52 protein-coding genes, 1 tRNA gene and 1 pseudogene (1 of these 54 running past the window's edge) are annotated in these 57,671 nt (G+C 40.5%); 29 read left to right on the plus strand and 25 right to left on the minus strand.

Features of this window, described 5'->3' with window-relative positions:
- The first annotated feature begins 254 nt into the window (after window positions 1–254).
- The 9 genes from DWX43_RS22040 to DWX43_RS22080 all read left to right on the plus strand — a co-directional run bounded on the left by DWX43_RS22040 (window position 255) and on the right by DWX43_RS22080 (window position 8,865).
- The gene (locus tag DWX43_RS22040; RefSeq protein ID WP_243099442.1) at window positions 255–1,406 is read left to right on the plus strand and encodes a Gfo/Idh/MocA family oxidoreductase; all 1,152 of its coding nucleotides are present in this window, start codon (window positions 255–257) and stop codon (window positions 1,404–1,406) included.
- Between the two features lie 36 nt (window positions 1,407–1,442).
- Window positions 1,443–1,907, plus strand: a complete 465-nt coding sequence (locus DWX43_RS22045; RefSeq protein WP_109733290.1) for a VOC family protein — start codon at window positions 1,443–1,445, stop codon at window positions 1,905–1,907.
- A 42-nt stretch (window positions 1,908–1,949) separates the two neighbouring features.
- On the plus strand, window positions 1,950–2,768 hold the full coding sequence (locus DWX43_RS22050) for a TIM barrel protein (RefSeq protein ID WP_118621883.1): 819 nt from the start codon (window positions 1,950–1,952) through the stop codon (window positions 2,766–2,768).
- 55 nt (window positions 2,769–2,823) lie between these two features.
- The gene (locus DWX43_RS22055; RefSeq protein WP_118621884.1) at window positions 2,824–4,182 is read left to right on the plus strand and encodes an ABC transporter substrate-binding protein; all 1,359 of its coding nucleotides are present in this window, start codon (window positions 2,824–2,826) and stop codon (window positions 4,180–4,182) included.
- 68 nt (window positions 4,183–4,250) lie between these two features.
- On the plus strand, window positions 4,251–5,132 hold the full coding sequence (locus tag DWX43_RS22060; RefSeq protein ID WP_118621885.1) for a sugar ABC transporter permease: 882 nt from the start codon (window positions 4,251–4,253) through the stop codon (window positions 5,130–5,132).
- Between the two features lies 1 nt (window position 5,133).
- Complete coding sequence (locus tag DWX43_RS22065; protein WP_118621886.1) at window positions 5,134–5,922, plus strand: carbohydrate ABC transporter permease; 789 nt, start codon at window positions 5,134–5,136, stop codon at window positions 5,920–5,922.
- 46 nt (window positions 5,923–5,968) lie between these two features.
- On the plus strand, window positions 5,969–7,579 hold the full coding sequence (locus DWX43_RS22070) for a glycoside hydrolase family 43 protein (protein WP_118621887.1): 1,611 nt from the start codon (window positions 5,969–5,971) through the stop codon (window positions 7,577–7,579).
- 25 nt (window positions 7,580–7,604) lie between these two features.
- Complete coding sequence (locus DWX43_RS22075; protein ID WP_118621888.1) at window positions 7,605–8,348, plus strand: SDR family oxidoreductase; 744 nt, start codon at window positions 7,605–7,607, stop codon at window positions 8,346–8,348.
- 55 nt (window positions 8,349–8,403) lie between these two features.
- Entirely contained in the window at window positions 8,404–8,865 is a 462-nt protein-coding gene (locus DWX43_RS22080) for a VOC family protein (protein ID WP_182440793.1), read from the plus strand.
- Between the two features lie 85 nt (window positions 8,866–8,950).
- Here DWX43_RS22080 and DWX43_RS22085 read toward each other — a convergent pair whose 3' ends face one another.
- The 15 genes and pseudogenes from DWX43_RS22085 to DWX43_RS22145 form a co-directional block, all read right to left on the minus strand.
- Complete coding sequence (locus tag DWX43_RS22085) at window positions 8,951–9,760, minus strand: ABC transporter permease (RefSeq protein WP_118621890.1); 810 nt, start codon at window positions 9,758–9,760, stop codon at window positions 8,951–8,953.
- Window positions 9,735–10,574: an ABC transporter ATP-binding protein gene (locus DWX43_RS22090; RefSeq protein WP_118621891.1), complete on the minus strand. Its 840-nt coding sequence runs from the start codon at window positions 10,572–10,574 to the stop codon at window positions 9,735–9,737. The genes DWX43_RS22085 and DWX43_RS22090 overlap by 26 nt, the downstream gene beginning before the upstream one ends.
- A gap of 20 nt (window positions 10,575–10,594) precedes the next feature.
- On the minus strand, window positions 10,595–11,404 hold the full coding sequence (locus DWX43_RS22095) for an ABC transporter permease (protein WP_118621892.1): 810 nt from the start codon (window positions 11,402–11,404) through the stop codon (window positions 10,595–10,597).
- A 22-nt stretch (window positions 11,405–11,426) separates the two neighbouring features.
- Window positions 11,427–12,386, minus strand: a complete 960-nt coding sequence (locus DWX43_RS22100) for a metalloregulator ArsR/SmtB family transcription factor (protein ID WP_118621893.1) — start codon at window positions 12,384–12,386, stop codon at window positions 11,427–11,429.
- 238 nt (window positions 12,387–12,624) lie between these two features.
- Window positions 12,625–13,650, minus strand: coding sequence for an aldo/keto reductase (locus DWX43_RS22105; RefSeq protein WP_118621894.1), 1,026 nt, complete (start codon window positions 13,648–13,650; stop codon window positions 12,625–12,627).
- Between the two features lie 164 nt (window positions 13,651–13,814).
- A complete protein-coding gene (locus tag DWX43_RS22110; RefSeq protein WP_118621895.1) occupies window positions 13,815–14,255 on the minus strand; it encodes a GNAT family N-acetyltransferase in 441 nt (146 codons plus the stop codon).
- Between the two features lie 330 nt (window positions 14,256–14,585).
- Window positions 14,586–15,068: a hypothetical protein gene (locus tag DWX43_RS27685; protein WP_330582303.1), complete on the minus strand. Its 483-nt coding sequence runs from the start codon at window positions 15,066–15,068 to the stop codon at window positions 14,586–14,588.
- On the minus strand, window positions 15,069–15,194 hold the full coding sequence (locus DWX43_RS27690; RefSeq protein WP_347559316.1) for an ORF6N domain-containing protein: 126 nt from the start codon (window positions 15,192–15,194) through the stop codon (window positions 15,069–15,071).
- A gap of 23 nt (window positions 15,195–15,217) precedes the next feature.
- A pseudogene (locus DWX43_RS27695) lies at window positions 15,218–15,385 on the minus strand (ORF6N domain-containing protein); the annotation flags it as partial.
- A gap of 533 nt (window positions 15,386–15,918) precedes the next feature.
- Window positions 15,919–15,992 (minus strand) — tRNA-Arg (locus tag DWX43_RS22120).
- A 161-nt stretch (window positions 15,993–16,153) separates the two neighbouring features.
- Entirely contained in the window at window positions 16,154–17,029 is an 876-nt protein-coding gene (locus DWX43_RS22125) for a DUF3881 family protein (protein WP_109733278.1), read from the minus strand.
- Window positions 17,030–17,043: 14 nt separating this feature from the next.
- Complete coding sequence (gene serS, locus DWX43_RS22130) at window positions 17,044–18,333, minus strand: serine--tRNA ligase (protein WP_109733277.1); 1,290 nt, start codon at window positions 18,331–18,333, stop codon at window positions 17,044–17,046.
- Window positions 18,334–18,416: 83 nt separating this feature from the next.
- Complete coding sequence (locus DWX43_RS22135; RefSeq protein WP_109733276.1) at window positions 18,417–18,956, minus strand: DUF4446 family protein; 540 nt, start codon at window positions 18,954–18,956, stop codon at window positions 18,417–18,419.
- Window positions 18,957–19,049: 93 nt separating this feature from the next.
- Complete coding sequence (locus DWX43_RS22140; protein ID WP_109733275.1) at window positions 19,050–19,979, minus strand: ParB/RepB/Spo0J family partition protein; 930 nt, start codon at window positions 19,977–19,979, stop codon at window positions 19,050–19,052.
- Between the two features lies 1 nt (window position 19,980).
- Window positions 19,981–20,748: an AAA family ATPase gene (locus DWX43_RS22145; RefSeq protein WP_109733274.1), complete on the minus strand. Its 768-nt coding sequence runs from the start codon at window positions 20,746–20,748 to the stop codon at window positions 19,981–19,983.
- 365 nt (window positions 20,749–21,113) lie between these two features.
- Between DWX43_RS22145 and DWX43_RS22150 the strand changes: the two genes are divergently transcribed.
- On the plus strand, window positions 21,114–22,085 hold the full coding sequence (locus DWX43_RS22150; protein ID WP_118621896.1) for an alpha/beta fold hydrolase: 972 nt from the start codon (window positions 21,114–21,116) through the stop codon (window positions 22,083–22,085).
- Window positions 22,086–22,164: 79 nt separating this feature from the next.
- Here DWX43_RS22150 and rsmG read toward each other — a convergent pair whose 3' ends face one another.
- The 8 genes from rsmG to rpmH form a co-directional block, all read right to left on the minus strand.
- The gene (gene rsmG, locus DWX43_RS22155) at window positions 22,165–22,878 is read right to left on the minus strand and encodes a 16S rRNA (guanine(527)-N(7))-methyltransferase RsmG (RefSeq protein ID WP_118621926.1); all 714 of its coding nucleotides are present in this window, start codon (window positions 22,876–22,878) and stop codon (window positions 22,165–22,167) included.
- A gap of 42 nt (window positions 22,879–22,920) precedes the next feature.
- Window positions 22,921–24,813, minus strand: a complete 1,893-nt coding sequence (gene mnmG, locus DWX43_RS22160) for a tRNA uridine-5-carboxymethylaminomethyl(34) synthesis enzyme MnmG (protein WP_118621897.1) — start codon at window positions 24,811–24,813, stop codon at window positions 22,921–22,923.
- Window positions 24,779–26,188: a tRNA uridine-5-carboxymethylaminomethyl(34) synthesis GTPase MnmE gene (gene mnmE, locus DWX43_RS22165; protein ID WP_118621898.1), complete on the minus strand. Its 1,410-nt coding sequence runs from the start codon at window positions 26,186–26,188 to the stop codon at window positions 24,779–24,781. Before mnmE ends, mnmG begins: the two co-directional genes overlap by 35 nt.
- A 159-nt stretch (window positions 26,189–26,347) precedes the next feature.
- A complete protein-coding gene (jag, locus tag DWX43_RS22170) occupies window positions 26,348–27,214 on the minus strand; it encodes an RNA-binding cell elongation regulator Jag/EloR (RefSeq protein ID WP_118621899.1) in 867 nt (288 codons plus the stop codon).
- 28 nt (window positions 27,215–27,242) lie between these two features.
- Window positions 27,243–28,532: a YidC/Oxa1 family membrane protein insertase gene (locus DWX43_RS22175; RefSeq protein WP_118621900.1), complete on the minus strand. Its 1,290-nt coding sequence runs from the start codon at window positions 28,530–28,532 to the stop codon at window positions 27,243–27,245.
- A gap of 12 nt (window positions 28,533–28,544) precedes the next feature.
- Window positions 28,545–28,757 carry a membrane protein insertion efficiency factor YidD gene (gene yidD, locus DWX43_RS22180; RefSeq protein ID WP_109733268.1) on the minus strand — a complete coding sequence of 71 codons (213 nt, stop codon included), beginning with the start codon at window positions 28,755–28,757 and terminating at the stop codon, window positions 28,545–28,547.
- A 79-nt stretch (window positions 28,758–28,836) separates the two neighbouring features.
- Window positions 28,837–29,175 (minus strand): ribonuclease P protein component, encoded by a 339-nt coding sequence (gene rnpA, locus DWX43_RS22185; protein WP_118621901.1) that lies wholly within the window; start codon window positions 29,173–29,175, stop codon window positions 28,837–28,839.
- 56 nt (window positions 29,176–29,231) lie between these two features.
- A complete protein-coding gene (gene rpmH, locus DWX43_RS22190) occupies window positions 29,232–29,366 on the minus strand; it encodes a 50S ribosomal protein L34 (protein WP_109733266.1) in 135 nt (44 codons plus the stop codon).
- Between the two features lie 749 nt (window positions 29,367–30,115).
- Here rpmH and dnaA point away from each other — a divergent pair.
- The 6 genes from dnaA (at window position 30,116) to gyrA (ending at window position 38,887) form a co-directional block, all read left to right on the plus strand.
- Complete coding sequence (gene dnaA, locus DWX43_RS22195) at window positions 30,116–31,486, plus strand: chromosomal replication initiator protein DnaA (RefSeq protein WP_109733265.1); 1,371 nt, start codon at window positions 30,116–30,118, stop codon at window positions 31,484–31,486.
- A gap of 417 nt (window positions 31,487–31,903) precedes the next feature.
- Complete coding sequence (gene dnaN / locus DWX43_RS22200) at window positions 31,904–33,013, plus strand: DNA polymerase III subunit beta (RefSeq protein WP_109733264.1); 1,110 nt, start codon at window positions 31,904–31,906, stop codon at window positions 33,011–33,013.
- Between the two features lie 31 nt (window positions 33,014–33,044).
- Window positions 33,045–33,260 (plus strand): RNA-binding S4 domain-containing protein, encoded by a 216-nt coding sequence (locus DWX43_RS22205; protein ID WP_109733263.1) that lies wholly within the window; start codon window positions 33,045–33,047, stop codon window positions 33,258–33,260.
- 42 nt (window positions 33,261–33,302) lie between these two features.
- Window positions 33,303–34,388 (plus strand): DNA replication/repair protein RecF, encoded by a 1,086-nt coding sequence (gene recF / locus DWX43_RS22210; RefSeq protein ID WP_118621902.1) that lies wholly within the window; start codon window positions 33,303–33,305, stop codon window positions 34,386–34,388.
- 11 nt (window positions 34,389–34,399) lie between these two features.
- The gene (gyrB, locus tag DWX43_RS22215) at window positions 34,400–36,337 is read left to right on the plus strand and encodes a DNA topoisomerase (ATP-hydrolyzing) subunit B (RefSeq protein ID WP_109733261.1); all 1,938 of its coding nucleotides are present in this window, start codon (window positions 34,400–34,402) and stop codon (window positions 36,335–36,337) included.
- A 57-nt stretch (window positions 36,338–36,394) separates the two neighbouring features.
- On the plus strand, window positions 36,395–38,887 hold the full coding sequence (gyrA, locus tag DWX43_RS22220) for a DNA gyrase subunit A (protein WP_109733260.1): 2,493 nt from the start codon (window positions 36,395–36,397) through the stop codon (window positions 38,885–38,887).
- A gap of 162 nt (window positions 38,888–39,049) precedes the next feature.
- On the opposite strand, the gene DWX43_RS22225 is transcribed toward gyrA, so the two are convergent.
- Both DWX43_RS22225 and DWX43_RS22230 read right to left on the minus strand, forming a co-directional pair.
- Entirely contained in the window at window positions 39,050–40,030 is a 981-nt protein-coding gene (locus DWX43_RS22225; protein WP_118621903.1) for a hypothetical protein, read from the minus strand.
- Between the two features lie 9 nt (window positions 40,031–40,039).
- Window positions 40,040–40,738 carry a GGDEF domain-containing protein gene (locus DWX43_RS22230; RefSeq protein WP_109733258.1) on the minus strand — a complete coding sequence of 233 codons (699 nt, stop codon included), beginning with the start codon at window positions 40,736–40,738 and terminating at the stop codon, window positions 40,040–40,042.
- A 172-nt stretch (window positions 40,739–40,910) separates the two neighbouring features.
- On the opposite strand from DWX43_RS22230, the gene lepB reads away from it, so the two are divergent.
- The 13 genes from lepB to DWX43_RS22295 all read left to right on the plus strand — a co-directional run.
- Entirely contained in the window at window positions 40,911–41,468 is a 558-nt protein-coding gene (gene lepB, locus DWX43_RS22235; RefSeq protein ID WP_109733257.1) for a signal peptidase I, read from the plus strand.
- A gap of 256 nt (window positions 41,469–41,724) precedes the next feature.
- Window positions 41,725–42,951: a BTAD domain-containing putative transcriptional regulator gene (locus DWX43_RS22240; RefSeq protein ID WP_242996223.1), complete on the plus strand. Its 1,227-nt coding sequence runs from the start codon at window positions 41,725–41,727 to the stop codon at window positions 42,949–42,951.
- Between the two features lie 239 nt (window positions 42,952–43,190).
- On the plus strand, window positions 43,191–44,963 hold the full coding sequence (locus DWX43_RS22245) for a peptidoglycan DD-metalloendopeptidase family protein (protein ID WP_243099444.1): 1,773 nt from the start codon (window positions 43,191–43,193) through the stop codon (window positions 44,961–44,963).
- Between the two features lie 239 nt (window positions 44,964–45,202).
- Window positions 45,203–45,640: a hypothetical protein gene (locus DWX43_RS27470; protein ID WP_242996221.1), complete on the plus strand. Its 438-nt coding sequence runs from the start codon at window positions 45,203–45,205 to the stop codon at window positions 45,638–45,640.
- Between the two features lie 66 nt (window positions 45,641–45,706).
- Window positions 45,707–50,881, plus strand: a complete 5,175-nt coding sequence (locus tag DWX43_RS22255; protein WP_118621904.1) for a VWA domain-containing protein — start codon at window positions 45,707–45,709, stop codon at window positions 50,879–50,881.
- Window positions 50,882–50,988: 107 nt separating this feature from the next.
- Window positions 50,989–52,539, plus strand: a complete 1,551-nt coding sequence (locus DWX43_RS22260) for a SpaA isopeptide-forming pilin-related protein (RefSeq protein ID WP_118621905.1) — start codon at window positions 50,989–50,991, stop codon at window positions 52,537–52,539.
- A 68-nt stretch (window positions 52,540–52,607) separates the two neighbouring features.
- Window positions 52,608–53,456, plus strand: a complete 849-nt coding sequence (locus tag DWX43_RS22265) for a class C sortase (RefSeq protein ID WP_118621906.1) — start codon at window positions 52,608–52,610, stop codon at window positions 53,454–53,456.
- Window positions 53,446–54,339: a class C sortase gene (locus DWX43_RS22270; RefSeq protein ID WP_118621907.1), complete on the plus strand. Its 894-nt coding sequence runs from the start codon at window positions 53,446–53,448 to the stop codon at window positions 54,337–54,339. Before DWX43_RS22265 ends, DWX43_RS22270 begins: the two co-directional genes overlap by 11 nt.
- Window positions 54,336–55,313 (plus strand): DUF5979 domain-containing protein, encoded by a 978-nt coding sequence (locus DWX43_RS22275; protein ID WP_118621908.1) that lies wholly within the window; start codon window positions 54,336–54,338, stop codon window positions 55,311–55,313. The genes DWX43_RS22270 and DWX43_RS22275 overlap by 4 nt, the downstream gene beginning before the upstream one ends.
- Window positions 55,314–55,340: 27 nt before the next feature.
- A complete protein-coding gene (locus tag DWX43_RS22280; protein WP_118621909.1) occupies window positions 55,341–55,865 on the plus strand; it encodes a hypothetical protein in 525 nt (174 codons plus the stop codon).
- Window positions 55,865–56,578, plus strand: coding sequence for a hypothetical protein (locus DWX43_RS22285; RefSeq protein ID WP_109733250.1), 714 nt, complete (start codon window positions 55,865–55,867; stop codon window positions 56,576–56,578). The genes DWX43_RS22280 and DWX43_RS22285 overlap by 1 nt, the downstream gene beginning before the upstream one ends.
- A gap of 16 nt (window positions 56,579–56,594) precedes the next feature.
- The gene (locus DWX43_RS22290) at window positions 56,595–57,347 is read left to right on the plus strand and encodes a hypothetical protein (RefSeq protein ID WP_118621910.1); all 753 of its coding nucleotides are present in this window, start codon (window positions 56,595–56,597) and stop codon (window positions 57,345–57,347) included.
- 2 nt (window positions 57,348–57,349) lie between these two features.
- Window positions 57,350–57,671, plus strand: the 5' portion of a protein-coding gene (locus DWX43_RS22295; RefSeq protein WP_118621911.1) for a MucBP domain-containing protein. The gene runs 626 nt beyond the window's last position; 322 of the gene's 948 nt are visible here — the first part of the coding sequence; the start codon lies at window positions 57,350–57,352; the stop codon falls past the right edge of the window.

Below are 57,671 nucleotides of genomic sequence, written 5' to 3' on the forward strand. Positions count from 1 at the left end.
ATTTAGTCCTGCACTGGAATTTACTTTTTCAATTCAGCTTTAAAGAACAATATGCATACAAAATTAACAAAAATACGTAAAAACACATGATTTTTATGGACACAATATCAAGTCTGCTATAGGAACATAACAAAATATGCACATATGGTACACAAGTTTTTAAAAGAAATTTGTGAAAAAGTTAGATACTATATAAATAGAAAAACACATTGCAAAATGGTTTGTAGAAAATTCAGCAGAAAAGGAGAATGACTTTGAGAATATTTAAAATAGGCATCCTTGGTTCCGGAGTGATTAGCAGAACATACCTTGCCGATATAAAAGCATTTTATAAAAAGCTGGATGTCATTGCCTGTGCAGATATTAATATAGAACTTGCGCAGAAACTGGCATCGGAGTTCGATATAAAAAAGGCATACACCCCGGAAGAATTGTTAAACGATGATGAGGTTGAGATTATCATAAATCTTACGCCGCCGCAGTTCCACGTTGAACTGGGCAGACAGATCATAATGGCCGGAAAGCACCTTTTCAGTGAAAAACCATTTGCCCCCAGTCTGAAGGAGGCAAAGGAAGTTCTGGATCTGGCAGAGGCAAAGGGCGTCAAGGTCGGATGCGCACCGGATACTTTTCTTTCATCCGGGCTTCAGAGTCTGAGATATTATCTGGATGCCGGCCTGATCGGGAAGCCATTCTTTTTAACAGCAAACATGACAACCTTCGGTGTGGAAACATGGCATCCGAACCCAGTACCTTTTTATAAAAAGAACAGCGGCCCCCTGTTTGATATGGCGCCGTATTATCTCTCTGCAATCGTCTCACTGCTCGGTCCTATAGAAAGCATTGCCGCTTTTGATGCGACAGCCGGCAGGACAAGGCACCTCTATGTAGGGCCGCATGCGGGAACAGAGATAGAAACAGAGGTTCCAACTCATTATTCTTCTATATTAAGATTAAAGAGCGGCGTCGTTGTGAACCTCAACGTAAGCTTTGATATTTACGGTTCAAACCTTCCCATGTTTGAAATTTACGGAGACGGCGGCACACTCACCTATCCGGACCCGAACTACGGCGGCGGCACTCCGAAAGTGTACCGTAAAGAACAGTACACAGATACAGTTTACCAGAAAACTGAAGAAGCTCTCGCCAGAAAAGAGAAGTTCTATGAGCTTCCGGAATTATATCCCAGAGTAAAAGATTATTCAAGGGGCATAGGGGTGCTCGACCTTGCGGATGCGATAGAGACAAACTCAGAAAACAGGGCAAATGGAACCTTAATTATGCATATTACCGAAGCAATAGAGGGAATCATGATTTCTTCTGAAATGGGTGAGTTTTACAAAATGAAAACTACCTGCGAAAGGCCAGAGCCTTTAAAACCAGGTGGATTTATAGATGAAATTTAATTTTTAATTGGGTAAAACCCAGGAAGGAGACAGAACATGTCAGGAGTAATAGGAACAAAATTAGTAGCACAGGTAGGATTTATTGTAAAGGATGTTGAGGAGACAAAGAAGAAATGGGCCGAATTTTTAGGTGTAGATGTCCCGGAGACACAGCCAATCGGAGATTATGAAGTTACAGGAACACAGTTTCAGGGTGAGCCTGCCCCGAATGCCTATTGCTGGATGGCCTTCTTTGATGTTGGCCCGGGACTGCAGCTTGAATTAATCCAGCCGAACGAGGAGCCTTCCACATGGAGAAACTACCTCGATGAAAAGGGTGAAGGAATCCACCACGTTGCATTTCAGGTAGAGGATTCAAAAACTGCCGTCGTTAATATGGAAGCAGCCGGCATGACACTGGTTCAAAGAGGTGTTTATGGTGATGGCAGCGGAGAATATAATTATTTCGATGCTCCGGACCTGAAATGTGTAGTTGAACTTCTCGAAAGTTATAATAAATAATACGAGATACACGAACCGGAATAGAAAGGCGTGATATAAAATATGAGACTTGGGACATCTTCACCATTAGAGCACAGCAGCCCGAAAGACTGGGCTGTGAAACATAAAACTTTAGGTCTTGGATCTGTCAACTTTCCACTCTCTTACAAAGACGACGATGCACTTATCGACGCATATGTGAAAGAAGCAGAAAAAAACGATCTTATGATCGCAGAAGTTGGAGTCTGGCGCAATACACTGGATTTAGATAAAGACGCACGCAAAGAGGCTATAGAGTATACAATTGGCCAGTTAGAACTTGCGGACAGGATCGGTGCCCGCTGCTGTGTGAATATTATAGGAGCAAGAGGTCCCCGCTGGGACGGCGCCTATAAAGAAAATTTTTCAAAGGAAACATGGACACTTGGTGTAAAGACAATTCAGGAGATTATTGATGCGGTAAATCCCCAAAACACATATTTTACGATTGAGTCAATGCCATGGATGTTTCCAACCGGACCCGATGAATATCTTCAGCTGCTTGAATCTGTGGACAGGGACCGGTTTGCCGTTCACATGGATATTTTTAACTGGATTACGACGCCGAGAAGATATTTTTTGAATGAAGAATTTATAAACGAATGTTTCGAGAAGCTGGGCGAGCATATCAGAAGCTGCCACCTGAAAGATGTCAGGATGGAGGAGAATTATACCCTGTTTTTCAGAGAAACGAATGTCGGTAACGGCGGGATAAATATCAGATATTTGATCGAAAAAGCATTATCCTTTGATGATAACATGCCATTCATCATTGAGCATCTTAATACAGATGAAGAATATTTAAACAGTGTTTTGAAAGTAAAGACTCTAATGGCGCTTTAAGCGTTTGTAAAATAGAGTAGGCACTTAACAAGCAGGTAAAAAAGGAGGAAAAGAAATGGAAAAAAGAAGAATTGCAGCAGCAGGCTTAGCAGCCTTAATGGTGATGACGTCAACTGTGCTGGCCGGGTGCGGCAGCAGCAAACCGAAAGAAGATACATCAACGGAAACATCAGGCGAAGTTGTCTGGTGGGGATGGACTCCGGGGTCACCGGCAAATGAAGAATATATTGCCGAGTTTAACAAAGAATATCCGGACATCAAGGTAACATGGAAACAGACCACAATCGATGATTATGATGCAACTATTAAACCTGCCTTAGCTAATGGCGAGGGTGTTGATGCTTTTCAGGTTTCAGCGGGATCAGCAAACGGCGGGATTCAGGTATTCGGCGGACAGGCTATTGATTTAACCGATGCTGTTAAGGAAGCCTTAGGTGATGATTATGAGGATAAACTCAACGAGGCGTCTATTACAACCATGACGGTCGACGGGCAGTTGAAAGGACTGGGAGTCGGAAGTGTATATGCAGGAAATCTCTGGATCAACCAGGACCTTTTTGATAAATACAATGTAAAAATCCCTACTAACTATGACGAGTGGAAGGAAGCATGCCAGACCTTTAGAGATAATGGTATTGAAGGTTTCGTCCAAGGTGCAGGGCAGGGTGCATTTAACATGGATACCTTCCATGCAATCGCTGACAATGTAGAACCGGGGCTTTTTACCAAAGCAGCAAGGGGCGAAGCAGAGTGGACAGATGAATCCATCGTAAAAGCTCTGGAGTTGTGGAAATGCTTATTCGACGACGGAATTATGCAAAAAGGTGCTCTTGGTATCCAGCAGTACCCAGAGGCAAACAATCTGTTTATGTCCCAGAAAGCAGCCATGGTTATGATGGGCTCCTGGTATACATCCAATACGCTGCCTGAAACGATGAAGGTTGCAATCGAGTCCGCAGCATCATCAGAAGAACCATTTACAATGATACCGATCGAATTCCCTGATATCGCAGGAACAGGAAATACAGGCTCCATGTTCGGCGATTTGGACTACTCAACAGCGGTATCTGCGACATCAGAAAACATCAAGGCAGCAACTACATTTGCCGTTTGGCTCGGAACTTCTGAAAGCGGACAGCAGATGATTGCTGACACACTGAACGTTGTTCCTTCACTGAAATCTATCACTCCAGATTGGGATAATGTAAAACTGGTAAATCCTGAGAAGCAGAATAACGAAATTAAAGATTATATTGAAAATGCTATGAACAGCGGAGATAACCCGCGCTTTGGAGCAATCAATGCAGATATGAATCAGGCAATGATGGATGTTCTGGCCGGCGTGGCAGGTGGGACAATGACTCCGGAAGACGGGGCTGCCCAGCTTGCAGCAACTCAGGCTGACAGTGAATAAGGGACCATATTTTGACAAAGGGGGCCGTTTTATGGCCCCCTGCCAGTTAGAACTGAGGAGATTTAAATATGAAAAAGAATAAAGCAAAAAAATCCAGTAAGATGAATGGACTCCCGTGGATTCTTCCGGCATTTATTTTTGTTGTAGGTATTATATATTATTCCATATTTTATACATTTGACCTGTCTACATTAAATTGGAATGGTCTTGACCCGATTCAGACAAAAGTAGGGATAAGCAATTATACGAAGGTGTTTTCTGACTGGGTTTTCTGGAAAGCTATTACAAACACAATTGTTTATTTCATCGTTACATTTTTAGTCCAGAATTTTTTAGGCTTTATATTTGCCGCAATTCTGCATACAAAAGTAAAGCTCGCCACACTGCATAAGTGTTTGATTTTTATACCGACAATTCTGGCTCCTGCAACAATGGCACCGGTATTCAGACTTCTGTTTTCACCTCAGGGGCTTCTGCAGGATATATTTAACTTGTTCCATCTCGGTATCACTGTTGACTGGCTGTCGAAATCAAATTCAGCGCTGATTATCCTTATGATGATCGCTGTATGGCAGTTCACAGGAATGAGCTTCATTTTATATTATGCGGCAATGAGCCAGATTGATAAAGAAATGCTTGAGGCATCGCATCTGGACGGGGCAGGAAATATCAGAACGCTATTCAGTATGGTACTTCCGAACTGCAAAGGCACTATCATTTCTTTAGCAATGCTTGGAATCATTGGAGCTTTAAAGACATTTGACATACCGTATCTGGTTACAACCGGCGGGCCGAATCATGCAACAGAATTTCTGGGTACCTATATTTACAGACAGGGGATCAGGCAGTCTCATCTTGGCTATGCAGCAGCAATATCAGTAGTGCTCCTTGTACTGGCAATCTGTGGCGCGCTGCTTATCAATAGGATGAATAAAGGGGAGGAGTCGTAAAATGTTTGAAGTTAGAAGTTTAAAAAACAAAGTTATTTTACAGATTGTTCTGCTGCTGATGACAATACCTTATGCGATTCCACTCATACAGATGTTTCTTGGTTCTCTTGGTGGAACAGGTTTTTCAAATTATAAGGCAGTATGGGACACAGGTGTGGTTCCGACCTATTTTAGAAATTCACTCATCATCACAGCAGGTGTCATTATACTGGTGTATATCTTCAGTATGACAGCCGGTTTTGGATTTGCAAAACTACATATATTTGGAAAAGAAGTATTTTTCTGGATGATTCTGATTGCGTTAACTTTACCGGAAGTCATTATGTTATCACCTTTATTTGTAACATTTCAGAAGATGCACATGTTTAATACCTTCTGGGCAGTCATTTTGCCAAGTGCTGCACTGCAGCTGCCGTTCTCAATTCTGCTTGCACGAAATTTTGCCACCGGAATTCCGGATGAATTGATGGAGGCAGCAAGAATTGACGGTGCGAATGTCCGTTCCATGTTTTGGTATATCATCCTCCCGCTTACCAAACCAATTGCATCTTCTATTATTGTTTTGACATTCATCAACGCATGGAATTCTTATCTCCTGCCGCTTCTGTTCCTGCAAAGCCCGAGCATGCAGACAGTAACACTGCTCCCACAGTATTTCCAGGGCGAGTTTACAAATGACCAGACTAAAATACTTGCGGCAGCCGTAATTACTGCAATCCCAGAGATTATTGTTTACCTGTCCATGCAGAAGAATTTTGAAAAGGGCATGAGTGCCGGAGCGTTGAAATAGTTAGGAAACAAAAGGCATTCTATTTAAAATATAAAGGAGAATAAAGATGAAAATAATGAATCCGGTTCTTACAGGTTTTCACGGGGACCCGTCTATGATCAGAGTGGACGATACTTATTATATTGCGTCTTCCACATTCGAGTGGTTTCCCGGTGTCAGAGTTCATGAATCGAAAGATCTTGTACATTGGAATCTGACCACATCTATTCTGGACAGTGTAGAACTTCTTGACATGGAAGGCAATCCATGCTCCGGCGGTATCTGGGCGCCTGACCTGTCCTATGCTGACGGAAAGTTCTGGCTCGTCTACACAGATGTAAAAGTGGTAGAAGGTGCGTTTAAGGATATGTATAACTACCTTGTAACCGCAGAGGATATAAAAGGTCCCTGGAGCAGTCCCATTAAGCTGAACGGTGTTGGTTTTGACGCATCTCTTTTCCATGATGATGACGGGAAAAAATATCTCATCCAGCAGACATGGGATCACCGTGAATATAACAATCCCTTTAACGGACTGACCCTTACAGAATATGACGTGGTCAGCCAAAGGCTGAAACCAGAGACCGCAAAGACCGTATATGAAGGTACGAATGTAAAAACAGTTGAAGGACCGCATATCTATAAAATTAATGGATATTATTACATATTTGCAGCACAGGGTGGAACAATCTGGACACATCAGGAAGTTGTTGCCCGCTCAAAGAATCTGACCGGACCTTATGAAACAGAGCCGGACGGCCCATTCATAACCAACTTCGACACGCCCGACCATTATCTCCAGAAGCAGGGACATGGCTCCCTTGTCGAGACCCCTTCCGGAGAATGGTATTATGCTTCTCTTTGTGCAAGACCGCTCCACCATGCGACAGAAAATATTTATGATCCGAGAGGCTGGTGTCCGCTTGGCCGTGAAACAAGCATCCAGAAGGTCTATTGGGATGACCAGCATTGGCCGAGGATCGAAGGCGGGCACGGCGGCCTGAAGGAAGTGGATGCCCCGAAGGATGCCATATATACGGAGGCACCTGAAACCAATGCCGTTTATGATGATTTTTCATCGGATAAGCTGAATGGTGAGTGGAACACACTGCGGGTACCTTTTTCTGGGAAAATGGGAAAGACTGGAGGCGGAAAACTTGAATTAATAGGCCGTGGCTCTCTTTCAAATAAATTCGACCCATCCTTTATTGCAAGAAGATGGAAAGATTTTGAGTTTGAGGCTGTGACAAAGGTAAAATTCAACCCCTGCGGCTATCAGGCAATGGCAGGTCTTGCAAATTATTACAATAGTGAGCACTGGTCCTGGATCTTCATTACAAAAGACGATGAAGGCAATAATGTAATTGAAGCTGCCGAGTGCGACAATGGCAGATACACTTCTGCCCTGAAAGACAACGCTGTGAAAATTCCAGAAAATGCCGAATGGATATGGTTCAAGACAGTTGTCGATCATCTGGACTATTTTTATGAATATTCCTTCAACGGGAAAGATTGGAACAGAATACCTGTGAAATATGATGCCATGATTTTGTCTGATGATTATGTGAATTCCCATTACGGCGGCTTTTTTACAGGAGCATTCGTAGGTCTGGCCGCGGTTGATTATTCCGGCTATGAATCCAAAGCAGAATTTGAATTCTTTGAGTATATCGTTTAGACACAGAAAGGTTCGGTAGAAATTTATGAATAAATTATTGGATAAAGAATTGTGTGTTGTTACAGGTGCTGCAAACGGGATCGGCAGGGCTATCGCAGAACGTTTTATGAGTGAAGGCGCCGATTTGATTGTAGCTGATTATGATCTGGAAACCGCTAAAAAAGTATATGAGGGAAACAGTCAGGTTATCGATATTCTGAAGGTTGACGCAACCAAGGTAGAGGATCTGGAGAAAATAGCCGAGTCCGTAAAAAAAACAGGGCGTAAAGTCAAGGCAGTACTTCCGATTGTCGGAAACGGACCTCAAAACCCGATCCCGGAAATCACTCCGGAAGAGTTCCATCTGATTATGGATTTGAATGTTTTTTCTGCCTTTTTCACAGTACAGAAGCTTATTCCGTTTATGTCTGATAAATCCGCAATCGTTCTCATCTCATCCATTGCAGGTTTTCAGGGCGGGAAAAACGCCATCGTTTATAATGCGGCAAAAGCGGCGGTCAGGTCTATGGCCCGTTCTTTCACAGGCGAGCTTGCCGAAAAGGGGATCCGGGCAAATGCCATAAGCCCCGGACCGACAGAGACACAAGGGTTTACAGACTTTGTACATGACAATGACGAGATACGGAACAATATCATTTCACAGCTCCCTATCGGTCATATCGGAAAACCCAGCGAAATCGCGGCAGTTGCATTATTCCTGGCATCCGATGAATCGTCTTATGTGACAGGTGCTGAGATCATTACGGACGGCGGTTTTACGAATAAATAGACCGGGTAATCAAAGAAACAAGTAAATAATAAAATATTACATGAGGGAGACAACAATGGCATTATCATCAACGAATATCGTTAAAGTAATTGTAGTGACAGACGATTTAGAAAAAACAGCTGCAGCATATAAAACACTGCTGGGAACCGGGAAAGGGCCGGAAGCGCAGGATGGAGAACACAAAGAGGTAAGAACACCTTTTACGAAGTATAAAGGTGCTGATATTACAGATACACCTATGAAAGTGGAGAGTGTTTTCAGTGATAATTTCTGGTTCGAAATTATCCAGCCTCTCGGAAACAATGATCCCTGGGCAGACTGGTTAAAAGAACACGGCACGTCAATCTGCTCCATCTGCCTGTTATCAGACGGACCTCTGGAAAATGATGAAGAGATTGTAAAAAATGCAGGCTTCGAATCCATTTTTAAACAGGAAAAGGGGTATGAGGCTTACGAATATTTCGATACATCGGATGCACTTGGCGTATTAGTCGAGGTGAAAGAACAGTATATATAGATTAAACAATCCGCAGCCTATTTGTTAGAATGAGATTAGAAAAGGTACTACCGATAGACGGTTAGGTAGTACCTTATTATTTTACTTAATAGAACTGTAATTCTCCCGTTTTTCTATTGTGCTTTTCAACTTTACGTATTAAAAAAAATGTTATCATAAACATTACTATTAAACAAATTATTAATTCTATTAAATCAATACGCCAATTTTGCTCTCCAACTTTTATCTTTAGCACAAACCGAATAATATTAATACAATAGGTCAACGGGAAAAATAAAGAGAGAATGTGTGCCCATTTCGGAAAACATTCTCTTGGTATTCTCGTTCCTGAAAACAATACCATTGGAGTATCAAACACATTCATAATAATTGATGCGTCTCTGGAAAACATAAAAATAGCATTCAACATTCCACCCCAGATTGTTGACGATATCATCAATAACACAAAAACTAATGGCAGTAAAAAGATGTTATATATTTGAATTGTATTAGTATAAAACAAAATAAAAATGCAAAAACAAGAAAACATCCATGTCTCCTGCATCAGCGCACCGAGTGCTTTTCCATAAAGCATTGCCATTCTATTCGCAGGTGAAAGAAACGTTATTTCCAATGTACCTCCTGTGCGTTCCTGATGTGCCATTGACCATGCATTCTGCACCATTGACCAAAAACACGTATATGCCATAAAACCTGTCCCCAGAAAAGCTAACAGTTCCCTATGGCCTGATATCCCCATATCCCCTGAAAATTCAAACGGTTTATATGTATAGTACACCTCAAAGAATCCTAAAACAGGCCAAATTAGCAGTGATAAATATACATATGCAGAGTGGTAATCATGCCTCTGTTGTTTCACAATCTCTGCTTTAATTACCAATACAATCTTTTTCATTCTTCACCTCCCGCGAATCCTGAATTATTTTCATAAGTATTTCTTCTAATCCCGGCTCTTGAAGAACTAATTTGGGTTTACAGTCAAATAACGCTTTCAGTTCTCCCTTCGTACCCCGTGCAATAATTTCCCCTTTATCTAACACATAAATATAATCGCATAATTCTTCGGCCTCACTAATATAGTGCGTTGTTAATAATATTCCTTTATTCTTTTTCTTTGCTAACCCAGCTATGACATTCCGAATTTCCTTTGCAATAACAATATCTAACCCCAGTGTTGGTTCATCTAAAAAAATGTATTCCGGATCATTAATCAGCCCTCTTGCAATTTGCAAACGCTGTTTCATTCCTTTCGAATATCTCTCAACAGGAGTATCTGCCGCCGCTTCCAATCCTACTACCTTTAGTAATTGTTCGATTTTATCATTTAATTCCTTACCACTTAATCCATATAAATTCCCAAAAAATTTCAAATTTTCTTTTGCAGTCAATCTCCAATATAAATTTCTTTCTCCGCCAGAAATAACATTAATCTTCTCTTTTACCCACAAATGCTCTTTTACCGCATCAACTCCATTCATTGTAATACTTCCAGATGTTGGCTCAATAATAGATGCCAGCATACGAATTGTCGTCGTCTTCCCTGCTCCGTTTATTCCTAAAACGCCAATAATTTTTCCCTGCGGAATTTCTAGTGAAATATCCTTAACTGCCCGTACAATTTTTTTACTTTTTGCCTGAAACATTCCCCTTTTTTCTTTAACTACATATTCCTTAGTCAAATTTCTCGCCACTATTTTCTCACTATCCATTTTTGCTCCTAACCTGTAATTTATCCAAATATATTTTCCACTAACTTCCGTTCCATCGTTTTATACCATACGATTCCAATTATCAGATATACAAACGATAAAATAATAATTTGTGATACCAATACATGATTTTCCATCAGATTTTGATTACCTATTACTACGTTTCGGAATAAAGTCACTGCAGGTGTTAATGGAAAAATCTGTGCTAGGTTCTGTATATAAAGTGGTAAATATTGAATGGGGTAAACTATACCACATACTAAACTCATTGTGACAAACAACGTGTTTTGTGTTAAATATGTATCTCTTGTATATAACATTACCGATGATAACGTTATTCCCATGCAAAAAAAACTTAATATTGCTAAAATAATGACTATAAATACTTTCAATGAAAAAAAATATTTCAAATTTGCACCCAACAGAATGCCTATTATTAACACTGTTCCAAATTCTAATAATGCCCGTGTTGTTTGTTCTAATAAACAGCCGAGAAAATAATACTTTCTCGGGGCCGGAGACAATAATAAAACTTCTAAAGTTCCCTCTCTTAATTCAGTTATAAGAGCCCGGCCTATATTCATCAATGTAGAAACAGCTAAAACATTTAGCGCAGAACCTAATACAATATAAGTCATATAGTCAGCCCCTTCTGTATATTTGCTGAAGTCTGCATTTATATTTCCATACATAAGGTAATAGTATATAAAATATGGAAAAACAATCTGTGTAACACCAGTTAGTATTCTTGAAACCATAAATGACCACGGTACCGCTCTAATAATTCCTGTTCGGATTTTTTTATACGTCGAAAAAATTACCCTCCACATCTTCTCCACACCTCCTCATATTCTAAATTAACATTGTTTCATAAAATTTATATGGAATAAAATCAATTACTTCCATTCTAAATTCATATTCTATATAAACTCCTTTTCTTATCTTTCGCACCAGACCAGCCTCCAACATAATCTTTAAATGTTTCGATATTGCCGCCTCACTTAACTGCATTTTTTTGGCTAACGCTTGTGTCGTACATATTCCTTGTAATAATAGTTGAATTATTTTCAGTCTTGTTTTATCTCCTAACGCTTTGAACACATTCGAAAATTCTTCCGGAATATCAGCTTTTATATTCTCAACCATTACACTCTTAACCATTTCTAACCGATATTTATTATTGCTCATCCACAAATGAGGATATACAAATGTGCTCGCCGTAATAGTCACACTATCTATTTCCTGTTTCCCATATTTATATTCTTGATCTTTTTTATACACAATTTCATTTTGTGTTATTTTTAACCTTGAATGAATTCTTTCGCACCAACTCCATACCCCTTCTTTTTTACATTTGTCCCTTTCTCTTTGTAAAATTTGTAAAATATATTGCCGCAAAATCGTTTCTTCCATTTTAAAAGAATATGTATAATACCTTTCTATCACATCTAATATTCTATTTCTTTCTTGGATACACATTTCTTTTCCTGTTTCAGAACATTTAACCCATGCATTCCATTGATAAATATTCTTTTTGCGAAAAAAGATAAGCATATCCGGTATTTCTAACTGAGATATCTCTTCCCATTTTTCCGAATCAATGACTAACAGCCATGAATCCGTTAAACAGCTCAATTCTCTTATTTCTTTTATCAAATCCGGATATTCTTCCTCTTTCAATTTTGCCCATTTCTTTCGGGATATATGATGCTCTGGATTAGCCAATACATGCATTGAAAAAAACAGTTCCCATACCGCCGAATAAGAAATTATAAATTTAGTCCCCTCATAAAAGAACGTATCCAGTATCATAATACATTTCCTCCAATTAACTAACCGGTTAATTAGTACATCTTTCTCTTAATGTACGTGTATTATATTGATGATGTTTATCTTTGTCAATATTTATTTTCTCCTTCTGGTAATTTCAAAATGAAGTAATGCTAAAAAATAAAAAGTGCCGGAAACATTAAATTTCCAGCACTTTGCACGCTAATTTTTTTCTCCACCATCAGTCACTCCGGATTAAGAAGTTCATCCTGCACTGCTTCTAGACATCCACTTCCCCCGCCAGAATTTTCTTATAATCCTCATAATTCTTTTTCAACAGCTCCGGCGTATTGAGCTCATAAGGACACCTCTTCTTACACTCGCCACAATTCAGACAATTCTCTATCTTCTTCATATTATCCTGCCACTGGGGACTTAACCAGTCAGCAGATGGCGCCCTTCGGATCATCTGTGACATCCTTGCGCAGTTATTGATTGGAATCTCAGCCGGACACGGCAGACAGTATCCACATCCACGACAGAAATCCCCTGTCAGCTCCAGTTTTTCCTTTTCAATAAATGCAGTTATCTCCTCATCCAGAACCGGAGGATGCTCCATATATCCAAGCCACTCCTCCAACTCTTCCAGCTTCTGAATCCCCCATATCGGCAGTACATGGTCGAACTGGGACATAAACGCAAAAGCCGCGCGGGAGTTGTTAATCAGCCCTCCTGCCAGACCCTTCATGGCAATAAATCCCATTTTCTGTTCTTTACACATATCAACCAACTCCAGCTCCTTGTCAATAGAAAGATAGCTGAGCGGATACTGCATTGTCTCATAGAGTCCCGACTTTACACACTCCCTTGCCACTTCAAGCTTATGGGAAGTTACGCCAATATGGAGTATTTTTCCCTGCTCCTTCGCCTTCTGCATACATTCATACATGCCAGTCCCGTCCCCTGGCCGGTAACAAGTATCCACACAATGAAACTGGTAGATATCTATGTAGTCCGTCTGAAGCATCCGAAGCGATTCCTCAAGATCACACCAAAACGCCTCCGGCGTCCTCGCCATTGTCTTACTGGCAAGAAAAATCTTATCTCTTACCTCTCCCAGCGCCTTACCAATCTTCTGCTCACTATCACTATAGGCCCTTGCGGTATCAAAAAAAGTCATACCACCCTCATAAGCCCTCCTCAAAATCAAAGACGCCATCTCCATGTCCACCCTCTGAACAGGCAAGGCGCCAAAAGCATTCTGTGGCACAGTAATGCCCGTCGTACCTAACGTAATCCGCTTCACAAATATACCTCCTTACAATCTAATCTATATTAATATTAATTATACATGGTTTTCAAATGATTACAATTGCTTTAGTTTTACATGACTGATATACTTTCAGACTATTTTGTAGTGACACATATAGATGAAGAACGGAATGTTGTCTTTGTGGCTTTTGAAATTTATCAAGCTAACCTCATATATAAAAGTGGATATGGATTACCTTGTTCATCACATTCTGTTCTTTTATAAACTTCAAACCCCATGTATTCATAGAAACCTTTAGCAAGAGGATTTTGTTCATTAACGGCTAAATCATTAACCGAATATTTATCTATTCCATATTTAAGCAGTTCTTTACCAATTCCTTTCCCTCTTTCCTCATGAGAAATAAAAAGCATTTCAAGGTGTTGTTCTACAATACCCATAAAACCAACTGGAACTTGATTTTCGTTTTCAACAATAATTAATTGGGGGATCTCATTAAGTGCTTGTGGTACATACTTCTTAATGTCTTCTATTTCACTAACCGATAGAAAGAGATGTGTTGCCTTTACAGAACTTTCCCACACTTTTAATAACTGCTCTATCAGCGAATTTCTGTCTGTTACTTCAATAATTTTCATTTTATATACCCCCATCAAATTGAAAGTCGTTTTTTAAATTATATTACGCATCCACAATTTTTTTCTTTAGGGGTTGCCCCCTATTATTCCCAAACAAAAAAGCCGAAGCCCTTTGTTTTCCAAGGTATCTCCGACTTTTTCCATTAGCGTTCCTGAGCGGATTCGAACCGCTGGCCTTCCGCTTAGGAGATGGTTTTCCAGGTATAAAGCAGCTTCCTTATAAGTTTAACTAATCCCTTTATATCCCTGCTGTTACCCAAAGACAAATATATTCTCTCACTCCCCGTTTGCCTCCGTCAAACTTGAAGTGGCTATTTGCGGTTTAAAGCATTATTCCTCCATTTCCAATTCTAACCGTTGCAATATGTCTTTGACAATTCCTACATCTTGAATAAGGTTAATGCCAAAACATTTTTTGCCTGCATCTTTTAATGATGCTCCCACATGATAAGCTTTTTCTCTGTCAATGATTAAGAAACGGTCATGGAACACATTTGTATATTTCACATTCAATGTCGGATATTGTGCATTAAAATTCTGCATATCTGTTTTCGTAAGCCGCGTCCGTTTCTGCGTGTAAATAGTCACAGCCACATTTTCTTTTTTCTTGGAAAACAAATTCAATGTTTCCACATCTACATATCCGTCTATAAGTGCAATTTCTTTTTCTGCCTTTTGTATCAAACTGACAATCAGGCTAAACGCATCATAAATCTGTCCATCAAAAAATATCTTCTGGCTTGCTTCTTCATGCTCAGATATGTATTCAAATATCTGCTCCAGCTTTTCATCCGTCCGCTTCTGATATTCCAACTAAGGAAGCGTACGTCTGCCACCATGACCACTTTCTTCATTGCTTGAAATCACAAATTGTGATTTCAAGTTTTCATATTCACTTTCAGATAATTGAAAACGAAATTTTTCTGGAAATCGTGCCATGTTTCTTTTACGGCTTGATTCAACGTCCTCGTTTCCACTTGATATAACATTGCTAAATCGCTGTCTATCATCACTTGCTGATTGCGAACCACATATATAAAATTTTTTATATCAGATTGAGCTGATTCTACAGTTGATATCTGTATATTTTCATCTGCTTCTGCCAAAGTGGTCTGTTCTGTTTTTACCATACATTTAATCCTTTCTTAAACTTGAAATTGCAAATTGAATTCTCAAGTTAGTATTTTTCTATACTTGAAATCACAAATTGCAACCTTAAAACTTTTTTCTTACAATTCCATTGTACCATTTTACAGGCTTTTTAACACATAAATCCACATAGAAAAGGTTAATCTTTTTGGACAATTACGTGCTGCTAAATAATATTGATTGTAAAAATTTTTTCTTTCAAATTTTCTTCTCTCTGTTTATTTTTCTAATATTGCTTGATATTTACTTTCTTCTTTAGGCGTTAACTTAGCCAAGCACTTATTATAAACGGAAGCAGTAGTAAGTTTAACTATGCATAACTAGGAACTGATATCATTATAAACAAGAAAAAAGATAACAACATTCGCATTTTAAATTACAGCATTTTTAACTGCTTTTTTCTCCAATTAGCAAAAACGGTATTTTCATTATCAAATCTCTCACCCCCCAATTATTCCAAACAAAAAAGCCGAAGCCCTTTATTTTCCAAGGTATCTCCGACTTTTTTCATTAACGTTCCTGAGCGGATTCGAACCGCTGGCCTTCCGCTTAGGAGGCGGACGCTCTATCCTGCTGAGCTACAGAAACTTATAAAACTTTATTTACTTATTTCCTGAACACAACTATTAATATAACATGAAACTCAAATTTTCTCAACTTTTTTCGGGAAGAATTTTAGAAGAATTTTAAATTTTATAGTTATGAAACTTTATATATTTCCTATACTTCTTTCATTCTTCCCGTTTTATTTAAAAATTAATATATCCCTGCAGCCATATAGTACCTTTAAAACGTCTGCCGATCTCTGGTTCCCCCATTACCTCGTTTGCAGGAACGCAGATATCAAACTGCAGCTCATTCACATCGAGTTTCATCTGATATAAAGGTTCTTTTGTCAGGATATTCTCCCGCTTTCTTACGGCCAGTATCTCGCCCATGATTGAGTAAAGGTCACATTCCACACCATAAGGCATAAAATATGTATCAACGATGGTGAAGATATCCTCTTTCATAAGACGTCTCGATACCTTTGAGTATGTATCGATATCATCAAGCGTCAGTGTCTCGATTGCAGTCGGGTCACCGCTTCTTGCTGCATCAAGCAGCAGTTTTCTGTTATCGGATGCCTCCCTCTCCGTCTTAACCTGTTCCTCACTCTTTCTCACAGGAAAAAGTATCTTTCCTGACAATGCGAGCCCTGAAAACGTAACTGAGGTCGCCATGCCGTTCACGAGTCCCAGCTGGCGCTCCCTCATATACTCAATTCCATTCTGGAGATGGAAGATCAGGCTGATGCCGACTTTCGGGTCTTCACAGATACCTACATACTGTTCCTTTTCAATTCTTTTGTCTACGGCTACATCTGCATAAGTAGTGATTCCGCTTCCTTCAAAATATGGAAAGTAATAATCTGCATCAAAATTCTCTTCTTCATCTAGTTCGCCGCAGATTGTAATACCTACATTCTGCCCGTATTCCTTCTGGAACTCACAGTAATCTGCCCAATCCTTATATGACACAATTGTCTGATGCGTAAAATTAGTTTCTACCTGTTTCAGAAGTTCTTTTAAATCATTCTTTGTCTTCAAGTTATTGAAACCAATTGCTTTTAGGTATTGATGCATAATGTTCTCCAAATCTATTTCTTTTTTACAGCAATTTCAGTATTTCCGCCCATATATGGCTGAAGTGCTTCCGGTATCTTTACAGAACCATCTGCCTGGAGATTATTTTCAAGAAAAGCAATCAACATTCTCGGCGGCGCCACTACTGTATTATTTAGTGTATGCGCAAAATATTTGCCATCTGCACCTTTTACTCTGATTCCCAGTCTTCTTGCCTGAGCATCCCCGAGGTTAGAGCAGCTTCCTACTTCAAAATATTTTTTCTGTCTCGGTGACCAAGCTTCAACATCTACTGATTTCACTTTCAGGTCTGCCAGATCTCCTGAGCAGCACTCTAACGTACGGACAGGGATATCCAGTGAACGGAACAGATCTACCGTGTTCTGCCACAACTTATCATACCACTGCATACTCTCTTCCGGTTTGCAGACAACGATCATTTCCTGCTTTTCAAATTGATGGATGCGGTATACACCTCTCTCTTCTATTCCGTGTGCACCTTTTTCTTTTCTAAAACATGGCGAATAGCTTGTCAGTGTCTGGGGAAGTTCCTCTTCAGTCAGCTGTGTATCAATAAATTTACCGATCATGGAATGTTCACTTGTACCGATCAGATACAGGTCTTCACCCTCGATCTTATACATCATGGCATCCATTTCTGCAAAACTCATAACGCCTGTTACGACATTGCTTCTGATCATGAAAGGTGGTACACAATATGTGAATCCTCTATTAATCATGAAGTCTCTTGCATATGAGATTACAGCGGAATGAAGGCGCGCTATATCCCCCATCAGATAGTAGAATCCATTTCCGGCAACTCTTCTCGCGCTGTCCAGATCAATTCCGTTAAACTTCTCCATGATCTCAGTATGATATGGAATCTCAAAGTCCGGTACTACAGGCTCGCCGTACCTTTCTATTTCTACATTTTCACTGTCGTCTTTTCCTATTGGAACAGATGGATCAATGATATTCGGTATAATCATCATCTTCTGTTTGATGTTTTCTTCTACTTCTTTTTCCTCTGCAGAAAGTGTTTCTATTCTGTCAGCATTTTCAGCAATCTGCTTTTTAACAGCTTCTGCCTCTTCCTTTTTTCCCTGACCCATGAGGGCGCCAATCTGTTTGGAAATCTTATTCTTCTCTGCACGCAGTGCTTCTACTTCCTGTTTAATCTCCCGGTTTCTCTTATCCAGTTCGAGTACTTCATCAACTAATGGGAGCTTTGAATCCTGAAACTTATTTCTGATGTTCTGCTTTACCTCTTCTGGATTGTTTCTTACAAATTTAATGTCTAACATAGTATCCTCCTCAATTTTATATATCCTTTATACTGATCTTTTATGAATAACTATACATGAAAAACTGTTTGTAAACAACTTTTTTACAGACCACGCTCCAGATCTGTTTTCAAGCCATAGGCATCCTGATAGATTGCTCTTTCCAAAGATTCTACTTCTTCTTCCGCAAGCTCTATATAACTCTGCCCTTTTACAATTTCTTTAATATAGGTATAACAGCCTTCTCTGCTGTGCATTGCATTCAAAATCCACCCGTTATCTTCCTCATCCAGCATTGTCAGGGCAAAACTCAAATTTCCTCCCATTTCATGAAATGCATCGTATTTTACAATACCAATCTTTTGGTAATGAGATTTCATTTTCTTATAAATATCACTAATATTCTGCTCGTTTTTCTTGGCCAGTTCAGTAACCTCGTCGAGTTCGGCAAACCTTGCCAGTATGCTTTCCTCTAAATTCTTCCCATCTTTCCCTTTCATAAACGAATTATAGCTTACTTTCAGGCGGTTATATTTCATATTTACACTGATAAGCAGTATAAACAGCAGAACCTGAATCAAAAATAGTAATATTATAAAATATGCCGGATCTATTCCAAGGCTGGTTAATAAACTATTTTCCATTATTATATCTCCTTCTTAATTATTCACGCTGACTCTCCTCTACTCATATTCTCCCCATTTTGCAGTGCCTTATTTTGATCCGATTTGAATTTACTAATTATCTTTGATAGACATAATCAGATCGAATATACGTTCGAGTTCATCTTCTGAGTAATATTCAATCTCTATTTTCCCTTTTCCATTCGTCTTCGGACTGACATTTACCTTTGTACCGATTATGCTCTTCATTTTCTCTTCCAGATTATCATAGATAAATGTATGCTCTGGTTTTTCCGGCTTTTGTACCTTTTTAGGATTTTTCAATGCCTTTACAAGCTTTTCAGTCTCTCTTACGCTAAGCTTTTCATCAAATATTTTATTTGCTATTGCATACTGCTGTTCTTCCTCATCAATTGCAAGGAGTGCACGGGCATGTCCGGTTGTAATCATGTCATCTACGATCATTTGCTGTACTCTTGCACTAAGTTTTAAAAGTCGCATAGAGTTTGTAACTGCAGTTCTGCTTTTAGATACTCTTTCTGCAACTTCATCCTGCTTTAGGCTGAATTCTTCCAGCAGCCGCTTATATGCCATGGCTTCTTCTATCGGGTTAAGGTTTTCTCTCTGTATGTTTTCAATCAGGGATATCTCTACGATTTCCTGATCTGTATATGTTTTAATCACTACAGGCACTTCTTTTATTCCGGCCAGCTTTGCCGCTCTCCACCGTCTCTCACCGGCGATAATTTCATAATAATCCTTTTTTTTCTGGACTAAAAGCGGCTGAAGTATGCCAAATTGCTTGATAGAATCAGCCAGTTCAAGCAATGCATCTTCATCAAATTCTTTACGCGGCTGGTCCCTGTTTGGCTCAACCTGATTAATCTTCACCAGTATTTCGCCGGATTCACTTACTTTTTCATTGCTATTTTTCTCTGCATCCGCCTTGTTTAAAGTATTACCCGGCTTCTTAGCCGCCTTATCACTTCTATCAGGAATCAGACTATCCAGACCTTTTCCGAGACCATTTCTTTTTACTGCCATATTATTCTTCTCCTTTATGTATTACTTCGTCTGCTAACAACATATAACTCTCTGCCCCTGCAGATTTAGGATCATATAAATTAATAGGCATACCATAACTTGGAGCCTCTGCTAAACGAATATTTCTCGGTATAATTGTCTTATATATATTCTGTTCCAGGTTGTCCTTAACATTTTCTACAACTTGCAGTGATAAATTTGTCCTGGCATCATACATTGTAAAGACAACACCCTCTATCTCTAGTGTGGGATTCAGTCTTTCCTGAACCAGTTCAATCGTATGGATGAGCTGACTCAAACCTTCCAATGCGTAATATTCACATTGAATCGGAACAAGAACCGAATCAGCTGTTGTCATCGCATTTATAGTAAGCATGCTCAATGCAGGAGGACAATCAATAATAACAAAATCATAGTTGTCCTTTACCTTATTTATCTCATTTTTTATGATGTATTCTTTATTATCAACGCCGATCAATTCGATCTCTGCTGCTGATAAATCAATATTAGATGGGAGAACGTCCAAATTTTCAAAAACATCTTTGCAAATGCATTCTTCAATGCCGGCATTTCCTATAATCAGGTCATATACACTATTTTCAACCTCATTTTTATTCACACTAAGTCCACTGGTCATATTTCCCTGAGGATCCATGTCCAGAGCCAGAACCTTCTTACCGCAGCTGGCCAGTGAGGCTGATAAATTAATAGCTGTAGTAGTCTTCCCTACACCGCCCTTTTGGTTTGCTATTGCTATAATTCTTCCCATTTTAATACTCCTTTCATTGAACACCTCATTATTATATCACCTTTTAAAGCGTATATCTACCTAATGTTTCACGTGAAACATAGAATTTTATATAAACATTTGCAAATTTATTAGGAAGTTTTACACTGAAAGGGAATGGTCAAAAAAACAGATTTAGCTTTGACTTTTTGGTTATGTAAATAAATGTTTCACGTGAAACATTTAGATTTTTTTACTGTCTTAATTTTTTTATTTTTCTAAATTCTTAATTCTTTCTCTCCACTTAAAGTTTTTCTTTATTTGGAGCCGCCGTTGTAGTATAATAATAAATATATCTTGTTAAGCCCATTCGTTTAATAAATATAAATTTTGAAAGAGGTGATTCTTTGACTTGGAAAAAGAAACTCACAACATGTACTGTTTTAGCAGGTACCACCGTAGGTATTATGCATGTTGTTAATAGATTGGTTTACTACATTTCTACGATAGATAATCTATTATATAATAAAGATGAAAAGTACTATGACTGGAGATTCGGCAGTATATATTATACTAAGCAGGGGAAAGGTTCTCCAATCTTACTGATACATGATTTAGATGTCAGCAGTTCAGCATATGAATGGAATAAGATTGTTGCCGGACTTTCCAGAACAAATACAGTCTATACCATAGATCTGCTGGGATGCGGACGTTCACAGAAGCCTAATCTTACTTATACTAATTACTTGTATGTTCAGATGATCACCGATTTTATTCACCATGTAATTGGAGAAAAGACAGATGTCATAGCCACCGGAGAATCCGGTACCTTTGTATTAATGGCATGTGCAAATGACAATACAGTTATCAATAAGATTATGCTTGTAAACCCCGGGGATCTTGTGTCCCTTGCAAAGATACCGACTAAGCGTACCAAACTGATACAACATATTATTAATACCCCTGTATTAGGTACCTTTATCTATAATATGCGTATTAACAAACGTACAATTGAAGAGGATTTCAGAAGCCAGTATTTATACGATCAGAATAAGCTGGAAGAAAGAACAATTATGACATATTTTGAAGCTTCACACAAATGCAGCACACATTCAAAATATCTCTATGCAAGTATTAAATCAAGATTTACAAATGCAAATGTCATCCACTGTCTCAAAGATATTAATAACAGTATCTTTATTATAGTAGGAAATGCTAATCCGGAGAATGCTCTGATAGCAAACCAGTATCAGAATCATCTCCCATCTATAGAAGTCATTGGAATTGATAAGACAAAGCACCTTCCGCAGCTGGAATCACCAGATGAATTTATCGATCAGGTTAAAGTACTTTTTGATATCGATGGTGCCGACGAATAATACCAACACCTCAAATGAGATAGTCCCTCATAAATGTACAATAATGAAAGCGACGGTATGGCTGATACCGTCGCTTTCATTATACTATCGGTTCCTTTCCGGGCAGTCCTGCCTTTCTCGGATACTTTTTAGCTGTATTCTTATTCTTTTCTACTTTCACAAATGATCTGCCTATTTCTGTTCCCGGAAGCTGAAATTTAACTGTATCTTCTAAACTGCCTCCTAACACATTTACTGCTTTTTTTGAAGCATTTAATTCATCCTCAATATTTCCAGATTTATATGAAATAAATATACCCCCTACCCGTATATATGGTATGCAGTACTCACTGAGTGTTGCGAGATTTGCAACTGCCCTGGATACACACAAATCAAATTTTTCCCTATATTCCTCTTTTCGGGCATAGTCTTCTGCCCTTCCGTGCAGTGTTATAATATCCTCTAGCCCCAATTCTTCTATTACTGCATCCAAAAACTTAATCCTTTTATTTAAGGAATCCAAAAGCACCACATGGAGCTGGGGAAATGCAATTTTCAGTGGGATCCCGGGAAACCCTGCTCCTGTCCCTATATCAATCACCGAGCTTACTCCATTCATATCAACAGCTTTTACAATTGCAAGGCTGTCAACAAAATGTTTCTCATTAACCTCATCATACTCAGTAATTCCTGTCAGGTTCATGACTTTATTCCACTCTGTCAGTAATTCATAGTACTTATTAAACTGCTGTTTCTGTGTTTCCGTTAATTCTATATCCAGCTCTTTTAACTGGTTTTCAAACTTATTTGACATATATGCCCCCATTTCAAATTTTATTGCCAGTAAACCAAAGTCCTACCTGCTTTCCAAATAAACGAGAAGTACGGATATATCGGCCGGTGAGACTCCTGATATTCTGGAAGCCTGTCCGATGGATGCTGGACGGATTTCCGTAAGTTTTTGTTTTGCCTCAATACGCAGACTCTGGATACTGTTGTAATCTATATCTTCCGGAATCATCTTTTTCTCTAATTTTTTAAATTGTTCTACCTGACGCTGCTGTCTTTTTATATAACCTTCGTACTTGATATTGATATTGACCTGCTCAATCACATCGTCCGGCAGTTGTTTCCGCTGTCTGTCAATTGGAGCCAATGCTTCATAAGACAGCTCTGGCCGTCTGATCAGTTCCCCGAGTGTAGTCCCTGATGTAAGCGGTGTACTGCCATGGGACGCAAGAAGTTCCTGCACCTCAGCAGACGTGCCTATATTGGTGTGCTCCGCCCGTTTAATCTCATCATTGATCAATTTTTCCTTTTCCAGAAGTTTCTGGTATCTCTCCCCGCTGATGAGTCCCACTTCATATCCAAGCTTTGTCAGCCTCATATCTGCATTGTCCTGACGGAGGAGAAGGCGGTATTCTGCCCGGGAAGTCATCATACGATACGGTTCATGGCTCTCTTTTGTCACCAGATCATCAATCAAAACGCCGATATATCCTTCTGAACGGTCAATTATAATTCCTTCTTTTCCCTGAAGCTTTCTTGCCGCGTTAATTCCGGCTACAAGTCCCTGGGCGGCCGCTTCTTCGTAACCTGAACTTCCGTTGAACTGCCCGCCGCTGAATAATCCTTCCACATTTTTAAACTCAAGCGTACTTTTCAGCTGCCTTGCATCGATACAGTCATATTCAATTGCATATGCATTTCTGACAATTTTAGCATTTTCCAGACCCGGAACAGTCCTGTACATCGCAAACTGCACGTCCTCAGGTAATGAACTTGACATTCCGCCCACATACATTTCCGTTGTATCAAGACCTTCGGGCTCGATAAATACCTGATGACGGTTCTTATCTGCAAATTTTACTACCTTATCTTCGATAGACGGACAGTATCGCGGCCCCGTGCCTTCAATCATCCCCGAAAACAGTGGTGAACGGTCCAGATTTTTTCTTATAATATCATGTGTATTCTCATTCGTATATGTCAGCCAGCAGGAAGCCTGATCGATCTGTACATCCTCCGGGTCAGTCGTAAAGGAGAACGGCACGATCCTGTCATCTCCCTTCTGCTCTTCCATCTTGCTGAAATCAATAGAATTTCTATCGATTCTTGCCGGAGTACCGGTTTTGAAGCGGTACATCTGTATTCCCAGGGATTTTAGGCTTTCTGTCAGGTAATTTGCCGCCTGAAGCCCGTTAGGGCCTGTCTGAGTGCTCACATCACCGTAAATACACCTCGCCTTCAAATAAGTCCCTGTACACAGAATTACCGCCCTGCATGGATATATAGCTCCTGAATACGTCTGTACCCCTGTAACCTTATGATTGTCCGCAAGGATATCTGTTACTTCCATCTGACGGATATCCAGATTTTCCTGATCCTGAAGGACCTGACGCATCGTGCGGCTGTAGCTGGATTTGTCGGCCTGTGCACGCAGTGAATGTACAGCTGGCCCCTTGGACTTATTCAGCATCTTTGACTGTATAAACGTCTTATCAATAACTTTTCCCATCTCCCCGCCAAGTGCGTCCAGTTCCCTGACCAGATGTCCTTTCGAACTGCCTCCAATATTCGGATTACACGGCATCAGCGCGATACTGTCAACACTAACCGTAAATATAACCGTACGAAACCCAAGCCTTGCCGCCGCAAGCGCCGCCTCACAGCCTGCGTGTCCTGCGCCTACAACTGCGATATCATAACCGTCTTTATTTTCCCATACAGAATTTGCTGAATATTTCATTGACTAAATCTTCTCCTATCGTTTCTCCTGTTATACTTCCGAGTGACTCATATGCATCCATCAGATCAATCGAAAAAAAGTCTTCCGGCATCTGATTGTCGATACTTTCTATAACCTTTTCCAGGCTCCCGCATGCATCCATTAGCGCGGCTTTCTGCCTGATATTCGTAATATATACTTCATCATTAAATGAAACCTCTCCATGTAAAAACATCTCCTTTAAGGTTTCTTCCAACTCATTCAATCCCTGTTCTTCCTTCGCTGAAATGTCAATCATCGGAATTGTTCCAGCTTCTGTATTGCCTCTGCTGTTTAAAACTGTCTGATTAATCTCTTCCTGCATTTTTTCTTTCGTTATTACGGTAGTTAAATCTGATTTATTCAACAAAATAATAACCTTCCGGCCGTCCAAAAGCTCCATAATATCTCTGTCATTACTGTCCAGAGGTCTGGATGCATCTACAACATAAATAATCAAATCGGCATTTTTTACATACTCTTTTGCCTTATCGACACCCATTTTTTCAATAATATCATCCGTTTTTCTGATGCCCGCTGTGTCGATCATGTTCAGCGTAAGTCCTTTCAGCTGAATCTGTTCCTCCAGGGCATCGCGTGTCGTCCCCTCTATATCCGTTACGATCGCTCTCTCCTTCCCCGCCAGGACATTCAAAAGGGACGATTTTCCTGCATTTGGTTTTCCCACGATGACTGTCTGGATTCCTTCTTTCATGATTCTCCCACTGTCAGATGAATCGATCAGCTTCTTTATTTCAACTAACAGTTCTTCTGTAACCTTCTTCAAAGTCTCACCATAACCGTCTATATCAATATGTTCCGGATCGTCCAGCGCAGTCTCAATAAATGCAGTATGATAAATAATCTGTTTTCTGATATCCTCTATCTTCTTCCTGACACTGCCTTTCAGCTGGCTGATTGAACTCTGAAGCGCATACTCACTTTGGGATGTGATCACATCTATCACGGCCTCCGCCTGTGACAAATCTAACTTCCCATTTAAAAACGCACGCTTTGTAAATTCCCCCGGCTCTGCGGGTCTTGCACCATTTTTGATGACCGTCTCCAGCACTCTTTTTACTACATAGTTTCCCCCGTGGCAGTTAATTTCCACGGTATCTTCACCTGTAAACGTTCTGGGTGAGCGCATCAGCATAACCAGTACTTCATCAATTGTCTCGTCTTTATCTTTGATGTATCCATAATGGATCGTATGACTTTCAGCCTCAGAAAGCCTTTCTTTCCCATGGTAAATCCTATCTATCACATGAAATGCCTCATCCCCGCTGATACGCACGATTCCAATTCCTGAATTCGTCATACCTGTGGAAATTGCGGCAATTGTATCCTTCTTCATACCTGCCTCCTGCCAATTATCTAACACACTCCAGGCTGCCGCCAAGATCAGGCAGCTTTGATTTGCTGTTTATGAAATAAAAAGACGTTTCCCAACTTCACGAAAGCATCCGTGAAGCGGAAACGTCCTCTTTCGCTTCGATTCTATTACTACTTTTTGTTACTTCTTCAATGTAACAACTACTTTTCTGTAAGGCTCATCTCCCTCACTATGGGTCGTTACGTATGGATCAGACTGAAGTGCTGCGTGGATAATTCTTCTTTCATAAGGATTCATCGGCTCTAAAGATACTGATCTTCTTGAACGTTTTACCTTATATGCAATATTCTTTGCAAGATTCTTAAGTGTCTCTTCTCTTCTTGCACGATAATTCTCTGTATCCAGCTTCACACGTACATATCCGTCCTGATGCTTGTTGGCAACCCTGTTAGCAAGGTACTGGAGAGAATCCAGTGTCTGTCCGCGCTTTCCGATAAGGATTCCCATATTGTCACCCTTCATCTCAATACTTAAGGCTCCGTCAGCATCAATTTCTGAAACCAGTTCCACGGTCATTCCCATGGCCTTCAGTGTATCACATAAAAAGGATTCAACGGCTTTTTTCGTCTCATCTTTTACTTCTGCAAGTTCAGATTCGCGTTTCACAGCCGGCTTTACTTCTTCGCGGTGCGTCTCTTCCCTGAATTCTTTTCTGGAACGCTCTTCTTTTTTTGCGTAATCTTTCTTCTTAGCTTCCTTTACCGGAGCTTTTTTAACTTCAGGTTTTGCTTCCGGCTTCATTTCTGATTTTACTTCTGTCTTAACTTCAGCTTTTACTTCTTGCTTAATCTCAGGCTCTTCTATGACAGGTTCAGGTTTTCTTCTTGCTTCAATAACTGCCTGTTTTACACCTATTCCAAGGAATCCGGCACTTCCCTTTTCAATGACTTCATAATCTAACCGGTCACTGGTCACACCTAACTGAATCAACGCTTCTGTAATTGCATCATCCACTGTTTTTGCAGATACTCTGATACTACCGTTCATCCTGAATCCTTCCTTTCTGTGATTCTAACTATTTATCATCTTCCGTTTTGTCCGATGTACTCTGTCCGCTGTTAAATCTGCTGACAAGGTTTGCCTTTGATGCAAGGCTTCCTGACTTCGCATTCTTCGTATATTGTGCAGCTTTCTGAAGACGCTCTTCTCTTTCCTTATCAGATATATTTGTCTTTTTCTTTTCTTCAACGTTTCTGGTACTTGTAGTTGCCATTCTGTTAATAGACTGTGCAGACGTACCCTTTTTCTCACGTTTCTTTGCAGCCTTTTTCTGATTCTCCTGAATCATCTCGTCTGTTGACTTTTTGCTGAGGTATTTATTAATTGCAAGCTGCTGCACACATCTTACTACCGCACTGATTGCCCAGTACAGACCAAGACCTGCCGGGAGCGTAAATCCCATAAATACTGAAAACAGAGGCATGGTGTATGTCATTGTCTTCATTGAGTTTGCCATCTGGTTGCTCGGGTCAACTTCTGGCTGCGGCTGTAGCTTTACACTGATAAACTGTGTCAGACCTGCCATTACAGGAATGATAGCCGCCATGATAATTCCTAAAATTGAAAAATCTTTAATTGCAGCTGTCAGCATTGTAAATGGTGCTTCACCAATATTAATTCCAAGGAAACTGTTTAAGTGTCCAACAGCCTGTGTTGTTGTTTCTACAATATCATTCAGGGACGGAATCTTGTCCACCAGTGTATTCCATGTGGAATCCTGAAATTTATACAGTGCATTCACAAGTGTATCTGCCTGTGAATAGTCATAAGCCTTTGGGCTCATAAGTACAGGTTTGGCTTCTCCGATCTTCTCCATAATCTTCTGGAAACCATCTGCAGCCATGATCTGATTTACAACCGGCATATAGACATCTTTTACACCCTGTACATAATTCGGAATATTCTGAATTACCGGATACAGCGCAAAAAGTACGGGCATCTGGATCAGCATTGGCAGACATCCACCTGTTGGCGACGTACCATATTTTTCATATACGGTCTGCATCTCTTCTTGTTGCTTTAACATGGACGCCTGGTCTTTTTTACCTGCATACTTTTTCTGAATCTTCTGAATCTCAGGATTCATAACAGAAGACATCTTAGACCATTTCTGTTGTTTAATTGTCAATGGAATCATTAATGTATATACGATGATTGTAAAGATGATGATACAAACACCAATGTTCTGTATCCCGAACAAACCATCCATCACATTATAAATTCCGTTCATCACTTTTCCAAGCAGCCAGGAAATCTGATGAATAACCGGCCAGTCTGCATATCCTGCAGCTAAAATTCCATACATCTCTTATCCTCCTTAAGGTACCGGATCATATCCGCCTTTTGCAAATGGATTGCACCGCAGAATTCTCCAGATTGTTAAGGCACCGCCTTTGATCGCACCATACTTCTGAATCGCTTCAATACCGTACTGTGAACAGGTCGGTGTATAGATGCAGTGATACCTTGTCTTTAATCCGGACAGATATTTTTGATAGAACCGGATAAGTCCTATTAAAACACGCTTCATCTGCGTCGCTCCCTTTCTTTAGCGCCTGCCATGCTGCTCATGGGCTTTTAAGTACATCTCAGCGCTTCTACTGATTATTTTACTGATTATATATTTCATGAAGCCTTCCCAAGTGGATGAGTGCACTCTCAATGTCATGATAACCCTTATCTTTTGCACTCACTCTCGCAATCACAATTATATCTAATCCACCTTTGAAATGTGCCTCTTGAAGTCGATAACTTTCTCTGATTAAACGTGTAAGATGATGTCTTACAACACTATTTCCAACTTTCTTGCTCACGGAAATCCCAAGTCTGTTCTTTTCCGTACCATTCTCCCTCACATACATAACAAGATACTTGTTTGCATACGTTTTACTGTTTTTATAAACGATCTGAAAATCTTTATTCTTCTTCAAAGATTCCGAAAACTTCATTCTTTATACCGCGCTTTTCCTTTTATAAATAGAAGAAAAGGCCACATAGATGCGGCCTAAGCTGATAACTGTTTTCTTCCTTTTGCTCTTCTGGCAGCTAAAACTTTTCTTCCGCCCGGAGTACTCATTCTTGCTCTAAAGCCATGAACTTTTGATCTCTGTCTGTTTTTAGGCTGAAATGTCATTTTCATTACCAATACACCTCCTTTAGTTGAGATACTTATTATAAAGTATTTACAATGATTCTCAAATTTTATTTCTTTCTACTATTATAATAGGCAGAAAGACACTGCTCTTAATTATATTCAAAAAATGCCCGTAAGTCAAGCCATTCCCTGCATTTTTCTTAAATTGTGGCAACATCTTTCTGTGTATCAAGTTCTATCTTAATTACTAGGTATCATATCAGCTCTGGTATGCTTTCTTTGATTAAAGAAAAAATCCTTACAAAACTGCAAACCCGCTTTTCCCTTACCAGAGAACAATTAGAAGAATATTTTTCACGCTTTTAATGTGTAAAAGGCGCTGCGGTGGGCATATCCCTTCATTATCCACACTTTATCAACTACACATTCTTAGCAGGCAACCCGGGTGGAAAACAGGTATATGCTCCCACTACAGGGCCTTTTCGCATCTTTCCATTAGCATCCCCGTTCTCGGAAATCAACATATCCACTTTCCTAATCTGACACTTTTCCACAATTTGCTTCTTTGGTGTGAATTTCTGTGGATAAAATGTGGATAACTACTTTATAACTACTGTATAATGTGTAGATTAAATTTTTTTTCCTATTACGGCCCCATATTTTATCTGCGTTAATTTTGTTCATAAAGTTATACACAGCATTTCTCATTGCTTCTAATACCGTTTTGATGTAAAATGTAATAGAGAGATTTTGCCTAGATATCTCTCTATTATATTGATTAGGAGTACTTATCGATGAACATTGTAGAAGAAAATTGGGAGCAGATCCTAAATAAAATGAAGTTAGAATATTGCTCATCAAATATTTCATACAATACGTGGATTGCACCACTTACCGTATATGAAGTGACCGATGACACTGTTTATATTCTTGTGAGGTTGAAAGCAAGTCTGGAGCATATAGAAGAAAAATATATGCTTCCTTTTAAAGTGTGCATTGCTGAAGTAACAGGAAAGGAATACGATATATCCTTTGTTACAGAAGATAATGTAACTATCCAGGAGAAAAAGGAGAATGTAGTTAAGAAGCAGAAGTCAAATGCGATCTTTGAGAATGCGAATCTCAATGGAAAGTATACATTTGATACTTTTGTCGTGGGCAGCAATAACAATTTCGCCCATGCCGCATCCCTTGCAGTTGCAGAATCTCCGGGTGAGATTTATAACCCGCTGTTTATATACGGAGGTGTAGGACTCGGTAAGACTCACCTTATGCATTCCATCGCACACTTCATATTAGAGAATGATCCTGAAAAAAAAGTTCTTTATGTCACAAGCGAGACGTTCACGAATGAACTGATCGATGCTTTGAAGATTGGTAAGAACGGGAATGAACTGGCCATGACCACATTCCGTGAAAAGTACAGGAATAACGATGTTCTCCTGATTGATGATATTCAGTTTATTATAGGCAAGGAAAGTACGCAGGAAGAATTCTTCCATACGTTCAACCACCTGCATGTTTCAGGAAAGCAGATTATCATATCCAGTGATAAGCCGCCGAAAGATATCGAAACGCTTGAGGCAAGGCTTCGTACACGTTTTGAGTGGGGACTGATTGCAGACATTTCTTCCCCTGATTATGAGACAAGAATGGCAATCCTTCGTAAGAAAGAAGAATTGGACGGGCTTGAACGCTACCATATACCGGACGAAGTCCTTCAATATATAGCGAATAATATCAAGTCCAACATCAGAGAACTCGAAGGCTCTCTTAATAAATTGATAGCACTTTCAAATCTGGAGAAAAAGCCGATTGATATTCCGCTCGCAGCGGAGGCCTTAAAGGATATGATTTCTCCGGATAAGAACCGGGTCGTTACCCCGGAATTAATTATTGATGTTGTTTCTGAACATTTTAATGTACCCGTGGCTGAGCTGAAAGGCAAGAAAAGGAATGCAGAGATTGTACTTCCCCGCCAGATTGTCATGTATTTATGCCGTGCCATGACCGATACCCCTCTGAAGTCAGTCGGTATCATCTTAGGCGGCAAGGATCATGCCTCTGTCAGCCATGGTGTCAAGAAGATTGAACATGAGATTACCGTAGATGAAGCTCTTAACAATACGGTTAATATTATAAAGAAGAAGATAAATCCGGTCTGATGATAAAAGTAACATAGGCTGTTTATCCACATTTGCCTGAAATAAGGCTCCCTTAACAGCAGGCTCAACTTTAAGGGAAGCCCATGGTTTCAAGGCTTTATGAAGCTTACATTACTTTGCATGGCTAATGTGGATAAGCTCGGGATAACCCTGTTCAAACCATGTGGATTAAGAGGTTGATAACGGATTAAGGACTTTTTGAGGTTCAGATTATCCCCACATTATCCCGAGGTCATACAGTGGATGTCTACAGAGTTTTCAGTATGGACAAACCCTTTAAAATCAAGGCCTGGAACCACTTATTAACTTATCCACAGCCCCTAAGGCTAAGAAGGCGGAGCTGATTTATATAAATATTTTTAAAAATGCGCGGTCGAAAAGATATTCACCACACCCATCGAAAGGAGTTACTGACATATGAAAATCATTTGTTCAAAATCAAATCTCGTAAAAGGAGTCAGCATTGTATCAAAAGCTGTACCTTCAAAAACAACTATGCCTATTCTGGAATGTATTCTGGTTGACGCATCCATGGATGTTATCAAGCTGACAGCGAATGACATGGAACTTGGAATCGAAACAAGGATTGACGGAGACATTGTTGAGAGAGGTATCATTGCATTAAACGCAAAGATCTTTTCTGAGATCGTCCGGAAGCTTCCGGACAGTGAAGTAACGATAGAGACAACGGCAGACAATCAGACATTGATTACCTGTGAAAAGGCAAAGTTCAATATTGCAGCACAGTCAGGGGAGGATTTCTCTTATCTCCCGATTATCGAGAAGGATGATTATATTACCGTTTCTGAGTTCACGCTCAAAGAAGTGATCCGTCAGACCATCTTCTCGATTGCCGACAATGATACAAACAAGATGATGACAGGAGAACTGTTCGAGATCGAAGATAACGTCCTGAAAGTAGTCTCTCTGGACGGACACAGAATCTCTATCCGTAAGATCGAATTAAAAGAATCCTATGCCCCGAAAAAGGTAATCGTACCTGGAAAGACCCTGCAGGAGATCAGTAAGATCATCGGCGGAGAGGCAGAGGCGGACGTTGATATATCATTTACCAAGAATCATATTGTGTTTGAGTTTGACAGGACAGTCGTTGTATCACGTCTGATCGAAGGCGAGTACTTCAAGATTGACCAGATGCTTTCCAGCGATTATGAGACAAAAGTCAGAATCAATAAAAGAGAACTCCTGAACTGTATCGACAGAGCGACACTCCTGATCAAAGAGGGAGACAAGAAGCCGATCATCATTGATATCCGTGAGGGATCCATGGAGCTGAAGATCAAATCCCAGATCGGATCCATGGATGAGGAGATTTTTATCGTGAAAGAAGGAAAAGATTTATTGATCGGATTTAATCCGAAGTTCCTGATCGATGCCCTCAGAGTCATTGATGACGAGGAAGTGGACCTGTATTTCATGAATGCAAAGGCCCCATGTTTTATCAAGGACGAAAATCAGAGCTATATTTACCTGATTCTTCCGGTAAACTTTAATGCAGTTGCATAGTACAGATAAATAGTCAGAAAAGAGGAGCAGTATGGAAATCATTAAGTTGCGTGACGGAGATGAATTTATTAAGCTGGGACAGGCACTGAAAGCAGCAGGACTGGTCGAGTCAGGGGTCGAAGCAAAAGAGGTAATACAGGACGGCGAAGCAAAAGTAAACGGCGAGACTGACACTAGAAGAGGACGTAAATTATATGACGGAGATGTCGTTCAATTTGACGGACAGGAAATAAAAATTGAAAAATAGTCTGAAAAAGTGTAGAATAGTGACATACTTGAGGAAACATCAATGGTAATCAAATCTCTAAAGCTAAAGAATTACAGGAATTACGAATTGTTAGATTTGAAATTTGACCCCAAGACTAACATTTTGTACGGTGATAATGCTCAGGGAAAGACGAATATTCTGGAGGCATTGTATTTGTCAGGAACGACCAAATCTCACAGAGGCACGAAAGACAGGGATTTGATACAGTTTGGGAGTGACGAGGCGCATCTGGAAACGGTGATCGAGAAAAGGGGCACCGAATTCCAGATCGACATGCATCTGAAGAAAAACAGTCCGAAAGGAATCGCAATCAATAAGATTCCGATACGAAGAGCAAGCGAATTATTTGGGATTATCCATTTTGTATTTTTTTCGCCGGAGGATTTGAATATTATCAAAGAGGGACCGTCCGGCAGAAGAAGATTTATTGATCTGGAATTATCTCAGCTGGATAAAGTATATCTCAGCAATCTTTCTAACTATAATCGAATTATTAATCAAAGGAATTCCTTACTCAAAGATATATACAGGCAGGAGAATCTTGTAGAGACATTGGATATCTGGGATATGCAATTAGTTGAGTACGGGACAAAAGTGACTGAGAGAAGAGAACAGTTCGTGAAAGATGTAAATAAAATCATTTCGAAAATCCATGATAAGCTGACAGGCGGTAAGGAGAATATTACGATTACCTATGAGTCAAGTACCGGCAGTATGGGGCTTGAACAGGCTCTGAGGAAAAACAGAGAGCGTGATATCAGGATGAAGAGTACTTCCGTTGGGCCGCACAGGGATGATCTGTGCTTTACGGCAGGCTCCCTTGATATCAGGAAATTTGGTTCCCAGGGACAGCAGCGCACGGCGGCTCTTTCGCTGAAACTTTCAGAGATTGAGCTGGTGAGGTCAATGATTAATGACACACCGGTATTATTATTGGACGATGTTTTGTCTGAACTGGACAAACACAGGCAAAACTACTTACTGGACAGTATTCATGATATACAGACAGTAATCACATGTACTGGATTAGATGAGTTTGTAAATCATCGGTTTTCTATTAATAAAATTTTCCATGTAAAAAATGGGCAGGTAGCAAAAGAAAATTAGGAGGTTTTTAAATGGGTGCAACAGGTACAGAATTTGACGCCGAGTATGGAGCAGATCAAATCCAAATATTAGAAGGACTGGAAGCGGTCAGGAAACGGCCGGGAATGTACATCGGCAGCACTTCTTCAAGAGGACTCCACCATCTGGTATATGAGATTGTGGACAATGCTGTAGATGAGGCATTGGCCGGTTATTGTGATACAATCTCAGTTAGTATAAATCCTGATAATTCAGTAACAGTCATTGATAACGGACGTGGTATCCCGGTAGGGCTGAACCACAAAGCCGGGCTTCCGGCGGTTGAAGTCGTATTTACGATCCTGCATGCGGGCGGCAAGTTCGGCGGCGGGGGATACAAGGTTTCAGGAGGCTTACATGGTGTAGGTGCTTCTGTTGTTAATGCGCTTTCCCAGTGGCTGGAAGTTGAGATTTACAACGAGGGAAAAATCTATATGCAGCGCTACGAGCGTGGCAAGGTTGTTTTGAAATTAAACGTGATCGGAGAATGTGAGCCTGACAAAACTGGGACAAAAGTCACATTCCTGCCAGATGATGAAATATTTGAAGAAACAATTTTTGATTATGATGTTCTGAAACAGCGCTTTCGTGAGATGGCATTCCTGACAAGGGGCCTTAAGATCATGATCCGGGACGAACGCGAGGAGGAGCCAAGGGAAAGGACCTTCCACTACGAGGGCGGAATCAAGGAATTTGTTGCCTATCTGAACAAGAGCAAGACGCCGCTCTATGAGCAGATTATTTACTGTGAAGGCATGAAAGACGGCGTGGCTGTCGAGGTTGCCATGCAGCACAATGATTCCTACAGCGATAATACTTATGGATTTGTAAATAATATTACGACTCCTGAAGGCGGAACACATATAGTCGGTTTCAGAAACGCCCTGACAAAGACGTTTAATGACTATGCAAGAAAAAATAAACTGCTCAAGGACAGTGAGCCAAACCTTTCCGGTGAAGATATCAGGGAGGGGCTGACTGCGATCATCAGTGTGAAGATCGAGGACCCACAGTTCGAGGGACAGACAAAGCAGAAACTTGGAAACAGCGAAGCAAGAGGGGCAGTAGACAGTATCGTCAGCAGCCAGCTTGAGATTTTTCTGGAGCAGAACCCGAACGTTGCAAAGATGACGGTAGAGAAGTCTGTCATGGCGCAGCGTGCAAGAGAAGCGGCAAGAAAAGCAAGGGACCTGACAAGAAGAAAGTCTGCACTGGAAGGAATGTCACTTCCGGGCAAGCTCGCAGACTGTTCTGACAAGGACCCGAAAAACTGTGAAATCTATATCGTTGAGGGAGATTCCGCAGGCGGTTCAGCTAAGACAGCCAGAGACCGTGCGACACAGGCAATCCTTCCTCTTCGTGGTAAGATTCTGAATGTCGAGAAGGCAAGACTGGACAGAATCTATGGGAATGCAGAGATAAAAGCTATGATCACTGCATTCGGAACAGGGATTCATGATGATTTCGATATCTCCAAACTGAGATACCATAAGATTATCATCATGACTGATGCCGACGTTGACGGGGCTCATATCAGTACACTATTATTAACATTTTTATACCGGTTTATGCCTGACCTGATCAAAGACGGCTATGTTTATCTGGCACAGCCGCCGCTGTACAAACTGGAGAAGAACAAGAAGGCATGGTATGCATACAGTGATGAAGAACTGGCCCAGATCCTGACAGAAGTCGGAAGAGACGGAAATAACAAGATCCAGCGTTATAAAGGTCTTGGAGAGATGGATGCGGAACAGCTGTGGGATACCACCATGGATCCGGAGCACCGGGTTCTCCTGCGGGTTGTCATGGATGAAGAGACATCTTCTGAGCTGGATCTGACCTTTACAACCCTGATGGGAGACAAGGTAGAGCCGAGACGTGAATTCATCGAAGAGAATGCAAAATATGTGAAAAACCTTGATATATAATAATTTCGTGGTTTTTGAACAGTTACACAATTTCACGAAACAGGAAAGGATATAAAAATGGAAGATAATATTTTTGATAAAGTCCATGAAGTAGACCTGAAAAAGACCATGGAAACTTCCTACATTGATTACGCCATGAGCGTTATTGCATCCAGAGCGCTTCCGGATGTCAGGGACGGTTTAAAGCCGGTGCAGAGAAGAATCCTCTACTCTATGATCGAACTGAACAACGGACCCGATAAGCCGCACCGTAAGTGTGCCCGTATCGTCGGTGATACAATGGGTAAATACCACCCTCACGGAGACAGTTCTATCTACGGGGCACTCGTTAATCTGGCACAGGAATGGTCCACCAGATACCCTCTGGTAGACGGTCATGGAAACTTCGGTTCCGTCGATGGGGACGGTGCGGCAGCCATGCGATATACAGAGGCGCGTTTAAGCAAGATATCCATGGAGATGACGGCAGACATCAACAAGGATACCGTTGATTTTGCGCCCAACTTTGATGAGACAGAGAAAGAACCGGTGGTACTCCCATCCAGATTCCCGAATCTGCTTGTAAACGGGACGTCCGGTATTGCCGTAGGTATGGCTACAAATATTCCGCCGCACAATCTGCGGGAAGTCATCAACGCAGTCGTGAAGATCATTGATGACCAGATCGAAGAGAACGGGGAGACAACAATTGAGGAAATATTAAAGGTAGTCAAAGGACCCGATTTCCCAACAGGCGCGGAGATACTCGGAACAAGAGGGATTGAAGAAGCATACCGCACGGGACGGGGCAAGATCAGAGTACGTGCAATCACTAATATAGAACCCATGGCTAACGGTAAGAACCGTATCATTGTAACGGAACTTCCATACATGGTAAATAAAGCAAGGCTGATCGAGAAGATCGCAGAGCTTGTAAGAGACAAGAAAATCGACGGTATCACGGACCTCGCAGACCAGTCCAGCCGTGAAGGCATGAGGATTTGTATTGAGCTGCGCCGTGACGTGAATCCGAATGTCATCTTAAACCAGCTGTATAAACACACACAGCTTCAGGATACATTTGGCGTTATCATGCTTGCACTCGTGAATAACGAGCCGAGAGTCATGAACATTCTGGATATGCTGACATACTACCTGAAGCATCAGGAAGAGGTCGTAACCAGAAGGACAAAGTATGAGCTGAATAAGGCAGAGGAACGCGCCCATATCTTACAGGGATTACTGATTGCCCTTGATAATATCGATGAGGTTATTAAGATTATCCGCGGTTCCAAGAATGTACAGGTTGCCAAAGAAGAATTGATGGCAAGGTTCGATCTGTCAGAGGTTCAGTCCCAGGCGATCGTGGACATGCGTCTGCGTGCACTGACAGGTCTGGAGAGAGAGAAGCTGGAGAGCGAATACGCAGAACTGATGAAAAGGATCGAAGAATTAAAGGCGATCCTCGCAGACAGGAAGATTCTCCTCGGCGTCATCAGGGAAGAAATCCTGATAATCTCTGATAAGTACGGTGACGACAGAAGAACCTCTATTGGATTCGATGAGTTTGATATTTCCATGGAAGACTTAATACCTCGGGAAAATGTCGTGGTAACGAAGACAAAGCTCGGATATATCAAACGTATGACGGTAGATACATTCAAGAGCCAGAACAGGGGCGGTAAGGGAATCAAGGGTATGCAGACTCTGGATGACGATTACATCGAGGAGCTGTTTATTACATCGACCCACCACTATATTATGTTCTTTACAAATACAGGCCGGGTATACCGTCTGAAAGCATATGAGATTCCTGAGGCAAGCAGAACGGCCAGAGGAACAGCCATTATCAATCTGCTCCAGCTGATGCCGGATGAAAAGATTACGGCAATGATTCCGATACAGGAATATGAGGACGGCAAATATCTGTTCATGGCAACGGAAAAGGGTCTTGTTAAGAAGACTCCGATCAAGGACTATGCTAACGTCAGAAAGACAGGACTTGCAGCGATTACGCTGCGTGAAGACGATAAACTGATTGAAGTAAAGATTACCGATAATCAGGAAGATGTAATTCTTGTCACAAAGTATGGACAGTGCATCCGGTTCAACGAACAGGACGTAAGGGCAACAGGAAGAACATCCATGGGTGTGCGCGGAATGAATTTAAGCGACCGTGATGAAGTGATCGCAATGCAGATCAGTATTCAGGGCAGCGATCTTCTGATCGTATCTGAAAAAGGTATGGGTAAACGTACTAATATGGATGAGTTTACGGTACAGAACAGAGGCGGTAAGGGTGTGAAATGCTATAAGATCACCGAAAAGACCGGCAATGTAGTTGGAATGAAGGCTGTAGATGAAGATAATGAAATTATGATTATCAATACAGAAGGTATCATTATAAGAATGAAATGCTCTGATATATCAGTACTTGGACGTGTAACCTCCGGTGTGAAACTGATCAACCTGCCGGATAACGAAAAAGTTGCAAGTGTTGCGAAGGTTAGGAAGGCTTCAGCGGAAATCGATGGAGAAGAAGTTGAAATATCAGAGGATGAAGAAGAGTGATGAGTCATCTACAGACTAAAGTTACAGAGCACAGTCTATAAAATTAAGTAACGAAAAAAAGACGTTTTAGATTTGAAACTGCATTAAATCAGCAGTAAAAACATATCTAAAGCGTCTTTTTTATTTCATTTATATTCATTACATATTCTGAATACCAGCAATTTAAGGAGACAGGCTGACAGTCAGCGTATTTCCTGCGTTATCCGGAATCGTTACGGTAACTTCTGCATCTGGTACAGGAAAGACAAGCAACCCGCTTTGTGGGTCATAAGATTCAGGAGTTAACCCAGTGATTCCTTCATAATCTATCCCGGAATAGGTCTCCCGGACTGTCAGGTAAAACTTCCCGCTTCGCCTGTCAGAAGCAATCAGTACAGGAGGTTCGGTATCAAATGGGGTCAGGTCATAGCTTCTTGTATATGTCTGTCCATTCACACTCCTCACGGTAATATCCAGCGTACCATTCTCACCAGCCACTGCCCTGTATTCTCTGTACCCGGCCTTTTCAAGGTCTGCAGGAGACCCGTTCAGCTCGGCACTGACGCTGCTCACAGGAAGAAGTGAATGAATCGATAGTGAATACTCTGCGCCCCCTTCTCCCGAACCGGTCCACTCTGCTTTGACAGAAGGTTTTACAAATAAAAGGGGCAGAAGAACGAGTATTGCCAGCATAGAATAAATAAGGTATCTGACCCTGTATATTCCCGGTTTCGTGTAATTCATCCACGTTTCCAATACATCTACCGGAACATCACTAGGTGCAATGCCGCATACTGCAAGTGCATTGGTAAGAATCCGGTTGGCCGTAAACGCATCCAGGGCAGCCTCTTTGTGTGAAATCGGGATGTTCCTTGATGAAGTTTTCTGTACAGTTTTGCAGAATTCGGCACAGATATTACACCGGATCTGGTCCAGCCATGATAAGAGATACTTCGGTGAGCTTAAGGAATGAATATCCATAAAAGCGGAAGTATACAGCCGAAGCAGGAGATCCAGAGCCAGATCTTTATCCTGCGTATCCTGGCAGATCACCTGATACTGCGTATAATAAGTTGCTGTGTAAATCTCGGCAAAAGCATTGCCGTCCCCTGCCCGGGCCTTTTCAAGGATCCCGGCAAGGTATTCATAATCCAGTTTTGCCATAATAAAAGATTACCTCCCGGTCTCTGAGGTTTCATAAATCCGTTTGTTAGCAAGCGCAATTAATTCTGTAATATTTGTGAGGTGCTCCTGACTGTTCAGTGCACAGCCTGCCCTGTATTCAATCGGGATCGCATCGGCACGTTTGTTGCGGAATGCCACGCGGTCCTTTACTTTCTTAAGAAATGAATTCAGTTTATCCTGCGTACAGTCTTCAAAAATAGCGAGGAACTTATTGCCCCCGTTTCTTCCTACAAAACAAAGTGACAGGGAGCATGAAAAAAGAATGTCTGAAAACTCCTTGATCGTCCTGTTGCCGATTGCGTGGCTGTATGAATTATTAATATCAGGAAGATTTGTAATATCAATCATAATACAGCCGATATCGGACGGCAGCTTTGAATCTACATACTTTTCAATCAGAATGTCACAGCTGAAGCGGTTCGGAATACCGGAAAGAGGGTCTGAATAGGCCACACCGTACAGACTGTGGTAGTTTGATTTCATAGAGGAAATCAGCCTTAAGTCTACCAGAATAAAGATGAAGCTGATAATCAGGACCAGCCAGATCATGATAAACAAGGTAGTAGCCTCAACGGATGAAAACACATATTGCTTGACACCGGGTTTTAACAGCAGAAATATACTGATAAGACTCATGATGACCAAGACAGATAGCTGTATGACTTTAAAAATACTGAACCGTTTCATACAAATGCTCCTTATCTGAAATTATTATATAGGGCTAACAGTTATATGCTGTTCCTATAAATAGTAATATTATAACATATAAATCCCTATATTTGTCAGCTTGTATTCATTTTATAAATAAACTATAATAAAAGAAATGTTACCGTTTACAAACAGGACAGGAGATGGTGTCATGGAGATAGATGCAATCAAGAAAAAGGTTCTGGAGGATGTAGATCCCAGAATAAAAGAGATAAAGAGAAAAGAAGAACGCAAGACAAGACTGGTTACGACAGTGCAGTTTCTGGCGCTGATTATTATCATGCTTGTTGTCTTTTATATATTAATGGGAATCTCAACAGTTGACGGAGATTCGATGTACCCGACACTGCATGATCAGGATAAAGTCGTATATATGCGCAGTGTGCCGGAGTACAAGGTTGGAGATATCGTGGTTGTGAACCGTCCGGGCGGAGAAGAATATGTGAAGAGGATTGTTGCAGTTGCCGGGGATACCGTGAATATACAGGCAGGAAAACTATATGTGAACGGGAAAGAAGCAGAGTTCGAGGAAGCTTTAGGTGAAACTGACTGGATGTCGGCAGATATACAGTTCCCGGTACAGGTTGGGGCTTCTGAAGTATTTGTAGTGGGAGATAACCGGGAGATATCAGAAGATTCAAGAAGTTTCGGGCCTGTGAGTATGAATGATATCGCAGGAAGAATTCTATATTATATTGGAAAAATATAAAACAAATTTAAATACAAAATATGTTTTGATTGCGCTCATATTTTTGCATTTACGTAAAGTACAGATTTGTTATTGACTCACCAAAGAGTAAAAGATATAATGTATAAAACTGGTAATTTAACAAGAACCGGTAACAATCATTGAGAAGGGCGGCATAAAAGTTCTGGCAAAACTCCTGCAGGACGGCCGTACCGCTGGAAATAGCGTAGTTTATTTCTGGATAGGACTTCTTAGTATTTTTAAGGGAGAAAGGCATATGACTAAGATGGCAAAAGATCTGGAAGACAACGCATTACATGTAAAGATGTTCGGTAATTTTTCGATTACGTACAAAGGAAATTCTCTGCTCGGCAAGAAAGTAAGTGAGACACAATTTGCCTACCTCATGCAGATTCTTCTACATAACCGCAAAGAAGGGGTGCCAAGGGAACAGCTGGAGGAAATGCTTTTTGGGGACAGGGACATCAAGAATATTCACCACACGATGCAGAGTGTAATTTATAATGCTAAGAATAAGTTAAAGAACGCAGGTCTTCCCGAGGTAAATTATATTTATCTTGAAAAAGGGACATTCTACTGGACAAAAGAAATTCCTGTGATAGAAGATGCGTCAGAGTTTGACCGTTTATATCAGGAGGCCTTGAATGAGGAAGATATTGACTGCAGGCTTCAGCTTTTACTTGATGCATGCCACTGTTACACGGGTGAATTTCTGATCATGTATGCGGGGGTACTCTGGGCTGCATCCGAGGCCAGAAGATACCGTGCCCAGTTCTGTACCTGCGTAGAGGAGGCTGCCGGGATACTGAAGGAAAAGGAAGATTACCTTCAGCTCCAGGAACTGGGAGTCTATGCGACAGCGATTTCACCATTCTCAGACTGGGAAAGTATTACGATGGATGCCCTGATCAGTATGGGATGTTATGAAGAAGCAAGTGACCTGTATGCAGAGACGGTAGAGAGATATTTCAAGGAGCGGGGAATCCGCCCTTCACAGAAGCTTATGAGTTCTCTCGACAGGCTGGGGGACCAGATGCTGCACCCGTATGATCTGCTGGATAATATCCAGAAAGAACTGATCGAAGACAAGGATGAAATCCGGGGAGGATATATGTGTTCTTATCCGGTATTTCAGGGAATCTACCGGATGGTGAACCGCATGGCAGAGAGAAGCGGACAGTCGATCTATCTGATGCTTTGTACGATCGTGGACAGCAAGGGTAACCGGATGAAGAGTGGAGAGCAGTTAGAACAGCTGGCGGGCAGACTGGGAGACGCTATCTGCAAGTCCATACGCAGGGGCGATGCTGTGAACCGCTACGGGAGAGGGCAATATCTGGTACTTCTCGTAAATACAACTCTCGAGAGCTGCGCAATCGTCCAGAAACGTATTAACTACAATTTCCTCGTAGGCAGGCAGAGAACTGGCGTGCAGTACTATGTTAACAGCGTTGTCTTTGAGAAGGAAGCAGACGTAAAGTAAATATATGAATACAAATTTCCACTTCTGTTTAAATACAGTTGTGGAAATTTTTTTAATAATATAGTCAATAAATAAACCTGATAATACCGCTTAAACAACATTTTTTTGATTGCTCCTTTGACTATGAGTCTGTTAAGATGTTATTATATTGAGGATACGTATATATTTGGGTGAAATGTTAATTTCAATTTCAGATTGTAGTTGCAGTGTGACAGACAATTAAGGAGAGGATGTATCTTATGAAGTTAAAAAAAGTAGTACTTATATTAGGAATTAGTATCTGCATCGTAGCAGGCCAGATACAGACGACTTTCGGTTTAGAGCAGGATAATGCAGTTGAACAGCATGGGGCGGAACATACTGACGGGCAGTCAGATGAGGAAAAAGATAAAGATAAAGACAAGGATAAAGATAAGAAAGACGAAAATCAGGAGACTGAAACAGAGAATACTGACCAGACAAATCCGGAAGATGAAAGTATGGGAGAAAAGCCTGGCGACGGAAAGCCTGATGGAGAGCAGGGCGGAACGGAAAAGCCCGATGATGGCAAGACAGACGAAGAACAGGGCGGAACAGAAAAACCTGATGATGGTAAGACAGACGAAGAACAGGGCGGAACGGAAAAACCTGATGATGGTAAGACAGATGGAGAGCAGGGCGGAACAGAAAAGCCTGATGATGGTAAGACGGACGAAGACAAGGGAGAATCTGAAAAGCCTGATGATGGAAAGCCTGACGGAGAGCAGGATGGAACGGAAAAGCCTGATGACGGAAATACAGATGGAAGTCAGGATGAAGTTGAGAAGCCTGATGATGGAAACACGGACGGTGATCAGAACGAAGCTGAGAAACCTGATGATGGGAATACTGATAATGGTGTAACAGACGACGTACAGCCTGATGACGGCGGTTCAAACGAACCGGTCCAGACACCCCCTTCAGATAACGGCGGGGCTTCTGATGATTCCTATTATGAAACAGCAGGCGGCGGTACATATGAAGAGAGTACGGTAAACAGCTATTCAGCTTCTATCCGTTTCTTAGATGACAGCGAGAAGATTAAGTATAACGTATCAGTTCCAATTGAAGGACTCCCGTCCTTTATTACACAGGAAATGATCGTAGCAGCATTGAAGTGTCAGGATGAAACAGGGTATCCGGCATCTGTAACAATTGCACAGATCATCCAGGAGTCAGGTTTCGGACAGTACGGACCGGGCGGAGAAGACGGAAAAGGGTTATCTTATCTGGCATACCAGTACAACAACCTTTTCGGAATCAAAGGAACAGGACCGGCAGGAAGTGTCGATATGATCACAGGGGAACAGTCAAAGGACGGATCCCTCTACACGATCGTATCCGGTTTCCGGGTATATGATACTTACACGGAATGTATTGAGGACCGCACCGATCTTTTGAAGGAAGTCTATTTGGACCTTACCTTAGGTGTGACTGATGCAAACACATTTGCAATGAAGATAGGAAGCCGCTGGGCAACCAGCCTGACATACGGACAGTCACTGATCAGACAGATGGAGCAGTATGACTTGTACAGACTTGATAACATGACACTGGGCGAGTTCAGCAATATGCTCGGAACATTTGTAAACCCGTGTCCGGGAGCACTCTTATCAAGTGACTTTGGTTCAAGAGAGGAACCTATTGCAGGAGCAGGAACCTATCATAAAGGCATCGATCTTGGAACAGGAACGTATAACATACCGACTTATGCAGCAGCATCCGGAACCGTCACATTTGCCGGAGAAGCAGGAACGGCCGGCAACATGGTTATCATTGACCACGGAAACGGACTCGTAACTAAATACATGCATCATGAAAAAGTATTCGTAGAAGAAGGACAGAAAGTAGAGAAGGGTCAGCAGATCGGATTATCCGGTACAACGGGACAGTCCACAGGCAACCACCTCCACTTCCAGGTGGAAGAGCACGGAACCGCAGTTGACCCGCTTCAGTATTTCACGGAGAAACAGCAGGACAGCTTCTTTAAATAACAGGGTTAAGAATGGCATATAGGGGAACAGTTCTGTAAGGATGAATAGCCATCACCATACAAGCTGTTCCTTTAAAAACCACCTGTCCATTCTGAAATTAATAAAAAACAATAAAAAACTTGTAAAAAACCCCTTTTTGTAAATTCTTTTGATTGTTTCTTTGTTTCTGAAACTGTTAAAGTGTGTTTATGATATAGATAGTATAGAAACTAAAGGCATGAAAAGGAGCATGATATACATTGAAGAAGAGTCAAAGTTATATAGGGGCCCGCAACGGAATTGTATTTTGTGTGGATGATTATAAAGAAGGTAAAACATCGGGACGTTTGTATCATGCATACAAGAGAGATGCGGAAGTCTTAAATAGTCTGGAAGAAATGATATTTTATATGGAAGACTTCTTTAATAGTATCAGCTTCCCTTTTCCGGGGACAGAAGACAGAACATTTCGTGCAGTTAAAAAGAATGAAAATAAGAAGGAGAGGATGATAAAAGTTATGAAAGATGAAGAACTATTGGAACAGCACGGCGATAAAGGAACTTTTATTATCCGGGTGCAGCAGCGTCAGCACAGCAGCTGGCAGGGACTGGTAACATGGGTGGACGAAGATAAGACAGTTCCCTTCAGATCAGCGTTAGAGCTGATCAAGCTGATAGACGGAGCGTTAGGTGAATAGGTTAAATTTGTAACCCCTAAATAGAATGAGAAAAACGTGTATTTGAGAAGTGGAGGAGTATACATTATGAAATTATTGAAAAGATGGCTCGCGTTTTTCGTGGTAGTGGTACTGGTTATCAGTGTAGCATTCAACAGCCGCGGCCCGCTTAGAGCTAGTCATATAGGAGAAGAAAATACAACAACGAACAATACCGGGGAACTGGACGGCCAGACAGCAGAAGATACCCAGCAGGCCGAAGGTGATACCGGAGAGAATACAGAACAAGGTGAACCTGCACCGGATGCATCCACCGCAGAGCAGCCAGAGGTTCAGGAAGAGACACCGGCTGAACCAGAAGCTCCTCATCAGGACGAGATGGAATTAAGTCAGGTAATGATAGGTGAGAATGGCGAAGCAGTTTGCAAAGTAACAGCTAACATTCAAGAAGGAACATTTGAAGCCAACACAGCTGACGTAACGATGGAAGTCACATACGCGGCAGCCGATACAACAGAGCAGATCAAAACGCTCATGAGCAAAGCAGTAGCAGAAGGAAACGTTCTTGGAAATTACTTCTTATATAATGTAATCTTTAAAGTAAACGGCGAACAGGTTGAACCGGGAAAAGAAATCAAGATCACATTTGAACAGAACAACTTCCAGATAAAAGATACAAAGAAAGCAACAACCTTCTATTACAATGAAGCAAACTCAATTGCGGGAAATGCAGAAGCAGAAATCGTAAAGATTACTCAGAAGTCAGATAAGATCGAAGAGTTACAGAACGCTGGAGAAAGCATAGACAACATCGATGATTATGATCTTTCAGAAATCAGTTTAAAAGAAGATGGTCTGGCAGACAAGATCATGATGGAAGGCAGACGCTCTACAATCTACGGATGTTATGTAGAAGATCAGAAACCTCAGGAAGAAGCAGTAGATCAGAATCAGGAAAATAAAGAAGAGAAAACTAATAAACCTGAGTCACTTAAATATGAAGATGACGAAGTAGCAATAACAGTAACAGCAGAAAAAGAAGGAATCATTCCTGCAGGCTCAACACTTCAGGTTGTACCGATCAAGAAAGACGAGAAAGACACAAAAGATCAGTATAAAGAAGTAGAAGAAAAACTTCAGGAGAAAGCAGAAAAAGAAGAATACGATATCGCTGGATTCCTTGCTTATGATATCAGCTTTGTAGATGCAGACGGCAACAAGGTAGAACCAAATGGTGAAGTCAAAGTTGTCATGGATTACAAAGAAGCAGTCCTGCCGGAAGAGGTAGACGAAGAGAAGGCTAAGGACGCAGATGTAACAGTACTTCATTTGGAAGAAGATAAAAAGGGTGAAGTCAAAGATGTTGTTGACATGGGACAGAACGAAAAGATCGAGAACGTGGAAACAACAGAAAACAAAGAAGTACAGAAAACAGAGTTTAAGACAGAAAGTTTTTCTGTATTTACAATTACATGGACAAATAAAAATGGAAACACTCCTTATACGATAAAATTCAATTATGTAGATGAATTGGGTAATTCTATATCAGGGAATTCAGGAACAGGAGATCCTATAAAAGGTAACAAAACGATAGATTTAACTTCATCCGATTATCTGATAGAGATTGCAGGATACACCAACTCTCGTATAACAGTAGATAAATATGATAATACAATAAAAGTATCAAAGATATATCGTTCTAATAGTAATATGTATTATAACGATAGTACGTATTGGAGTGGAAGTGGTGGTGCTATATATAACGTATATTTTGTTTATTCTAAGAATGAAACCCCTGGAGGCGGAGAAACAGATGGGGAGGCAACATTAGATGCGCCAAACCATAATAAGGTTATTAAGTATAATGAAGGTGAAAAAGACTATACGTTAACTCTTGATGTTACCGGAGAAAAGGGTGAAACAGTTGGAGCAGATGTTTTATTTGTTCTGGATCGTTCAGCCAGCATGACAAATAATGGGAGCAAGAGATTAGAAAATCTACAGACAGCAGTTACAACAGCAGCAAATAAACTTTTAACAAAGGATTCAAATAATAGAGTTGCAGCTGTATGGTTTAGTTATGCTGACACGGAAACAACAGTGTGGGACACAGGGTGGATTGATTATAGTGGAAAAAGTGGCTTTATAAATAAAATTGAGTCTGTAACAGCTAATGGTGGAACTAATTGGCAATTGGCTATGAGAAAAGCTAATGAAAAGATGGGGACTCGCCCAATAAATAGCAATAACAAAAAATATGTAATATTTATTTCTGATGGTCAGCCAACAGAGAGTTATCAAGCCACTACAGGTTATAATAAATATAGTACGGAAGGCGATGGAACAACTTATAATACAAGTTATTTTAATATGGCTGTAAAAGAAGTACAGGAAGTTGGTTCTCAAAATAACCTCAAAAATTCTACATTTTATTCAGTGTATATGGATAATAGTAGTTTTAATACAGGAGGGAATCAATATACTACTGTCGGAGAGCGAATGACAACTTTTGCAAATCAAATTAGAGGATATGGAGGAATTCAGGCTTCTGGTGAAGATGCAACACAGAGTATAGACAATACGTTGCAGAAGATTACACAAAATATTCTTACCCCGGCATATAAAAATGTTACCATTGAAGATACCCTTACTGAATACGTTGATTTTACTGATAACCCAAACTTTACTGTTACTTCAAAAAAAGATACAAAAATAACAGAACTTACAGAAAATAAAGACTATACCATTGAAGTAAAAGACAAGAAAGTTATTGTTACTCTTTTAAATGGCAAGGAGTTAGATGAAGGAGTAACATATAGTTTAAGTTTTAATGTGAAGCCAACACAGAATGCGTACGATTACTATATAACAAATGGAAAATACCCACATATAGGTGATAAGAACACAGATGCAAAAGGAAATGAAACAAGTTCTGAAAAGGAAGGTTTCTACTCTAACGATAAGGCTGTCGTAAAATATCAAGTTAATGCTGGTACATTAACAGAAGCAGAATATGCAAAGCCAGTTGTACAGATTGATACAGGTTCAATTGATATTCCGGAAGAACCTAATCCAATTGATGGCAGTATAACTAAAACAATGGGGGCAGTCACAGAAGATGGTAAATATCCGATTACACTTGATGTAAAAACAAGATTAGAGGAAACTTCTGAAAATGCAAAAGTTGATGTTGTTTTAGTTATTGATACATCAGCCAGCATGACAAATAATGGTTCTCAAAGGTTAGCTCATACACAGACAGCAGCAAAAGCATTTGTAAAAAATCTGGTTGGAGAAGAAGGAAGTGTTAGCCAGTATAATCGAGTGGGAATTGTAACATTTAGCGGTAGTGCTCAGATTAAAAAAACATTTACAGGTGATGTCAGTGAGCTATTAAGTGCTATTGATAGCATAAGTGCATCTGGAGGTACAAATACAGAATCAGGATTTAAAAAAGCGGAAGAACTGGCAAAGCAATCAGACAGATCAAATAAATATGTAATATTTTTGACTGATGGTGTTCCAACATATAGCAATAGTAGTAGTTCAGGTGGAAGTACTACTACAGTAGGTGAATATCAAGATGCAGTTACAGCAGCTAATTCTTTGAAAAAATCTGTATCAGGCATATATACAATTGGATTGCTTAATGGTATGAAAGAAAATACTAAAGATATAGATGTTGCCAGAAGACTGTTAGCAAGTAACAATGCTGAACATCAGCATAAAGGTTATACTGATTGTTATTATCCTAGTTCGACTGACAGGAGTAAAGTAATTAGTGGTACTGATAGTGGAACTGTTAGCTGGAATACCAACAAAGCATATACTTATTCAGAAGGATATTTTGAAATATTATCAAATGATGATGCAGAGGATAAATTAAGTTCTATATGGACTGAATTAGCAACAATTATCATTAACAAGACAGCGGGATCTACAGGTGATGGGTGGATCGTTACTGATCAGATGGCTGATTATACCAGTTTTTATAAACTCGATGGTGCAGATATGAATGGCCATAAATTAACACTATCTGGAGACGGGTTGTCATTGACAACTGTTATTGATAGGAAGCAAATAACAGTAGCAGAGTATAATAAGAATAATAAAACATTAACATGGTATTTGAACGCTTCACTGGCGGAACAGTCAATTAAATATTTAGGTGGTGTTGATTATTCCTATAAATTAACATATTATGTTTCTTTTGAAGATAGTGGCAAAACCGAGTTTAGAAAAACAAATAATACTACCTATGTAACAAAGAAGGAGGACAATAAAAAATTATATCCTCCAACAATGCCATTTTTTGTAAATGTAACAGGTACAAAAATTGATGATACTACAAAGAATTCTTTAACTGGTGCAAAATTTTCTGTATATAGAAATGCAGATAAGACAGGACTTATAGAAGAGGATATAACTTCCGATGAGAATGGTCACTTTGCATTTCAGGTAGGACAGAGTGATTTAGTAAAACAAAACAGCAATATACCTGAATCATATACAATGAAAGTATATCTATTAGAAACGGAAGCACCGGATGGATACGTAGGTGACAATAATTTAAGAGAAATTACAATTAATGTTACAAATGTAAGATATAGTGAAGAAGGAGTGCCAAGTGGTACAGCATCTATATCCTATACTTCAAATCAGGATGACTTATTGGAAATTAACAAAAATGAAATGAAGCTTATCTATTCAAATAAGTCAAGACCAGATTGGGGTATTGTAAAGAAAAGTACAAGTGGAGGAGATTTATATTTATCTGGAGCTGAGTTTGCATTATACAAAGTGAATGAAGAAACGGGTGTAACTGAATTAACCTCCTCATACACAGGTATATCGAATGAAAAAGGCTTGATTTTAACCTGGGTTGAAACAAAGACTAATAATCAAGTATCTGGAAAGTTTATTCCGGCTGGAACCTATTTAATGAAAGAAACAAAAGCACCAACTGGATATACGCTGAGTAATGAAGAATGGAAAATTGAATTATCTGCAACAAATATTAAAATTACATCAATAGATAAAGATGTAGAAATGCTTTCAAAAGAAGAAATGGGGCGGATAGAAGGATTAGATAAAAATGGATCATATTTTATCTATAGAAATACACCGCTATATGATCTTCCTTCAACCGGAGGCTCAGGAATCTTCTGGTATACCGTCGGTGGAACGCTGCTAATGTGCTTAGCAGGACTGCTGACTCTATATAAAAACAAACGCAAGAGGGGGGTTGGATTATCGAAATAATTCATAATTTAACAAGAACTCTTGTCTCGTCTGGCAGCACATGAAAGAGCTGCCAGCACAGAAAAGAAAGTAACTCAACAAAATAAAAAGAAAAAGGAGAAAAAAGTATGAGTAAAATTAAGAAAGTCCTGGCAGTGTTTTTGACATTGGCTATGGTATTAGGAATGGGTGTAACGACATTTGCAACAGATAACACATCTACCGAAAAAGCAAGAATACAGGGGATAACAGCTGAGGATGGTATTACAGTAACAGCATATCAGATTATCAAATATAATGATAAAGGATATTACGAAGAAGTCCTTAAAAATTCTATAACTAAAGATGGTGACAATCTTAAACCATCTGCAGATGATGTGCAAAAATTAGCAGAAAAAACATCAGAATTAACAAACAAGGTAGAAATTACAGAAAAAGATGGTGATGATTATGTTACATCAGCATTAACAGCAGGTACATGGATGATTATCGTAACTGGATCATCAGACTATTTATACAATCCAGCAGTTATAAGTGTAAATCAGGGACCAAATGGATTAGTATATGGTGAATTAAATCTTGTAACAGATACTTGGGGAACTGACGCATATGTTAAAAAGGGCGAGCCAACAATCATAAAAGAAGCTTTTAATGCAGACAAAGTAGAAGGTGTACAGTACGGAGATATCATCCAGTTTAGAATAACAGCAGATGTTCCTAGTTATACAGCTTCAAGAGAAAATATTAAATATGTAATTTCAGATACATTAGATGGACTTAGCTTAGTAGTTGATAAAGATCATCCAGTAGTTGCTACATTGGCAGGGGCAGATGATGCTACATTAACTGAAGCTGTTAATAATGCTGTTTTAAATGGCAAAGGATCATTTGCAGTTGATTTATCAAATCAGGATGACTTTTTGAAAGCAAATGGAACAAAGAAGATTGTTATTACTTATTTTGCAAAAGTTACAACAGATGCTAAAATTACGGTTGATGAAGCAAACAATACAGCTACGTTAGATTATTCAACAAATGATAAAGTTCAGTCAAAGAGTGATGAAACATATCATTATACATTTGGTATTGATACAACATTTAGTGGTACTGAATCAGAACAGACAAACGAATTTATTAAAATTGATAAAGATGGTAAAATTGATGTAGTAGATGGTGAAGTTGTAATTACTGGTGGTGTTGCACTTGAAGGCGCTGTATTCCAGTTGCACATTGGCGCAGCAGATGGACCTTTATTTGTAGCTGCAAATGGTAAAAACGAATTTACTACAGATAAAGATGGTCGTCTTGAAATCAATGGTCTTGACAGCGATATTGAATATTATCTGATTGAGACAAAGGCACCAACTGGATATACACTTAATGAAACACCTGTTAAGGTAAAAATTGATGCTACTTATGACAATGAAGGAATTCTTAAATCTTATATTGTAAATATTGGTGATAATCAAACACAGTACAATTATAATGCTGATACTAAAATAACAACAGTTGGTGATCCACAGAATCCTGCAAATCCTTATGGATTTAAGAATACTAAACTTTCCGCTCTTCCATCAACAGGTGGTATCGGTACAACTATCTTCACAATTGGCGGCTGCCTGATCATGATAATTGCAGCAGCACTGTTTTTTGCATCACGCCGCAAAAATAACAAATAATTAATTTTGTTGCAGGGCGGGGGAGTCGCCCGCCCTGCATTTTATATACAGCATTAAGGAGAGCTCATATGAAGAAAAAGTATCATAACATTATAATAGTAGCCATCTTTGTCATAGGGTTGTCCTTGCTGCTGTATCCGACTATAGCGAATCAATGGAATTCATACAGGCAGTCAAAATTAATCAGCAGCTATGATGAAAAGGTTTCTAAAATGGAGGCGGCCGGACAGATTGATTATGAGAAGGAGTGGAAAAAGGCAGATGCTTACAATAAAGCGCTTGTTCCGATGATACTTCCGGATTCTTTTGCAATAGCAGATGCCCAGTCCGAAGAGGATGCCGCTTATGAGGCTTGTCTGAATATTACGGATGATGGTATAATGGGACTGGTAGAAATACCGAAAATTGATGTAAAACTTCCAATATACCATACCACATCAGAAGAGGTTCTAAGAAATGCAGCCGGACACTTGGAGGGAAGTTCCCTTCCGATAGGCGGAGAGAATACGCATAGTGTTATATCAGCCCACAGAGGACTGCCGAGTGCGACATTGTTTACAGACCTGGATAAATTGAAAAAGGGCGATCATTTTATGGTTCATGTACTGGATGATACTCTTTGCTATGAGGTTGATAAGATCAGTGTTGTGAAGCCGGAAGATACTTCCGATTTGAACGTCGAAGACGGGGAAGACCTGATGACTCTTCTCACATGCACCCCATACGGTGTAAACACAGAAAGACTGTTAGTCCGTGGACACAGGGTTCCATATGAAGAGAAATATGCAGACGAGACCCAGTCGTCCATCAGTCTTGAGACAAATTATATTCTGTGGGTAATTGTAGGGCTTCTGATCACAGGGGTATTGATTGGAGTAATGTATGTAAGAGAGCGCAGGAAAAAAGATGAAACGTAAGATAACGACATTTTTATTTGGATTGCTGTTTCTGATTGGATTTGGAGTTCTTGTATATCCCACAATATCTAATCAATGGAATACTTACAGGCAGCAAAAGTTGATTTCGACCTATGACAAAGCAATCAGCCAGATGAAACCGGAGGATTTTGACGCGGCATGGGAAGCAGCCAGAAGTTTCAACAGCACATTTGACAGTAACAATATTTATGGTGATATATTTAATACAGACTCAAAACTTTCTGATATTAAAGATACGGAATACTGGAAAGTCCTGAACGTGGAAGGGAACGGGATTATGGGATATCTCTCCATCCCGAAGATTAACATAAAGCTTTCCATCTACCACGGGACGTCAGACGAGGTTTTACAGACCGGGGTCGGACACATGAACGGGACGAAGCTCCCGATTGGCGGGGAGAGCACACACAGTGTTTTGTCGGCACACAGGGGACTTCCGGCAGCTAAGTTGTTTACCGATATCGACCAGATGAAAAAGGGAGACAGATTTTATCTCCACATACTGGATGAAGACCTGGCATATGAAGTAGACCAGATACTTCCGATGGTTGATAAAGATGACCATGAAACACTCGATAAGGCACTACAGATCGAGGATGGTCAGGATTACGTCACATTATTTACTTGTACACCTTATGGGGTGAATACGCACCGCCTTTTAGTGCGGGGACACCGGGTACCTTATGAGGGAGAGCTGGTGAGTACCCCGGTAGACACCATGGTGCAGGCAATCCAGAATTATTATATGCTGTTCTTATTACTTGGTCTGGCAGTCACTGCATTAATAATAGTTCTTATGAAACATTTATTCAGGCCGCGCAGGAAGCTGGCCGAAGAAGACTTGGAGGAGGGTAAGAAGTGAAGATAAGAGAATTTATGAAAAAGAGTAAGGTATTCGTTCTCATTTGCGCTTTAGTTGTACCGATATTGTCACTGACAGATATCAATGCGGCAGATGCGATCGACATCACAAAGCAGTGTTCTTTGACACTGACAGTACCGTCGGATAGTGTATACCGGACAGATTCCAATGCACCGGATATTACGGCTAAGCTTTACCGAATCGCATCTGTATCAGAGTCCAGACATTTCACAATGCTTGACAACAGCTATGGAGTAGACATAGAGGCGCTTTCACAGGATGAAAATGCAGACTGGGAAGCAGCGGCTGCCACAGCGGCATCGAATACAGATGGAAAGACTCCGGCAAAGGAGGCCGTAATTGACCATACTACTGGAGAAGGAGTTGCTTCAGGACTTGAAACAGGAATGTATCTGGTTATGATGGATACTGTATCGAGTACCCAGTATGAATATAGTTTTACCCCATATTTAATCTCTCTTCCGAATAACCTCTACTATTCATCACAGAGGCCGGAAGATGACGAATGGTTATATGATGCAGAGAGTCTTGTCAAGATGGGTGCAGAACCAAGGCTGGGAAATCTGGAGATTATAAAGGACCTTACGGAATACAACAGTTCACTCGGACCTGCAACCTTCGTATTTACGATTGAAGGGGAAAAAGGTACAGACACATACAGCAATGTAGTATCCATGACTTTTACAGAGGCAGGACGGCAGTCAGTAATAGTCGAGAATATTCCGGCAGGCATGACAGTTACAGTTACAGAAGTGTACACAGGTTCAAGCTATGAATTAACAACAGCACAGAGCCAGATAGCTACAATCGTAGCAAATGGAGCAGATGCTACAATTGCCAGTGCAGCATTTGCAAATACTTACAATGATGGCAACAACGGCGGCTATGGAGTAGAGAACCAGTTCACATATGAAGACGGTGAATGGCAGTGGAACCAGAAGCCGGTCGAATAGACGGCGCAGTAAAGGAGGCTGGAAGCTATGAAAACAATGATGAAGAACAAAACAGTCTGGCTGACAGCAGTAGCTGTGATTTTGGCGGGGAGTATGACAATACACGGGGCCATGGCATATTTTACAGCGAATGCGTCGGCATCCGGCGGTCATGATATTTCTCTCGGGGAACAGACAGAGATAACAGAAGATTTTTCTGACTGGACGAAGCATATTGTGATTGGAAATACCGGAACAAATGATTGCTATGTACGTGTGAAGGCGTATTGCGGAAGTCAGTTTACTATTGACTATTCCCAGCCGGATGGCACTGCATGGAGCCAGGGCGAAGGCGAGTACTGGTATTACAGTGATATCGTACCGGCAGGAGGCAAAACTTCCGTACTTGATGCAAAGATTACAGTACCGGAAGAGTTTAAGGATAATTTTAATGTAGTAGTTATTCAGGAGTGTGCAGCTGTTCTGTACGATGCAGACGGCAATCCTTACGCAGACTGGTCACAGAAGATCGACCAAGGGTCAGGATCTGGCGGAGAGGAGGCTGGTAAATAATGAAAAGCAGAAAGAAAACAACAAATGGACAGAAATCAATTATTATTTTACTGGCTCTTGCAGTCATTTTGTTAGTCGGCAGTGCACTGGGAAGCACCAGCGCGGCACTTTCTTATTACAGTGATAACTATACGGCGAATCTGGCAGTTTCAGAGATTGGCGTAGCACTTGTTGAAAATGGTAATGAGACTTCAGAAAAGCTCCTTGCCAATATGGTTGGAGAGAACGAAAAGATTCAGCTCGGAAAGAAATATCCGGAAGAGCTGACGGTAAGAAATACGGGTGAGATTGACCAGTATGTCCGTGTCAGCATCGTAAAGAGCTGGATGAAAGACGGAAAGAAAGTTACTTCCCTTTCACCGGACCTGATTGATTTAAATCTCACAGGCAACGGCTGGATCGAAGATAAGAATGCTTCAACTGAGGAGCGTACCGTATTATACTATTCAGGGATTCTTGCAGGCGGGGCAGAGGCGCCGATCTTTGCAGATACCATCCGTATCGACGGATCAGTTGCAACACAGGCAACAAAAGAGACTGTGAAGTCTGAGAATGGATACACAACAATTACAACAACGTATAAATATGACGGAGTAACATTTAATCTTGAGGCACAGGTAGACGCAGTTCAGACGCATAACGCGCAGGATGCGATTAAGAGTGCCTGGGGAGTCGATGTTAAGGTATCTCCGGATGGAACTTTGAGTCTGTAATAGGGAGGAGAGAGACATGAGAAAAAGAATATTAGGTTTTATTCTGGCTATGGTCATGATCGCTGCCATCCCGATAGAAGCAGCCGCGGAGGTAATTCCGGGAAATTCAGACTGGCAGGTCAGTTTTGACGGTAACAAGTTAAGCAGTAATTTTAAGAGTTCTGATCTGGATGCCAGTGTTTACCAGATTTTGCCGGGAGATACAGCATTGATTCAGCTTTCACTGGTCAATAAGGCAAATAAAGACACAAACTGGTATATGTCCAACGAAATCATTAAGAGTTTGGAAGATGGCAGTCCGGCAAACGGCGGAGCCTACACTTACATTTTAAATTATAATCATCCGGACGGAAAGACGACGACGGAGATCTATAACAGTGATACTGTCGGCGGAGATGATGCAGATGGTCTTCATAGCGCAACGGATTCACTGGATGAGTACTTCTATCTGGACCGTCTGTCACCGGGAGAAACAGGAAGCATCGAACTTCGTGTCACACTGGACGGCGAAACTCAGGGGAATGATTACCAGAATACACTGGCTCAGCTCCGGATGACGTTCGCAGCAGAGGTTGTGGCTGGTGATACAACAGTAACAAAACCGGGAACGAACAGCACAATTATTAAAACTGGTGACAGTTCCAACATGATCCTTTATCTGTCAATAGCGGCATTTGCAGCAGGACTGATCATTCTGATCATTGTATTACTGAAGATTAAGAACAGAGATAAGGAAAGAGCTGAATATAAGAAAAGGAGGTCCAGATAAGTATGAAATCGGGAAAGAAAATACGTAAAGGCCTTCTTGGACTCGCAGTATTATTTGCAGTGACTCTCCAGATGATGTTTGGTTCAGAGGTAAAAGCGGCAGAAGATTATACTTATACTATTACACTGTATGCAGGTAACCACGGGGTATTCAGTAACGGGCAGGATAAGTTGGTTATATCGGGCCGTAGTTACGGAGAACAGGTAAATCTTGATCTTAGTCTTGCTGACATGAAGCCCCAGATTTTAGATGATAAATATTATGCAAAAGGAATCAGGCAGAGCGGTACAGATAGCGGCGGTTCTGAACAATCATTATGGGCAC

Source organism: Clostridium sp. AF19-22AC (assembly GCF_003479085.1).
In the GTDB taxonomy this organism is placed as follows: Bacteria; Bacillota; Clostridia; order Lachnospirales; family Lachnospiraceae; genus Faecalicatena_A; species Faecalicatena_A orotica.

Bases quoted from the DNA above. Each gene is read 5' to 3' on its own strand.
- yidD (WP_109733268.1), bottom strand. From the start codon at position 28,757: ATGAAGCGTGTTTTAATAGGACTTATCCGGTTCTATCAAAAATATCTG.
- lepB (WP_109733257.1), top strand. From the start codon at position 40,911: ATGGAGATAGATGCAATCAAGAAAAAGGTTCTGGAGGATGTAGATCCC.
- DWX43_RS22050 (WP_118621883.1), top strand. From the start codon at position 1,950: ATGAGACTTGGGACATCTTCACCATTAGAGCACAGCAGCCCGAAAGAC.
- DWX43_RS22225 (WP_118621903.1), bottom strand. From the start codon at position 40,030: ATGGCAAAACTGGATTATGAATACCTTGCCGGGATCCTTGAAAAGGCC.
- DWX43_RS27690 (WP_347559316.1), bottom strand. From the start codon at position 15,194: ATGGCACGATTTCCAGAAAAATTTCGTTTTCAATTATCTGAAAGTGAA.
- DWX43_RS22230 (WP_109733258.1), bottom strand. From the start codon at position 40,738: ATGAAACGGTTCAGTATTTTTAAAGTCATACAGCTATCTGTCTTGGTC.
- recF (WP_118621902.1), top strand. From the start codon at position 33,303: ATGGTAATCAAATCTCTAAAGCTAAAGAATTACAGGAATTACGAATTG.
- DWX43_RS22205 (WP_109733263.1), top strand. From the start codon at position 33,045: ATGGAAATCATTAAGTTGCGTGACGGAGATGAATTTATTAAGCTGGGA.
- DWX43_RS22280 (WP_118621909.1), top strand. From the start codon at position 55,341: ATGAAAACAATGATGAAGAACAAAACAGTCTGGCTGACAGCAGTAGCT.
- gyrA (WP_109733260.1), top strand. From the start codon at position 36,395: ATGGAAGATAATATTTTTGATAAAGTCCATGAAGTAGACCTGAAAAAG.
- DWX43_RS22260 (WP_118621905.1), top strand. From the start codon at position 50,989: ATGAGTAAAATTAAGAAAGTCCTGGCAGTGTTTTTGACATTGGCTATG.
- dnaA (WP_109733265.1), top strand. From the start codon at position 30,116: ATGAACATTGTAGAAGAAAATTGGGAGCAGATCCTAAATAAAATGAAG.
- DWX43_RS22060 (WP_118621885.1), top strand. From the start codon at position 4,251: ATGAAAAAGAATAAAGCAAAAAAATCCAGTAAGATGAATGGACTCCCG.
- mnmG (WP_118621897.1), bottom strand. From the start codon at position 24,813: ATGAAATATTCAGCAAATTCTGTATGGGAAAATAAAGACGGTTATGAT.
- DWX43_RS22270 (WP_118621907.1), top strand. From the start codon at position 53,446: ATGAAACGTAAGATAACGACATTTTTATTTGGATTGCTGTTTCTGATT.
- rsmG (WP_118621926.1), bottom strand. From the start codon at position 22,878: ATGTCAAATAAGTTTGAAAACCAGTTAAAAGAGCTGGATATAGAATTA.
- DWX43_RS22140 (WP_109733275.1), bottom strand. From the start codon at position 19,979: ATGGCAGTAAAAAGAAATGGTCTCGGAAAAGGTCTGGATAGTCTGATT.
- DWX43_RS22255 (WP_118621904.1), top strand. From the start codon at position 45,707: ATGAAATTATTGAAAAGATGGCTCGCGTTTTTCGTGGTAGTGGTACTG.
- DWX43_RS22055 (WP_118621884.1), top strand. From the start codon at position 2,824: ATGGAAAAAAGAAGAATTGCAGCAGCAGGCTTAGCAGCCTTAATGGTG.
- jag (WP_118621899.1), bottom strand. From the start codon at position 27,214: ATGAACGGTAGTATCAGAGTATCTGCAAAAACAGTGGATGATGCAATT.
- DWX43_RS22075 (WP_118621888.1), top strand. From the start codon at position 7,605: ATGAATAAATTATTGGATAAAGAATTGTGTGTTGTTACAGGTGCTGCA.
- rpmH (WP_109733266.1), bottom strand. From the start codon at position 29,366: ATGAAAATGACATTTCAGCCTAAAAACAGACAGAGATCAAAAGTTCAT.
- DWX43_RS22090 (WP_118621891.1), bottom strand. From the start codon at position 10,574: ATGGATAGTGAGAAAATAGTGGCGAGAAATTTGACTAAGGAATATGTA.
- DWX43_RS22100 (WP_118621893.1), bottom strand. From the start codon at position 12,386: ATGATACTGGATACGTTCTTTTATGAGGGGACTAAATTTATAATTTCT.
- DWX43_RS22095 (WP_118621892.1), bottom strand. From the start codon at position 11,404: ATGTGGAGGGTAATTTTTTCGACGTATAAAAAAATCCGAACAGGAATT.
- dnaN (WP_109733264.1), top strand. From the start codon at position 31,904: ATGAAAATCATTTGTTCAAAATCAAATCTCGTAAAAGGAGTCAGCATT.
- DWX43_RS22240 (WP_242996223.1), top strand. From the start codon at position 41,725: ATGACTAAGATGGCAAAAGATCTGGAAGACAACGCATTACATGTAAAG.
- DWX43_RS22070 (WP_118621887.1), top strand. From the start codon at position 5,969: ATGAAAATAATGAATCCGGTTCTTACAGGTTTTCACGGGGACCCGTCT.
- mnmE (WP_118621898.1), bottom strand. From the start codon at position 26,188: ATGAAGAAGGATACAATTGCCGCAATTTCCACAGGTATGACGAATTCA.
- DWX43_RS22290 (WP_118621910.1), top strand. From the start codon at position 56,595: ATGAGAAAAAGAATATTAGGTTTTATTCTGGCTATGGTCATGATCGCT.
- DWX43_RS22175 (WP_118621900.1), bottom strand. From the start codon at position 28,532: ATGTATGGAATTTTAGCTGCAGGATATGCAGACTGGCCGGTTATTCAT.
- DWX43_RS22285 (WP_109733250.1), top strand. From the start codon at position 55,865: ATGAAAAGCAGAAAGAAAACAACAAATGGACAGAAATCAATTATTATT.
- DWX43_RS22085 (WP_118621890.1), bottom strand. From the start codon at position 9,760: ATGAAAAAGATTGTATTGGTAATTAAAGCAGAGATTGTGAAACAACAG.
- DWX43_RS22125 (WP_109733278.1), bottom strand. From the start codon at position 17,029: ATGCATCAATACCTAAAAGCAATTGGTTTCAATAACTTGAAGACAAAG.
- DWX43_RS22245 (WP_243099444.1), top strand. From the start codon at position 43,191: ATGAAGTTAAAAAAAGTAGTACTTATATTAGGAATTAGTATCTGCATC.
- serS (WP_109733277.1), bottom strand. From the start codon at position 18,333: ATGTTAGACATTAAATTTGTAAGAAACAATCCAGAAGAGGTAAAGCAG.
- rnpA (WP_118621901.1), bottom strand. From the start codon at position 29,175: ATGAAGTTTTCGGAATCTTTGAAGAAGAATAAAGATTTTCAGATCGTT.
- DWX43_RS22135 (WP_109733276.1), bottom strand. From the start codon at position 18,956: ATGGAAAATAGTTTATTAACCAGCCTTGGAATAGATCCGGCATATTTT.
- DWX43_RS22145 (WP_109733274.1), bottom strand. From the start codon at position 20,748: ATGGGAAGAATTATAGCAATAGCAAACCAAAAGGGCGGTGTAGGGAAG.
- DWX43_RS22110 (WP_118621895.1), bottom strand. From the start codon at position 14,255: ATGAAAATTATTGAAGTAACAGACAGAAATTCGCTGATAGAGCAGTTA.
- DWX43_RS22045 (WP_109733290.1), top strand. From the start codon at position 1,443: ATGTCAGGAGTAATAGGAACAAAATTAGTAGCACAGGTAGGATTTATT.
- DWX43_RS22265 (WP_118621906.1), top strand. From the start codon at position 52,608: ATGAAGAAAAAGTATCATAACATTATAATAGTAGCCATCTTTGTCATA.
- DWX43_RS22065 (WP_118621886.1), top strand. From the start codon at position 5,134: ATGTTTGAAGTTAGAAGTTTAAAAAACAAAGTTATTTTACAGATTGTT.
- DWX43_RS22080 (WP_182440793.1), top strand. From the start codon at position 8,404: ATGGCATTATCATCAACGAATATCGTTAAAGTAATTGTAGTGACAGAC.
- gyrB (WP_109733261.1), top strand. From the start codon at position 34,400: ATGGGTGCAACAGGTACAGAATTTGACGCCGAGTATGGAGCAGATCAA.